The organism is Corynebacterium sp. MSK218, assembly GCF_030232655.1.
GTDB lineage: Bacteria > Actinomycetota > Actinomycetes > Mycobacteriales > Mycobacteriaceae > Corynebacterium.
On record NZ_JASPGN010000001.1, the window covers coordinates 281,181 to 332,131 of the forward strand.

General features: G+C 60.3%; 46 protein-coding genes and 1 pseudogene (1 of these 47 only partly in view). 19 read left to right on the plus strand and 28 right to left on the minus strand.

What is annotated here, in order from left to right:
- Positions 1 to 387 carry the final stretch of an amidohydrolase family protein gene (locus QP922_RS01405; protein WP_284807464.1) on the plus strand. Its footprint begins 474 nt before the window's first position, so only the last 387 of its 861 coding nucleotides appear in the window; the start codon falls outside the window, past its left edge; its stop codon occupies positions 385 to 387.
- A 22-nt stretch (positions 388 to 409) separates the two neighbouring features.
- Here the strand turns inward: QP922_RS01405 and QP922_RS01410 are convergent, their stop codons facing one another.
- Genes QP922_RS01410 through QP922_RS01420 form a run of 3 tightly spaced genes read right to left on the minus strand, consistent with a single transcriptional unit; the run spans position 410 to position 2,813 of the window.
- Positions 410 to 1,648, minus strand: coding sequence for a SatS C-terminal domain-containing protein (locus tag QP922_RS01410; protein WP_284807465.1), 1,239 nt, complete (start codon positions 1,646 to 1,648; stop codon positions 410 to 412).
- An 11-nt stretch (positions 1,649 to 1,659) separates the two neighbouring features.
- A complete protein-coding gene (locus QP922_RS01415) occupies positions 1,660 to 2,529 on the minus strand; it encodes a C40 family peptidase (RefSeq protein ID WP_284807467.1) in 870 nt (289 codons plus the stop codon).
- Positions 2,529 to 2,813 (minus strand): hypothetical protein, encoded by a 285-nt coding sequence (locus QP922_RS01420; protein WP_284807468.1) that lies wholly within the window; start codon positions 2,811 to 2,813, stop codon positions 2,529 to 2,531. The genes QP922_RS01415 and QP922_RS01420 overlap by 1 nt, the downstream gene beginning before the upstream one ends.
- Before the next feature lie 61 nt (positions 2,814 to 2,874).
- On the opposite strand from QP922_RS01420, the gene upp reads away from it, so the two are divergent.
- From upp to QP922_RS01435, 3 genes are all read left to right on the plus strand, one after another.
- Entirely contained in the window at positions 2,875 to 3,510 is a 636-nt protein-coding gene (upp, locus tag QP922_RS01425) for a uracil phosphoribosyltransferase (protein WP_039673948.1), read from the plus strand.
- 104 nt (positions 3,511 to 3,614) lie between these two features.
- Positions 3,615 to 4,811 carry a M20 family metallopeptidase gene (locus tag QP922_RS01430; RefSeq protein WP_502869578.1) on the plus strand — a complete coding sequence of 399 codons (1,197 nt, stop codon included), beginning with the start codon at positions 3,615 to 3,617 and terminating at the stop codon, positions 4,809 to 4,811.
- Between the two features lie 57 nt (positions 4,812 to 4,868).
- On the plus strand, positions 4,869 to 6,293 hold the full coding sequence (locus tag QP922_RS01435; protein ID WP_070673627.1) for an NAD(P)H-quinone dehydrogenase: 1,425 nt from the start codon (positions 4,869 to 4,871) through the stop codon (positions 6,291 to 6,293).
- Positions 6,294 to 6,405: 112 nt separating this feature from the next.
- Here the strand turns inward: QP922_RS01435 and QP922_RS01440 are convergent, their stop codons facing one another.
- Both QP922_RS01440 and QP922_RS01445 read right to left on the minus strand, forming a co-directional pair.
- Positions 6,406 to 6,639: a hypothetical protein gene (locus tag QP922_RS01440; RefSeq protein ID WP_284807472.1), complete on the minus strand. Its 234-nt coding sequence runs from the start codon at positions 6,637 to 6,639 to the stop codon at positions 6,406 to 6,408.
- 247 nt (positions 6,640 to 6,886) lie between these two features.
- Positions 6,887 to 8,203 (minus strand): short-chain fatty acyl-CoA regulator family protein, encoded by a 1,317-nt coding sequence (locus QP922_RS01445; protein ID WP_284807473.1) that lies wholly within the window; start codon positions 8,201 to 8,203, stop codon positions 6,887 to 6,889.
- A 169-nt stretch (positions 8,204 to 8,372) separates the two neighbouring features.
- Between QP922_RS01445 and prpD the strand changes: the two genes are divergently transcribed.
- The 3 genes from prpD to QP922_RS01460 are packed head-to-tail and all read left to right on the plus strand — an operon-like array spanning position 8,373 to position 11,994.
- A complete protein-coding gene (gene prpD / locus QP922_RS01450; protein ID WP_284807474.1) occupies positions 8,373 to 9,884 on the plus strand; it encodes a 2-methylcitrate dehydratase PrpD in 1,512 nt (503 codons plus the stop codon).
- Complete coding sequence (gene prpB, locus QP922_RS01455) at positions 9,885 to 10,817, plus strand: methylisocitrate lyase (RefSeq protein ID WP_284807476.1); 933 nt, start codon at positions 9,885 to 9,887, stop codon at positions 10,815 to 10,817. It abuts the gene before it with no gap.
- A gap of 28 nt (positions 10,818 to 10,845) precedes the next feature.
- On the plus strand, positions 10,846 to 11,994 hold the full coding sequence (locus tag QP922_RS01460) for a bifunctional 2-methylcitrate synthase/citrate synthase (protein WP_284807477.1): 1,149 nt from the start codon (positions 10,846 to 10,848) through the stop codon (positions 11,992 to 11,994).
- Here QP922_RS01460 and QP922_RS01465 read toward each other — a convergent pair.
- Positions 11,991 to 14,426, minus strand: coding sequence for a BatD family protein (locus QP922_RS01465; protein ID WP_284807479.1), 2,436 nt, complete (start codon positions 14,424 to 14,426; stop codon positions 11,991 to 11,993). The two genes, QP922_RS01460 and QP922_RS01465, sit on opposite strands and share 4 nt — an antisense overlap.
- Positions 14,416 to 15,102, minus strand: a complete 687-nt coding sequence (locus tag QP922_RS01470) for an ABC transporter ATP-binding protein (RefSeq protein ID WP_284807480.1) — start codon at positions 15,100 to 15,102, stop codon at positions 14,416 to 14,418. The genes QP922_RS01465 and QP922_RS01470 overlap by 11 nt, the downstream gene beginning before the upstream one ends.
- A 395-nt stretch (positions 15,103 to 15,497) precedes the next feature.
- On the opposite strand from QP922_RS01470, the gene QP922_RS01475 reads away from it, so the two are divergent.
- On the plus strand, positions 15,498 to 18,929 hold the full coding sequence (locus QP922_RS01475) for a pyruvate carboxylase (protein WP_284807481.1): 3,432 nt from the start codon (positions 15,498 to 15,500) through the stop codon (positions 18,927 to 18,929).
- Between the two features lie 62 nt (positions 18,930 to 18,991).
- Here QP922_RS01475 and QP922_RS01480 read toward each other — a convergent pair whose 3' ends face one another.
- The 4 genes from QP922_RS01480 to QP922_RS01495 all read right to left on the minus strand — a co-directional run bounded on the left by QP922_RS01480 (position 18,992) and on the right by QP922_RS01495 (position 23,638).
- Positions 18,992 to 20,215 (minus strand): ATP-binding protein, encoded by a 1,224-nt coding sequence (locus QP922_RS01480; RefSeq protein ID WP_284807482.1) that lies wholly within the window; start codon positions 20,213 to 20,215, stop codon positions 18,992 to 18,994.
- A gap of 79 nt (positions 20,216 to 20,294) precedes the next feature.
- Complete coding sequence (locus QP922_RS01485) at positions 20,295 to 20,852, minus strand: GNAT family N-acetyltransferase (RefSeq protein WP_284807484.1); 558 nt, start codon at positions 20,850 to 20,852, stop codon at positions 20,295 to 20,297.
- Between the two features lie 11 nt (positions 20,853 to 20,863).
- Positions 20,864 to 22,636 (minus strand): ATP-binding protein, encoded by a 1,773-nt coding sequence (locus tag QP922_RS01490; protein ID WP_284807486.1) that lies wholly within the window; start codon positions 22,634 to 22,636, stop codon positions 20,864 to 20,866.
- A gap of 141 nt (positions 22,637 to 22,777) precedes the next feature.
- Positions 22,778 to 23,638: a sulfurtransferase gene (locus QP922_RS01495; RefSeq protein WP_284807488.1), complete on the minus strand. Its 861-nt coding sequence runs from the start codon at positions 23,636 to 23,638 to the stop codon at positions 22,778 to 22,780.
- A 281-nt stretch (positions 23,639 to 23,919) separates the two neighbouring features.
- Between QP922_RS01495 and QP922_RS01500 the strand changes: the two genes are divergently transcribed.
- Positions 23,920 to 24,978 (plus strand): Cj0069 family protein, encoded by a 1,059-nt coding sequence (locus QP922_RS01500; RefSeq protein ID WP_284807489.1) that lies wholly within the window; start codon positions 23,920 to 23,922, stop codon positions 24,976 to 24,978.
- A 193-nt stretch (positions 24,979 to 25,171) separates the two neighbouring features.
- The gene (locus tag QP922_RS01505) at positions 25,172 to 26,581 is read left to right on the plus strand and encodes a DUF4282 domain-containing protein (RefSeq protein ID WP_284807491.1); all 1,410 of its coding nucleotides are present in this window, start codon (positions 25,172 to 25,174) and stop codon (positions 26,579 to 26,581) included.
- Positions 26,582 to 26,885: 304 nt separating this feature from the next.
- Here QP922_RS01505 and QP922_RS01510 read toward each other — a convergent pair whose 3' ends face one another.
- The 11 genes from QP922_RS01510 to QP922_RS01565 form a co-directional block, all read right to left on the minus strand.
- Positions 26,886 to 27,302, minus strand: coding sequence for a DUF3151 domain-containing protein (locus tag QP922_RS01510; protein ID WP_204098888.1), 417 nt, complete (start codon positions 27,300 to 27,302; stop codon positions 26,886 to 26,888).
- Between the two features lie 75 nt (positions 27,303 to 27,377).
- Complete coding sequence (locus QP922_RS01515) at positions 27,378 to 27,968, minus strand: Maf family protein (protein ID WP_284807493.1); 591 nt, start codon at positions 27,966 to 27,968, stop codon at positions 27,378 to 27,380.
- 4 nt (positions 27,969 to 27,972) lie between these two features.
- Positions 27,973 to 28,167, minus strand: a complete 195-nt coding sequence (locus QP922_RS01520; protein WP_039673984.1) for an acyl-CoA carboxylase subunit epsilon — start codon at positions 28,165 to 28,167, stop codon at positions 27,973 to 27,975.
- A gap of 8 nt (positions 28,168 to 28,175) precedes the next feature.
- Complete coding sequence (locus tag QP922_RS01525; protein ID WP_284807494.1) at positions 28,176 to 29,507, minus strand: carboxyl transferase domain-containing protein; 1,332 nt, start codon at positions 29,505 to 29,507, stop codon at positions 28,176 to 28,178.
- A gap of 48 nt (positions 29,508 to 29,555) precedes the next feature.
- A complete protein-coding gene (locus QP922_RS01530) occupies positions 29,556 to 31,169 on the minus strand; it encodes an acyl-CoA carboxylase subunit beta (RefSeq protein WP_284807495.1) in 1,614 nt (537 codons plus the stop codon).
- A 229-nt stretch (positions 31,170 to 31,398) separates the two neighbouring features.
- On the minus strand, positions 31,399 to 31,650 hold the full coding sequence (locus tag QP922_RS01535; protein ID WP_284807496.1) for a hypothetical protein: 252 nt from the start codon (positions 31,648 to 31,650) through the stop codon (positions 31,399 to 31,401).
- Between the two features lie 161 nt (positions 31,651 to 31,811).
- Positions 31,812 to 33,314, minus strand: coding sequence for a maltose alpha-D-glucosyltransferase (treS, locus tag QP922_RS01540; RefSeq protein WP_284807497.1), 1,503 nt, complete (start codon positions 33,312 to 33,314; stop codon positions 31,812 to 31,814).
- 181 nt (positions 33,315 to 33,495) lie between these two features.
- On the minus strand, positions 33,496 to 34,317 hold the full coding sequence (locus QP922_RS01550) for a carbohydrate ABC transporter permease (RefSeq protein ID WP_115021259.1): 822 nt from the start codon (positions 34,315 to 34,317) through the stop codon (positions 33,496 to 33,498).
- The gene (locus tag QP922_RS01555) at positions 34,314 to 35,306 is read right to left on the minus strand and encodes a carbohydrate ABC transporter permease (protein ID WP_284807499.1); all 993 of its coding nucleotides are present in this window, start codon (positions 35,304 to 35,306) and stop codon (positions 34,314 to 34,316) included. Before QP922_RS01555 ends, QP922_RS01550 begins: the two co-directional genes overlap by 4 nt.
- Before the next feature lie 211 nt (positions 35,307 to 35,517).
- Positions 35,518 to 36,804, minus strand: coding sequence for an ABC transporter substrate-binding protein (locus tag QP922_RS01560; RefSeq protein WP_284807500.1), 1,287 nt, complete (start codon positions 36,802 to 36,804; stop codon positions 35,518 to 35,520).
- A 113-nt stretch (positions 36,805 to 36,917) separates the two neighbouring features.
- Positions 36,918 to 37,907, minus strand: coding sequence for an ABC transporter ATP-binding protein (locus tag QP922_RS01565; protein ID WP_284807501.1), 990 nt, complete (start codon positions 37,905 to 37,907; stop codon positions 36,918 to 36,920).
- 75 nt (positions 37,908 to 37,982) lie between these two features.
- On the opposite strand from QP922_RS01565, the gene QP922_RS01570 reads away from it, so the two are divergent.
- Both QP922_RS01570 and QP922_RS01575 read left to right on the plus strand, forming a co-directional pair.
- Entirely contained in the window at positions 37,983 to 38,828 is an 846-nt protein-coding gene (locus QP922_RS01570) for a biotin--[acetyl-CoA-carboxylase] ligase (RefSeq protein WP_284807502.1), read from the plus strand.
- A 92-nt stretch (positions 38,829 to 38,920) separates the two neighbouring features.
- Positions 38,921 to 39,364 carry a hypothetical protein gene (locus QP922_RS01575; protein ID WP_284807503.1) on the plus strand — a complete coding sequence of 148 codons (444 nt, stop codon included), beginning with the start codon at positions 38,921 to 38,923 and terminating at the stop codon, positions 39,362 to 39,364.
- On the opposite strand, the gene budA is transcribed toward QP922_RS01575, so the two are convergent.
- Positions 39,361 to 40,080, minus strand: coding sequence for an acetolactate decarboxylase (gene budA, locus QP922_RS01580; RefSeq protein ID WP_284807504.1), 720 nt, complete (start codon positions 40,078 to 40,080; stop codon positions 39,361 to 39,363). The genes QP922_RS01575 and budA overlap by 4 nt on opposite strands.
- Between budA and QP922_RS01585 the strand changes: the two genes are divergently transcribed.
- Both QP922_RS01585 and purE read left to right on the plus strand, forming a co-directional pair.
- Positions 40,066 to 41,328, plus strand: a complete 1,263-nt coding sequence (locus tag QP922_RS01585; protein WP_284807505.1) for a 5-(carboxyamino)imidazole ribonucleotide synthase — start codon at positions 40,066 to 40,068, stop codon at positions 41,326 to 41,328. The genes budA and QP922_RS01585 overlap by 15 nt on opposite strands.
- A gap of 41 nt (positions 41,329 to 41,369) precedes the next feature.
- Complete coding sequence (gene purE, locus QP922_RS01590) at positions 41,370 to 41,870, plus strand: 5-(carboxyamino)imidazole ribonucleotide mutase (RefSeq protein WP_284807528.1); 501 nt, start codon at positions 41,370 to 41,372, stop codon at positions 41,868 to 41,870.
- On the opposite strand, the gene QP922_RS01595 is transcribed toward purE, so the two are convergent.
- On the minus strand, positions 41,871 to 42,764 hold the full coding sequence (locus QP922_RS01595) for a ribokinase (RefSeq protein WP_284807506.1): 894 nt from the start codon (positions 42,762 to 42,764) through the stop codon (positions 41,871 to 41,873).
- A 31-nt stretch (positions 42,765 to 42,795) separates the two neighbouring features.
- On the opposite strand from QP922_RS01595, the gene QP922_RS01600 reads away from it, so the two are divergent.
- Positions 42,796 to 43,278 carry a YdcF family protein gene (locus QP922_RS01600; RefSeq protein WP_284807507.1) on the plus strand — a complete coding sequence of 161 codons (483 nt, stop codon included), beginning with the start codon at positions 42,796 to 42,798 and terminating at the stop codon, positions 43,276 to 43,278.
- A gap of 225 nt (positions 43,279 to 43,503) precedes the next feature.
- On the opposite strand, the gene QP922_RS01605 is transcribed toward QP922_RS01600, so the two are convergent.
- Positions 43,504 to 43,959, minus strand: coding sequence for a hypothetical protein (locus QP922_RS01605; protein WP_284807508.1), 456 nt, complete (start codon positions 43,957 to 43,959; stop codon positions 43,504 to 43,506).
- 38 nt (positions 43,960 to 43,997) lie between these two features.
- The gene (locus QP922_RS01610) at positions 43,998 to 45,038 is read right to left on the minus strand and encodes a ribonuclease HI (protein WP_284807510.1); all 1,041 of its coding nucleotides are present in this window, start codon (positions 45,036 to 45,038) and stop codon (positions 43,998 to 44,000) included.
- Positions 45,039 to 45,134: 96 nt separating this feature from the next.
- On the opposite strand from QP922_RS01610, the gene QP922_RS01615 reads away from it, so the two are divergent.
- Both QP922_RS01615 and QP922_RS01620 read left to right on the plus strand, forming a co-directional pair.
- Positions 45,135 to 45,629 (plus strand): RNA polymerase sigma factor, encoded by a 495-nt coding sequence (locus QP922_RS01615; protein WP_115021271.1) that lies wholly within the window; start codon positions 45,135 to 45,137, stop codon positions 45,627 to 45,629.
- Positions 45,622 to 46,671: a hypothetical protein gene (locus tag QP922_RS01620; protein WP_284807511.1), complete on the plus strand. Its 1,050-nt coding sequence runs from the start codon at positions 45,622 to 45,624 to the stop codon at positions 46,669 to 46,671. The genes QP922_RS01615 and QP922_RS01620 overlap by 8 nt, the downstream gene beginning before the upstream one ends.
- Here QP922_RS01620 and QP922_RS01625 read toward each other — a convergent pair.
- Positions 46,668 to 47,225: a TetR/AcrR family transcriptional regulator gene (locus QP922_RS01625; RefSeq protein WP_284807512.1), complete on the minus strand. Its 558-nt coding sequence runs from the start codon at positions 47,223 to 47,225 to the stop codon at positions 46,668 to 46,670. The genes QP922_RS01620 and QP922_RS01625 overlap by 4 nt on opposite strands.
- A gap of 121 nt (positions 47,226 to 47,346) precedes the next feature.
- Here QP922_RS01625 and QP922_RS01630 point away from each other — a divergent pair, with 121 nt between their 5' ends.
- Both QP922_RS01630 and QP922_RS01635 read left to right on the plus strand, forming a co-directional pair.
- Positions 47,347 to 48,522, plus strand: a complete 1,176-nt coding sequence (locus QP922_RS01630) for an acyl-CoA dehydrogenase family protein (RefSeq protein WP_284807513.1) — start codon at positions 47,347 to 47,349, stop codon at positions 48,520 to 48,522.
- A 283-nt stretch (positions 48,523 to 48,805) separates the two neighbouring features.
- Positions 48,806 to 49,720, plus strand: a complete 915-nt coding sequence (locus QP922_RS01635; RefSeq protein ID WP_284807514.1) for a type IV toxin-antitoxin system AbiEi family antitoxin — start codon at positions 48,806 to 48,808, stop codon at positions 49,718 to 49,720.
- A 143-nt stretch (positions 49,721 to 49,863) separates the two neighbouring features.
- On the opposite strand, the pseudogene QP922_RS12980 reads toward QP922_RS01635, so the two are convergent.
- Positions 49,864 to 50,951: pseudogene (locus QP922_RS12980) on the minus strand (IS1634 family transposase); the annotation flags it as partial.

The window sequence follows — 50,951 nt, forward strand, 5'->3', positions numbered from 1 at the left end:
CTTGATGGTGTTCGCCCGGGTAAGGCGTCGGCATGGGTACGTGATCGCCGCATTGCTCTGACTTTCGCGCCCCTTGAGGAGCTTCCGGCCGAGGAGCTCGCCGACCACCCCCTGCCGCTTTTGCAGCAGCTCGGCTTCACCTGCACCGTGGCGGGCGACAAGCTCAGCGATGTCTTCGTGGCACTCAGTGAGGCCTTTGGTTACGGCCTGGAGGAGTTCTTCGACCTGACCATCAAGGCTATCGAGAACTCCTTCGCCAGCGAGGAGGACCGTCAGCGCCTCATCGAAGAGGAAATCCTGCCCGCATATGAAGACCTCGCGGACCCGGAGTTTGCTGAAGACGCTGACGTTGCAGACGACGAAGAAGACCTCTCCGCCACTGACTAGGCGCTGATTAACTAGGCGCTCATTAGAAGCGCGAGAAGCGCTTGGTCAGCATCTCTTCCAAGCCCTTCCAGGACTCCGCATGCTCGGTGTAGGGCTTGGACGGCACATAGCCCGCATGCTCGGTGGAACCCAGCATGTAGCCCAGGTAGTCCTGGAAGCGCGGGTTCTGCAGCATGTAGGAGTTGATGGAATCATCGCCAGCCCAGTCGGCGGCATCGGCGCAGATTTCATAGCAGCGGCCCATCTGGTCGCTATCAACAGACTCGGGACCCTTCTCAATGTCACGGACAATACCGTTGAAGGTGTACTGGTTATCCGGGTGAACGGTGACCTCGAGCTCGCCCGCATTGGCTGCAGCAACTACTTCTTCCCAGGTGGAGACCTTCGCTAGGTCGTGGTCATCGTTTTCCATGATCCAGCGGGTGAGCACCTTGGAGGTAGGGAAGGTGAAGATTTCGCCCCACTTACCCAAGAAGACCGGCTTGCCATCCAAGTAGGTGCGCAGGGTATAGACCGACTTCTGGTTAGCGGTGATCTTGACCGGGTCAATACCGGCAGCAGCCCACGGGGAGCTGTCATACGGGTCAGCTGCCTCAGCGGCGGCCTTGCGCTCTTCTTCGGCCTTCTTGCGGGCCTCGGCAGCAGCTTCCGTGGCCGCGGAGATGCGGGTAGCAGCGTCTGCCGTGGCATCGTCAGCAAAGTCAGCGGAGGGCACGATCTTGACTACCTTGTCGAGGTCCTCAATAACCTCGCGCCAATTCGCGAGAACGACGCTGCCCACGCCAGACCACTCGTTCATACCTGCATCGCCGGCGTAATGATCCGCTCCGCGCGCAGGGTTGCGCAGGATAGAGTGCGAGGCAAAGAAAATAACCGTGTGCTCTGCGGCGGAGACCTCAGCGAGAGCATGCGCAATCTCCAAACAGCGAGCAACCGAGGATACGTTCTCGTGGCTGGGGCGGCCAGCCAGGTACTTCGGCATTCCGATGAGATCATAGACGTGCTTCTTGTCCGGCACGACTCGGTCCGCAGCCTGGGAGTTAAAGACTTCCCACTTGGGGTGGTCAAGCAGGTCATGCTTCTTGTCTGATTCGAGGAAGCACAGCATGTCGGCTTCGGTGTGGAACAACAAGACAGACTCATCATCACCAAGGAAGGCCTGCCATTCGGAACCATTCTGACGCCACTTCGGCGCCCACAGGGTATAGAAATCGCCCTCAGACAAAGAGAGCTGGACGGGGACAATCGCGCGTGTGTTCATGGGGAAACAGTCTACCCTGTGGGCCTCCAGAAGCCTTTGAAAGCCATCCCCATGTTGTTGGTGCGCAATGGCCCAGTCTGTACCGGGCTTCCCGCTTCAACGATTTGTCCGTCGCCGGAGTACATGGCGACGTGCCCGTCCCACACCACGAGGTCACCCGGCTGTAGCTCTTCGGCGCTGACTTGCCGGCCCACTGTCTGACTTTCCGCGGTTCGGGGCAGCTCCACTCCGGCTTGCCGCCATGCCCACTGTGTCAGCCCGGAACAATCGAAGCTTCCGTTGCCCGTTCCTCCCCATCCGTAGGGTGTTCCCACCTGCGATAGGGCTGCCTGTGCTGCGGCCTGTCCCTGCTCGGAACCGCCTTCGACTGCAGGTTCCCTAAGCGCATGGCGCGCCACGGTGACATCAGTGCTGTCCTGGCGGCCGCGGACTGCGGGCCGTACGGCACGCTGGCCGATCGGCACTAGGGGAGCGGCTGCCTGGAGTAGTTCCCCAGCAAGGCGTTTGATGCGCATCATGGCTTTGCCTATGTACTCCATGGCCAGAGCTTGCAGTGCGGAACGTGCAGCGGCCTGCGCTGCTGGGTTCGGGATAAGTAATCCAAGGGTGAGCGGAAGGCCGCGCTGTAACAGCTCGAATCCAAGCCCCACGAGATCCCGAATTGTTGCCGAAATCAAACTCCGCGCAGAGCCCAGTGCCGAATGCACGGTGGAGATGTCCTCGGCGGCCTGGCGGGAGACGTCGAAAAGCGCCTGCGGGTCTCCATGCGCAATCTCTGCCAAGGGGCCCGCAGCAGTGAGATCCGGAACGGTGGGCAATCCCACATTAGGCAGCTGTGCTGGCTGCATGCGAGCGATCTGGGCAATAGCTGATTCCAACATCACAGGCTCCCACACGTGCTGGCGAGCGCATGATCGGCGTCCTCAGCCTCACGCGCCATGAGGAAACTTGACTCCGCCACCGCAGCGGCATCAGCTCTGACCTGGGTAAGCCGAGCAGACAGGTTCTCTAAGGCTGCATCGAGTGCACTCGTAAAACCCTGTAGGACGGGGTCATTCGGCAACACAGGAGGGGGAGTAGGGGAGCCTTGAGAGGCCTCAACAAGCTCGTGCGCCAAGCGACGCGTGTATTCGGTATCAATGGCAAAGGTATCGAAGTCAGTCATGTCCTATTAGACTGCCCAACCTGCCAATCGGTTCCCGCCCAACTCTTATAGAGTGGTGGTCATGGATATCCACGTTGTAGACCACCCCCTCGCCACATCCCGCCTCACGCTTATGCGCGATGCCCGCAGCGACAACGCCGCTTTTCGCGCTGCCCTGCGTGACCTCGGCGCCATGCTTGTCTACGAGGCAGCCCGCGACCTCCCCGTTGAGCATTTCGACTGCACGACTCCCGTTGCTACTGCAGACGGCACGCGCCTGCAGGACCCGCCGATTGTCGTGCCCATCATTCGTGCTGGCCTGGGCATGGTCGACCCGGCTCTGTCGATGATTCCTGATGCCCAGGTGGGATTCATTGGCATGGCGCGTGATGAGACGACGCACCAGCCGGTCCCGTACCTTGAAGCCTTGCCGGAGGATCTCAGCGGTCGCAGTGTTTTCGTTGTCGACCCTATGCTCGCCACGGGTGGCTCCCTTCTGCATTCCCTCAAGCTGTTGGCAGATCGAGGTGCCACGGATATCACCGCCATTTGTATGGTCTCCGCGCAGCCGGGCGTTGATGCCCTCGCCAACTCTGGCCTGCCGGTTCGCCTCGTGACTGCGGCTATCGACCCCGAGCTCAACGACGATGCCTACATCGTTCCTGGCTTGGGTGATGCTGGCGACCGCCTGTACGGTCCGCGCAATATCGATCTTTAAAAGTCACCCTGAGAAACCGCAGACCACTCAGTATATCTACTGTTTGACCTGCCCGACTAACTGAACCGCATGGTCTAGTTGTAGACTCTTCCCCAAAGAAAACCATGGAGGAGGAAGCAGTGATCTCAGATTATGTGAGTGAGTGGTTCACCAACCACCGCGCAGAGGTCATCGCGTGGCGCCGTCATATTCACCGCCACCCGGAAACCTCCAATAATGAGGTGGAAACCACTCGCTTCCTTGCCCGCACCCTGCGTGAGTATGGCCTGAAGCCGCAGCTCTTTCCTGAGACAGGACTCATGGTGGACATCGGTCCTGACACGGAACTTGGCCGTTTGGCATTCCGTGCGGACATCGATGCTCTTCCGGTTACTGAGGTCACCGGGCTCGAGTACACCTCTGAAGTGCCCGGTGTCATGCATGCGTGTGGCCATGACATTCACACCACCATTGCGCTAGCCACTGCCTGTGCACTGGCCGATTTCCATCGCGAGCACCCCCTTGACTTTGGCATCCGCGTGATTTTCCAGCCCGCCGAGGAAGTGTGGGTCGGCGGTGCCACTGATGTCATTGAATGGGGCGCGCTCGAAGGTGTGAATTCGATTTTCGCCGTCCATGTTGAGCCTAAGCTTCGCGTCGGACGCATTGGCGTTCGGGCGGGCGCTATCACCTCGGCTACCGATGTGGTTGAAATCAACGTGACCGGTCCTGGTGGCCACACCTCGCGCCCACATTTGTCGGCGGACGTCGTCTATGCGTTGGGCAAACTCCTGACTGATTTGCCGGGACTGTTGTCGCGCCGCGTTGACCCCCGTACCGGTACGGTCCTGGTCTTTGGCCAGGTCAATTCAGGATATGCGCCGAATGCCATTCCGGAGACCGGCACTGTGTCTGGCACGATGCGCACAGCGGACATTGGCATCTGGCGTGAGATGCAGACTCTGTTCTCTGAGCTCGTGGAGCAGGTTCTGGCGCCGTTGGGCGTTGAGCACGAGTTGGTCTACCACCGAGGGGTTCCGCCGGTGCTGAACGACGACGTCTCAACCGCCCTCCTCGCCAGTGCCGCCCAAGCCATCGACCCACAAGCCGTGGTCCAAGCGCCGCAGTCCTCAGGCGGTGAGGATTTCTCCTGGTACCTCGAAAAGGTTCCCGGCTCCATGGCCCGTCTGGGCTGCTGGTCTGGCGAAGGTGAGCAGCACGATCTCCACATGGGCGATTTGGCTCCAGATGAGCGGGCAATCGGCGTGGGTGTCAAGCTCTTTGGGTCGGTGGCGGAACAGTTCGCCAACGTGGAGGATTAGGGCTTTAAGCATTACACTGTGACACGGATTTCCCAGAATTTAATTTAAGGAGCGACATTGTCACAGGAAGCCCCCCGCATCGTAATCATTGGTGGAGGCCCCGCTGGCTACGAGGCCGCGACTGCCGGCGCCAAGTACGGCGCACATATTACGTTGGTTGAGGAACAGGGCCCTGGTGGCTCCTCCGTTCTTTTGGACTGCGTTCCCTCAAAGTCCTTTATTGCTGGCGCCAACATCCGCACCGACTTCCGCCGCGCTGATGACATGGGCCTTGACAACCAGCTCAGCTCCCTGAAACTGAACCTGCAGGCGCTCAACGGCCGTGTGCAGGCGCTGGCGGCTAATCAGTCCCGCGACGTGCGCGCGGGCTTGGAAAAGATTGGTGTCACGGTTATCGATGGCCGTGCGGCCTTCTCCGAGGACCAGCACGGAGTGAAGGGTGCCGCCCACAAGGTCGATGTCACCCATAAGGATGGCACCACCGAAACCCTTGAGGCGGACCTTGTCCTCGTTGCCACCGGTGCCACCCCACGCATTCTGCCGGGCGCGCAGCCGGATGGCGAGCGCATCCTGACCTGGCAGCAGGTCTACGACCTCAAGGAGGAACCGGAGCACCTCATCGTGGTCGGTTCTGGTGTGACCGGTGCGGAGTTCGTCTCTGCCTTCGCCGAGATGGGCGTGCGCGTGACCATGGTGGCGTCCCGCGATCGCATTCTGCCGCACGATGACGCCGATGCTGCCGACGTCCTCGAGACCGTGCTGGCCGAGCGTGGCGTGGAACTTGAGAAGAACTGCCGCGTGGAGACCGTCTCCCGTACTGAAGACGGCAACGTTGTGGTCAAGACCCAGGACGGCCGCGAGATCCACGGCTCCCACGTCATCATGTCCATCGGTTCCATCCCGAATACCAAGGACCTAGGCCTTGAGCACGTCGGCGTGGCCACCACGAAGTCCGGCCACATTGAGGTGGACCGCGTCTCCCGCACCAACGTTGCAGGCATTTACGCCGCTGGTGACTGCTCCGACCTCTTCCCGCTGGCTTCCGTTGCTGCAATGCAGGGCCGTATCGCGATGTACCACTCCCTGGGTGAGGGCGTGTCCCCGCTGCGTCTGAAGACCGTCGCCACCGCCGTGTTTACCCGCCCGGAGATTGCCGCTGTGGGCTTTACCCAGGCTGAGATTGAGGCCGGCGAGGTGGCTGCCCGCACCGTCATGATGCCGCTGAACACCAACCCGCGCGCCAAGATGCGTTCTCTGCAGCACGGCTTTGTCAAGCTCTTCTGCCGTGCAACCTCCGGCCGCGTCATCGGCGGCGTGATTGTTGCTCCGACTGCCTCCGAGCTCATCCTGCCCGTCGCGGTCGCCGTGACCAACCAGCTCACCGTGAACCAGCTGGCGGATTCCTTCGCGGTTTATCCGTCCCTGTCCGGCACTATCACTGAGGCAGCTCGCCGCCTCGTTGCCCACGACGACCTAGAGTAGGCACTGCTCAAACGCCCCCGAGGGCGGCCCCGACGGCACAAATAAAAGGCAGCTGGTCAGACCAGCTGCCTTTTTTGCTGCGCTTTCTCCGTGCTTTTGCCGCCCCCGCAGCCTAGGCCCGGGGCAGGAAGAGGTAGGCCAGTAGCGCGAAAAAGCCTACGGCCAGGGCCGCCAGGCCCGTCAGGTTGATGGATGCGGTGCCCGTCAGCGCGATGAAGGACCCCACTCCCGCGATGATGAGCGCGGCGCCGAGGCCACCCACAATTTTCGGCATCCGCGGCGCCTGCGGGCGGGCCAGGATGGCTACGAGTGCTGCCACCGTGACTACCAACGCTACCCATTCCATTACTCGAAAAGCTGTACCAAACTCCATGGACATGCAAGCGATCGCGACAACAATCGATACGAGCGAGAGAAAGCATAAAACTCTTGTATTTGTCACCTAAATCATCTTCAATCCGGTGCTCAAGGGGCTAGTCGAAATAAGAAGCGGCAGTGACCGCACCATAATAAACATCGTTTAGTACGGTACCGGTGCGGCCGTTACTCATCAACTCAAAATAGTGTTTTCTTCGATACAAATGTCTTTTTGCCTATATGTGCAGGCCGCTGGGGCTGGCGTTGAGATCGTGGTGCGCCTCGACGCCGGACTGCGGGAAAGCACGCTGGGGGCAGGCGCTGCGCGGGCAGGTGGTGCACCCGGGCCCGATGGGGGTGGCGGCGGCCGGGTTGAGGTTGAGGGCGTCGGAGTAGATGAGCCGGTGGGCCTGGGAGATGTCGCAACCCAGGCCGACGGAGAACTCCTTGCGCGGGGTGCCAAAGGGCTGGACCTGGCCCTGGATGTGGCGGGCGATCCACAGGTAGCTGTGCCCGTCGGGCATGGTGGCGACCTGGCGGGTGATGCGGTTGGGGGTCTCGAAGGCCCGGTGGACCACCCACAGCGGGCAGGAGCCGCCGGAGCGGGAGAAGTGGAAGCTGGTGGCGGACTGGCGCTTGGAGATATTGCCCGCGCGGTCGGTGCGGATGAAAAAGAACGGCACGCCCTGGGCGCCGGGGCGCTGGAGGGTAGCTAGCCGCTGGGCGGTGGCTTCGAAGCTGGTGCCGAAGGCGGCGCCGAGGCGCTCGACATCGTAGCGGAAGTCCTCGGTCTGCTCGAGGAAGGCGGTGTACGGCATGGTCACGGCGGCGGCGAAGTACTGGGCCAGGCCATAGGTGGCCAGGTCGCGAGAGTCGGCATCGGCCAGCTCGGAGACCAGGTTGTCCATGACGTCGCGGTAGGCCAGCAGGCAGTACTGGAGGGCCATCTGGAAGCACAGCTGGGCATCGGTCAGCCCGTCCTGCAGGTCCAGCTGCCGGGTCTCAGGGTCGTAGTGGCGGCGCAGGTGGGGGCCGGCCGCGCGGAAGCGGACCTGCACGCCGAGCTCGCGGTCGAGCAGCGTAGACAGCTGGGTCAGGCGGAACAGGCTGTCGCCCAGCCGGCCGGAGAGCTCCTCGGCCAGGACGTCGAGCTCGTGGATGTAGTTGTTGGCGTCGTAGAAGAAATCGCGCACGACCTCGTAGGAGCCGGCGGGGCGGGAGTCCGGCACGCGCCGGGCGATGTCGACGAGCTCCGGCATGAGCTCGGGGTAGCGGGCGGCGATTTCGGAGAGCGTGGACTCGGGCGCCTGGGGGAAGATGGCGCGCAGATCGGAGATGGTGCGCACGTCTTTGACCGGCGAGAAGTAGGTCGGGTCCACGTCGAAGCGCTGGGTCAGCTGCATCAATACCGTCACGGTCAGCGGACGCTGATCGTTTTCCAGTTGATTGAGATAGCTCGTGGACAGGCCAAGTTGCTTGGCCATGGCCGCTTGAGTGAGCCCGCGTTCCTTGCGTAGCGCGTGGATTCTCGCCCCCGCGTAGTGCTTCGTCATCTCTCGAATCCTCCAAAAATGCTACGTGAACTGGGGTGTCCACAATGTTCGCTAATAACGCAAAGACTTGCAACAGATTTCCACAGTTTACACATGTGGCGGGCCGCACGTTCGGATAATTAGTGTGATGGCTATCGCAGTCGCAGTTATTGCCTAGGAGGAGAACACGTTGATTAACCACGAAGTACGGACCCACAAGTCCGCGGAGGATTTCCCCATCGAGGAGCACCTCGCACACAAGATTGCCAAGGTCGCCACTGATCCGGTCGAGGTCCCGGCTGAGACCACCGAGATGATCATCAACCGCATCATCGACAACGCCTCTGTTGCTGTGGCCTCTGCTACGCGCCGTCCTGTGACCTCGGCGCGAGTGATTGCGCAGGCCCATGAGACGTCGGAAAGCGGCGCCACCATCTTCGGCGTTGACGGTACCTACTCCGCCGAGTGGGCAGCGCTGGCCAACGGCACTGCCGTGCGCGAGCTGGACTACCACGACACCTTCCTTGCTGCGGATTACTCCCACCCGGGCGATAACATCCCGCCGATTCTCGCCGTGGCTCAGCACAAGGGCCTGACCGGCAAGGACCTCATCCGCGGCTTGGCCACCGGCTACGAAATCCAGGTCAACCTGGTCAAGGGTATCTGCCTGCATGAGTGGAAGATTGACCACGTGGCACACCTTGGCCCGTCCGTCGCCGCGGGTATCGGCACCATGCTGAACCTCGACGTGGACACCATCTACCAGGCCATCGGCCAGGCACTGCACACCACCACCACCACCCGCCAGTCCCGTAAAGGCCTGATTTCCTCCTGGAAGGCCTACGCCCCAGCCTTCGCGGGCAAGATGGCCATCGAGGCAGTGGACCGCTCCATGCGCGGCGAAGGTGCTCCCGCCCCGATTTGGGAAGGCGAAGACGGCTTCATCGCCTGGATGCTCCACTCCCCGGAGCGCACCTACACCGTCCCACTGCCGGCTGAAGGTGAAGAAAAGCGCGCCATCCTGGACACCTACACCAAGGAGCACTCCGCGGAGTACCAGGCACAGGCGCCTATCGACATGGCCTTTGCCCTCAAGAAGACCCTGGCGGAGAAGGGCCTGAAGACCGAGGACATCGAGTCCATCGTCCTCCACACTTCGCACCACACGCACTACGTCATCGGCACCGGCGCCAATGACCCGCAGAAGATGGATCCGAACGCCTCCCGCGAGACCCTGGACCACTCCATCATGTACATCTTCGCCGTGGCCCTGCAGGACGGCGAGTGGGATTATGAGACCTCCTACTCGGATGAGCGCAAGCACCGCCAGGACACCATCGACTTGTGGCACAAGATTTCCACCGTCGAGGACCCGGAGTGGACCCGCCGCTACCACTCCAACGACTTGGAGGAGAAGGCATTCGGCGGCAAGGCTGTCATCACCTTCAAGGACGGCACCGTGATTGAGGATGAGCGTGCAGTGGCCGACGCCCACCCGCTCGGCGCCCGCCCCTTCGGCCGCGAGGAGTACATCAACAAGTTCAAGAAGCTCGCCGCCGGCAAAGTCTCGGAAGAAGAGCAGGAGCGCTTCCTTGCCGCGGTACAGGACCTGGAGAATCTCACCGACCTCAACGAGCTCAACGTTCGCCTCACCGACGAAGCACTCGCTACCGCACCAGAAACCCCGAAGGGACTGTTCTAAATGGCTGGTCTGTTTGGCTCCACCATCAGCAACGCAGAAAAGCGCAAGAATTTCCGCGAGGCGCTGAACGCGCCGGGAATCACCACCCTGCCGGGAGCGTTTAACCCGCTCACCGCGCGCCTTATCCAGGACCTTGGTGGTTTCGGCGGCGTGTACGTCTCCGGCGCGGTGTTGGCCAATGACTTGGGCCTGCCGGACATCGGCCTGACCACTCTCACCGAGGTAGCGCAGCGCGCCGGGCACATCGCTCGTGCCACGGACTTGCCGGTGCTTGTCGACGCCGACACTGGCTTCGGCGAACCCATGTCCGCCGCCCGCACGGTTGCCGCGCTGGAGGACGCTGGCCTGGCCGGCTGCCACCTAGAAGACCAGGTCAACCCGAAGCGCTGCGGCCACCTCGATGGCAAGGAAGTAGTGCCGACGGATCTCATGGTTCGCCGCATCACCGCCGCCGTCAACGAGCGCCGCGATGAGAACTTCATCGTCTGTGCCCGCACCGATGCCGCCGGCATCCACGGCATCGATGAGGCCATCGAGCGCGCCAAGGCCTACGCCGACGCCGGCGCGGACCTCATCTTTACCGAGGCCCTGTACTCGCCGGAGGACTTTGAGAAGTTCCGCGCCGCCGTGGATACCCCGCTGCTGGCCAACATGACAGAGTTTGGCAAGACCGAGCTGCTGTCGGCTAAGCGCATCGAAGACTTGGGCTACAACGCCGTCATCTGGCCGGTGTCCACCCTGCGCGTGGCCATGGGCGCTACCGAAGAATTCCTGCGCGACATGCAGGAAACCGGACTGCAATCCGAGGAGTGGCTCGAGCGCATGCAGCACCGCTCCCGCCTTTATGAGCTGGTGCGCTACGACGAGTACAACGCCTTTGACCAGAGCGTGTTCACGTACTCGAAGGACACCTACAAGCCCACTTTTGATTAATACCCCATAACTGCAAAGGAGAAATACCATGTCTGAGACCCCAGAGATCCGCAAGGGCCTGTACGGCGTTGTCGTTGATGAGACCGCCATTTCCAAGGTCGTCCCGGAGACCAACTCCCTGACCTACCGCGGCTACCCGGTCCAGGAGCTCGCCCGCTACTGCTCGTTCGAGGAAGTGGCGTACCTGCTGTGGAACGGCGAGCTGCCGAACCAAGGTGAGCTCGTGCGCTTCTCCGCTCGTGAGAAGGCACTGCGCCACCTGGACCGCCACCTCATCGACCTCATCACCTCCATGCCGAAGTCCTGCCACCCGATGGACGTTCTGCGCACCGCAGTCTCCTTCATTGGTTCCCAGGACCCGGAGGAGTACACCAAGGACTCCGAGCACATCCGCCGCACCGCGCTGGAGCTCATGGCGAAGCTGCCGACCATCGTTGCGCTCGATATCCGCCGCCGTCGCGGTGAGAGCTACATCGAGCCTTCCCGCAAGAAGGGCTTTGCGGAAAACTTCCTGTGGATGGTCTTCGGTGAGGAGGAAGGTTCCCCGGCACTGTCGCGCTCCGATATTGAGGCCTTCGATAAGTCCCTCATCCTCTACGCCGAGCACTCCTTCAACGCCTCCACCTTCGCCGGCCGCGTGGTGACCTCGACGATGTCGGACACCTACTCCGCCGTCACCGCTGCTATCGGCGCACTGAAGGGTCCGCTGCATGGTGGTGCCAACGAGGCTGTGATGAAGAACTTCCTCGAGATTGGTGACCCCGCCAAGGCAGAGGAGTGGACCCTGAACAAGCTCAAGAACAAGGAGCTCGTCATGGGCTTCGGTCACCGCGTGTACAAGAACGGTGACTCCCGTGTTCCGACCATGGAGGCTGCTTTCCGCGAGCTGGCCAAGGATCACGGTCAGGAGCAGTGGGTAGAGATGTACGAGAAGATGGCGAAGACCATGTACGAGAACACCTCCATCAAAATCCAGCCGAACCTGGACTTCCCGGCTGGCCCCGCGTACCACATCCTGGGCTTCGATATTGAGTTCTTCACCCCTATCTTCGTGATGGCCCGCATCACCGGCTGGACCGCACACATCGTGGAGCAGAACGAGAACAACTCCCTCATCCGCCCGCTGTCTGCCTACAACGGCAAGGAGCAGCGCTCCGTTCCGCCGAAGGAAATTTAGTTAGCAGTTGCGCTTGACGACGGGCGCTGTGAGTAGCGAAGGCATGTCATACCAACGCCACTTGCAGCGCCTAGTGCTATTGCGCCTGCAGCTACAAAAAGTGCCTTCCAATCGATAGCAAAGGTGAGACCGTCTCCCATTGCGAGGGCTATGCCAGCAAGGGGGAGGATTCCAGCTATACAGCCAGTAACGATTGCAGCACATGCCAGTGTGGCCGTCGTGAGTACAACGATTCTTAGGTGCCAGGAAGAATCGAGGCCAAGTACTTTGAAGGTGGTCTCGATTGCTTCGGTAGCGCGAGCAAGTTGCCGCGAGAAAACAAAGGTTACGGCTAACGCGCTGAGCAGCGCGGCTGCCAAACTGATGTAGAACGCCCGCGGTGTCGAAGAGGTTTGAACCAGCGGCAGTAGCACGAGCTCGTGGGGGATACGGGCTTGCGCAGCGCTATCAAGAAAGCGCTTTTCTGCTTCTTCGTTGAGTTCCGAAAAGACCCACTGTGTCCCACGTGCCGGTGCGTTGAGTTTCTGCGCCGTGGATTCGAGGATAAACCCTCCAGCTAGTTTCTCCCAGTGAGGTCCGAAATCCGTGCTCAGCGCTGGAAGTGATGTGAGACCTGAGCGTTTGTCCGTGGTGATTGAAGCGTGGTCTTGATTGATGAATCGGTTATCGCGGACCAAAGCTCCGGTCTTAAGAACATCTTTTTCACGGTCCGTGAGCTCTCGGCCTAAGAGCTGCTCTACGTCATGAACGGATTCGACGGTCAGTACACCAAAGGTTCCCGACATCTCCGTGGGCATGTCTAGCGTGGCCTGGACATAAGAAACTCGAACTGGGGCGGGAACACCCAACGCGTGGGCTACGTGCTGAACGGAATCAGCGTCTGTGGCTAGGCCGTCATCGGTTTTCTCTAAAACGTGTGCCTGGTTTGGGGCGATTGTTGACGTCAAGCTGTCGTTTTCACTGGCTGTAAAACTGGCCGACATTGAACTACTGAACACTGCGGTTCCCATGCACAGGACCAACAACGCCAGACCCGTACCAATGAGTTGACGGTGTTTCTCGGCAAATCTAAGAGCCACGCCTGCTGGAGTGTAGGGCCGACTGGTTCGCGGACATTGTGCGAGAAGAAGGGAAAAGACGATGCACAATGCCACGGTTGGCAATGGCACCCAGGTTTCGAACACGTCTGGTCCCAGCAGTGCTGAAGCGACCGTGAAGAGTGTGGCCACAAGGACAATAGCAATCGCACTCCAACGCAAGAATGATGCCGAAGGGGCCGGCAGCGGGATGTCTTTCCAGAACGGATGCGGCTGGGTCGATGGCGCGGTGGCAACACCGCCAATCAGGAGTGCTGCTAGCGAGCTAGCGAGAAGAAGTACTAACCATTTCCACGGAATGAGGACTCCAGGATCAGGCAACCCTGCAAGTCCCGAAATGAAAGGGCGCACGCATTGCGCCAGGCCTGCACCTACAACGAGGCCAAAGACGGAGTACATCAAGGCTGAACGAAATAAGGCGAAAGCACTGGATTTCCACAACAGGAAGGGGGAGATTCCTAACTCGAAGAACCGCCGATTCAATGGGTTAAGCACGTGGTAGGTAACCCGCCACAAGAAGAAGATCAAAGCGCATGGGATGACAACGGCGAACAGGCCGAAGAAAAAGGAATAGCTATCGGCGAACCCTGAAGGTGGTTTTGCGAGGAGGCTTTCGCGGGTGAGGAGCGATGCCGAGAAGGCGTCGTTAAGCGCTGCACGATCAACGAGGTTTGTAGTTTCGAGCTGACTGCTAATGAAGTCGGTGAGCTCGGCAGGAGTCGTTCCTTCGGAACCGAACACAATCGGCCGGACCGAAGCGGAGGTCATGGAATAAGCGTCGGCGTCGATGGTGTTCCATGTTCCCGATGCGCCGTACACCGCTTTCTCCTGGCTGTGGAAGGAATTCGATACAACGCCAACGATGCGGAGCGGTAGCGTGCCGTTGAATGCTGTTGTGTTTTCTCCGAGGCTAAGGTTAACGTCCTCAGTGACGATTACTTCCCCGGGGGCGCTTGGCCAATGGCCCTGAACCAATGCCAACCCAAAATCGGGAGCTTGCTCTTCCCAGTGGGACTCCTCGTAGACAAGGGAAGCTGAAGGATTGCTATCGATATAGAGATCGTAAGTCTCGAGTTGGGTAGTAAAGCCCCTCTCTGGGGAATCAAGTTGCGGCAGCGTCTGTTCAACCACGCCCGCCCGCGTGTACACAGGCACGTCCACCCGCACGGCGTTGTTTCCCAATTCTGACTGCGCCTTCTGCTGTGGGGACAATGTCATGAAGAGATCGGCCGAGACAGCAAATGCGAATAATCCTAAGCACACTGCGATTGCCGCTGCGCCGAAACGATACCGTTTCGAAGAATGCACGACCTTCGTGATCAGTTCATTGAGCATGCGGGGCTGCTTTCCCAAGCTGACCATCGATCAGCGTGTAGGCGGTGCTGCAGTAGTCCAGCATGATGGGATCGTGGCTGGTCGCTATCACGGTTGTGCCAGTTGATGCGAGCTTTTTGAATAGTCGAAAAATGCCATGGGAGTTCTCGGAATCGAGCGCAGCAGACGGCTCATCAGCCAAGAGAATTCGCCGGTTCCCAGATAGTGCTCGGGCGATTCCTACTCTTTGGCACTGGCCGCGCGACATCTCTGCGGGAAATCGTTGAGCGAGTTCTGCAAGTCCTACCTGGGCTAATGCCTCGGAAGCCTTGTCGTGCGCCGTCGTCTCATCGACACCCGCCGCGGAAAGCACAAGCATGACATTTTCGAGCGCGGTGAGTTCATTCATCAACAGGTCGTCTTGATGGACGAAGCCGATTGTGTTGCGGCGCAAGGCAAGTAGTTCCTTGGGAGCAGCGGTGGATACACAGGTATCGAAGACCGAGATTGAGCCTTCATCAATGGGTAGAAGACCTGCAACCGCGCGCAGGAGAGTGGTTTTGCCGGAGCCGCTCTTTCCTGAAATACCGAGAAACTCGCCTTCATCAACCTCGAGGCTTGTGCCTTTGAGAACATGCGTGCGCTGGGCACCTTCGCCCAAATACTTGTGGACGCTAGAAATAGTGACTGAATTCATGAGCTCTTTACAGTAGGGAAGCCTGCGCCATGCTCGTTGGCCGAGGCTCGGGTGGGAACAGGAATGGCTGGTGGCGAGAACGCAACCTACAGTTGGTATCCATCACCACTGCGGGTCCTTCGGAAATGGAGGATGAGGTTGGTTTATGTACTTTATCGAAATATTGCAACCCTAAAGAAGGCATGTCAAGAGGTTTATATCTTTTTGAAAGGGAAGTAATTTCCGCTCGCTTCGGTTCTGAAGTGATGTGGGTTGGGGTGTCAATGGCGTGCAAAGCGAGTCTAGGAAGAAACTAAACAATTTCTGTTGACCTATATGTCGAATTCCGCCTCACGTGAGTACGAAGGGCACTACTCTGAGATCTGTATCGTGCTTATCTGAAAGGATTACTCCCAGTGTCTGATACCGCCCACAAATCCTTCTCCAAGGTCTTGGTGGCAAACCGCGGCGAAATTGCCGTGCGTGCTTTCCGTGCGGCCTTCGAGGTTGGTGCCAAGACGGTCGCCATTTACCCCAAGGAAGACCGCAACTCCTTCCACCGCGCGTTCGCTAACGAGGCAGTGCGCATTGGTACCGAAGGCCAGCCGGTCAAGGCTTACCTGGACATCAATGAGGTGATTCGCGCCGCCAAGAAGTCCGGTGCGGATGCCATTTACCCAGGCTATGGCTTCCTCTCTGAGCGTGCGGATCTGGCCCGCGCATGCCGCGACAACGGCATTAAGTTCATCGGCCCCACCGCTGAGACCCTAGACTTGACCGGCGACAAGGCTGCCGCTGTGGCTGCGGCCGAGGAGGCGGGGCTGCCGACTCTGAAGGACTCGAAGCCCTCGACGGACGTCGACAAGCTGGCGGAATACTCCAAGGACTTTGAGTTCCCCGTCTTCGTAAAGGCAGTTGCCGGCGGTGGCGGCCGCGGTATGCGCTTCATTGAGAACGAGGCGGAGCTGAAGACCAAGTGTGCGGAGGCTTCCCGCGAGGCGGAGGCCGCTTTCGGTGATGGCAACGTCTACCTTGAGACCGCGGTGATTCGCCCGCAGCACATTGAGGTGCAGATTCTGGCTGACTCCCAGGGCAACGTCATGCACCTGTATGAGCGTGACTGCTCCGTGCAGCGTCGCCACCAGAAGGTCGTGGAGATTGCCCCGGCCCCGACGCTGGACCCGGAGCTGCGTGACCGCATCTGTGCGGACGCCGTGAAGTTCTGTGAGCACATCAACTACGAAGGCGCCGGTACCGTTGAGTTCCTCGTCGATGAAAAGGGCAATCACGTCTTCATCGAGATGAACCCGCGCGTGCAGGTGGAGCACACCGTAACTGAAGAGGTCACGGGCGTGGACATCGTGAAGTCCCAGATGCAGATTGCCGCGGGCTTTTCCCTAGACGAGCTGGGTCTCAAGCAGGAAGACATCCACATCAACGGCGCGGCCCTGCAGTGCCGTATCACTACTGAGGATCCTTCCAACGGTTTCCGTCCGGATACCGGTACGCTGACCCAGTACCGTTCGCCGGGTGGTGCGGGCGTGCGTCTCGACGGTGCAACGGCCGTCGGCGCGGAGATTTCCCCGAACTTCGACTCCCTGCTGGTGAAGATGACCTGCCGTGGTGCCACCTTCGAGCAGGCGGTATCCCGCGCCCAGCGTGCGCTCAACGAGTTCACCGTGGCCGGCGTGGCCACCAACATCGGCTTCCTGCGCGCACTGCTGCGCGAGCCGGACTTCGTCAACACCCGCGTGGACACCAGCTTCATTCCGGAGCACCCAGACCTGCTCAAGGCCCCGCCGGCCGTGGACGAGTCTGGTCGCATCATCGACTACATCGCGGACGTGACCGTTAACAAGCCGAACGGCGAGCGCCCGACCATCCTGCGTCCCTTCGATAAGCTGCCGGATCTGGACTTTAACTCTGAGCTGCCGCGCGGTTCCCGCGATGATCTGCTGGAGCTAGGCCCAAAGAAGTGGGCAGAAAAGATCCGCAAGCAGGACGCCTTGGCCGTCACCGATACCACCTTCCGTGACGCCCACCAGTCCCTGCTGGCCACCCGCGTGCGCGGTACCGCGCTGGTCACGGCTGCAGAAGCCGTCGCCCGCATGACCCCGGAACTGTACTCCGTGGAGGCATGGGGCGGTGCCACCTACGACGTTGCCATGCGCTTCCTCAAGGAGGACCCGTGGGTCCGCTTGGACCTGCTGCGTGAGGCTATGCCGAACCAGAACATCCAGATGCTGCTGCGCGGCCGTAACACCGTGGGCTACTCGCCGTACTCCAACGATGTGTGCAACGGCTTCGTGCAGGAGGCCGCCAAGTCCGGCGTGGATGTCTTCCGTATCTTTGACGCACTGAACGACGTCACCCAGATGCGCCCGGCTATCGACGCCGTCCTGGAAACCAACACCACCGTGGCCGAGGTCGCTATGGCTTACTCCGGCGACATGTGCTCCCCGGATGAGAAGCTCTACACGCTGGATTACTACCTCAAGCTGGCCGAGGAGATCGTCAACACCGGCGCTCACGTCCTGGCTATTAAGGACATGGCGGGTCTGCTGCGTCCGGAGTCCGCATCCAAGCTGGTCATGGCTCTGCGCAAGGAATTCGACCTGCCGGTTCACGTGCACACGCACGACACCGCAGGCGGCCAGCTGGCCACCTACTACGCGGCAGCGCTTTCCGGCGCGGACATCGTGGATGGTGCCTCCGCACCGCTGGCGGGTACCACCTCCCAGCCTTCGCTGTCCGCCATCATCGCGGCGTTCTCCAACTCCTCGCGCGATACTGGTATCTCCCTCAAGGCAGTCTCCGACCTAGAGCCGTACTGGGAGGCAGTGCGCCAGCTCTACCACCCGTTCGAGAAGGGTATTCCGGGACCGACCGGTCGCGTCTACCGCCACGAGATTCCGGGCGGCCAGCTGTCCAACCTGCGTGCGCAGGCTACCGCGCTGGGCTTGGAGGACCGCTTCGAGATCATCGAGGACACCTACGCAGCGGTGAACGAGATGCTCGGCCGCCCGACCAAGGTGACCCCGTCTTCCAAAGTGGTCGGTGACCTCGCCCTGCACCTCGTGGGCGCTGGCGTGGACCCGGCTGACTTTGAGGCTAATCCCACCAAGTACGACATTCCGGATTCCGTCATCGCCTTCCTCCGCGGTGAGCTCGGTACGCCTCCGGGTGGCTGGCCGCCGCTGCGCGACAAGGTCCTCGAGGGCCGCGCGCCTGGCGACGTCACCGTGAAGCCGGTTCCGGAAGAAGAGAAGGCACATCTCGCCTCGGATGATTCCACCGAGCGCCGCGCTTCCCTTAACCGCCTTCTTTTCCCGAAGCAGTTCGAGGAGTTCAACGAGTTCCGCCGCACCTTTGGCAATACCGAGGCGCTGACGGATACTGTCTTCTTCTACGGTCTGGAAGAAGGAAAAGACTACATCGTTCACTACTTCCCGGAGGGCTCCACCGACCGCGCGGATCTTAAGCCCATCACCTTGCGTCTTGACGCGATGGGCGAGCCAGACGAGAAGGGCATCCGCAACGTGGTGCTCAACGTCAACGGCCAGATCCGCCCGCTCAAGGTACGCGACAACAACGTCGAGTCCACCGTTGCCACCGTGGAGAAGGCTGACCCGTCCAACGATGGCCACGTGGCCGCACCGTTCGCTGGCGTGGTCAACCCGACCGCCAAGCCTGGCGACGAGGTCAAGGCCGGCGACCAAATCGCCGTCATCGAGGCCATGAAGATGGAAGCCTCCATCTCCGCCACCAAGGATGGCACCATCGAGCGCGTCGCCATTGGCGCCGCCACCAAGGTTGAGGGCGGCGACCTCATCGCCGTTATCAGCTAGAACAGCCGCCAAACCCTCCTGCTTAGATGTTTTATCTAAGCAGGAGGGTTTACTTTCTGTATTTAAGGGGCTAGGTCTTGTCCGGCTAGGAACGCAAGGCCATCGACCCACTGGACGTGGCCTGTCGGCGGTGGAAATCGGTCTAGTGTGATGAGTATGCAGCGTGAGCCAGCAGGAGTATGCGCGAAAGGGGCTAATTCGCGTTCCAGAGTAGATGGTTCTGAGGTGGCGTAAGCCACCTGCACGTAAAAGGTGTCATCCCCACGAGTTGCGATGAAATCTATTTCCCCGTCTGGGACTGAGCCAGTGGACACCTCATAGTCTCTGCGAAGAAGCTCGAGAAACACCATATTCTCAAGGTCGTGGCCCAGGTTGAAATCACGGGAACCAAGTACGGCATTACGTAATCCTGGATCCACGAAGTAGTACTTACCGTTGCTTCGCAGCCATTGTTTTCCCTTCGTATCACGGCTACGACAGCGGTATAGCAGGTGGGCGTCCTCCATCAACTCGAGGTAGCGGTCGATGGTTTCAGAGGAGCTAGCGTATCCATCTGCTTTAAGGACTCCCCGGATTCGGCGGGTGGATAGTTCTGAACCAGAATTATCGAAGATGAACTGAGCAAGCCGTAGGAACGTTGATGTATCACGGATTTGGCCACGAAGAGCGATGTCTCGGGTAAAAATTGAATCGAAAAGTGCCCGATTGAAATCTGAGGCAACTCCGACATCGTTTGCCAACACACTTGCAGGGAACCCGCCGATTCGCATCCACGCCGAAAAGTCTTCGGCAGCCGGTATCGTTGGCGGTGACTTTTCACGATGGGCGAAGGCAGTGAACTCGCTCAATGACAAGGGGAGCATTCGAAGCTCTATGTAGCGGCCGGCAAGATATGTAAGGGATTCGCCAGCAAACATAGAGGCATTCGAACCAGTGAGAGTGATTTCGAGCTCATCATTGAGTCTTAGCGAGTTGATGATTCTTGCCCAGTCTTCGAGTTCCTGCACTTCGTCGACATGGAGATAGCGAAGCCCTTTGTCTAGGGCTTCTTCGACGAAAGTGTGAAAGGCATGCGGCTCACGGAGCCGATTATTACGCGCGTCCTCAAAATTGATGACGAGAATGTCCTCAGCAGGCACTCCCGAGTTGAGGAGATCCTGTCGATATAAGGAAAGCAGTGCGGACTTTCCGCAGCGACGTACGCCCGTGACTATACGGACAAGGTCGCGATCCTCGATCGCGTGCAATTTTGCAAGATAGTTTGGGCGAGGAATGAGGTCAGCCATGGTGTCGAGTATAGTCGACACTTTTGGAAGAAACCGAGGAAGTGTCGAGTATAGTCGACACCTTTTGTCGGCTTGCGTACTAGAAGCGCTTGAGCATCACGTGGGCATCCGGGCGGCCGGGGACATCGATGTCGACGAAACCTTCGGATTCATACAGCTTGCGAGCGCTGGTGTTCTCCGGCTCAATCCATAGCGATACGGCGGGCGCCTCCTGTGCCTCGGCGAGGTCGCAGGTGTTGCGCAGGAGGCGTCGCCCAGCGCCTAGGCCCCTGTAACGGGACTCCACGGCAAGAAAGAGCTCGGGGATTTCCTCCGGATCTAGCTCGGTGGCCCACTGGGATTCATCAAAGGGATCCGCTTCCGGATTGCCGGTGTAGGCAGCACCCTTAGCCTTGGTGGTGTAATAGCGCAGCCACGCACCACCGACGGGGACACGGTGACTGGAAACGGCGATGACGCCGCCGTCGACATGGGGAGACCATTCATCGACGTACATCCCCACGTCAGGCGTGTGGAAATCCCCGATATGGGCGTCCTCGTCACCAAGCACATCGGCGAGGAAAAGGAGGCGGGAGAGGTAGGTACGGTCGTGCTCCTTGGCCAACCGTACGCCGAACTCGGAATCGTTAACGCTCATGCCTTCCGAGGCTACTTGATCTCCAGAATCGGCTCGCCTTTGTTGATCTGCGTGCCGGTGGACACCTTGAGGTCAGTCACGGTGCCGGACTTGTGGGCCTTGACGGGGTTTTCCATCTTCATGGCCTCGAGGACGACGACGACCTCACCCTCCTCGACTTCCTGGCCCTCTTCGACGGCGACCTTGATGACGCTGCCCTGCATCGGCGCGGTCACGGCGTCGCCGGACACGTTTGCCGCCGCGCCCTTCCCGCGACGCTTCTTCGACTTCTTGCGCTTGTTGCCCCCACCCAAGAGCAGGTTACCCGGCAGGGCCACCTCGATGCGGCGGCCTCCGACCTCGACGACGAACTTCTGGGAGGCATCCTGTTCCTCGTCTTCGGGAACGTCGGCGGTGTCGGTGTACTCGGGCAGCTCGTTGACCCACTCTTCCTCGATCCACTTGGTGTAGACCGTGAAGTTGCCGTCCTCGGCGGTGAAGGCAGGATCGGTAAGGATTGCCTGGTGGAAGGGGATAACCGTGGGCAGGCCCTCGATGCGGTACTCGGCTAGGGCGCGGCGAGCACGCTCAATGGCGGTGGCGCGGTCCGGGCCCCAAACGATGAGCTTGGCCAGCATGGAATCGAATTGGCCGCCAATGACGGAGCCTTCACGCACGCCGGAATCCATACGCACGCCCGGGCCAGAAGGCTCGGAGTAGGAGACGATGGTTCCGGGGGCCGGCATGAAGCCCGCAGCGGCGTCTTCGCCGTTAATGCGGAATTCGATGGCGTGGCCGTGCGGAGTTGGGTCCTCGGAGACGGAAAGCTCACGGCCTTCGGCGATGCGGAACTGCTCGCGAACCAGATCGTAGCCGGTGGTTTCCTCGGTAACGGGATGTTCCACCTGAAGGCGCGTATTGACCTCGAGGAAGGAGATAAGTCCATCAGAACCGACGAGGTACTCTACGGTGCCCGCGCCGTAGTAGCCGGCCTCGCTACAGATGCGCTTGGCTGATTCGTGGATGGAGGCGCGTTGCTCATCGGTGAGGAATGGGGCAGGGGCTTCTTCGACGAGCTTTTGGAAGCGGCGCTGTAGGGAGCAGTCGCGGGTTCCCATAACGACGACGTTGCCGTGCTGGTCAGCCAAGACCTGGGCCTCGACGTGGCGGGCCTTATCCAGGTAGCGCTCCACAAAGCACTCGCCGCGGCCGAAAGCGGTGATGGCTTCACGCGTGGCGGACTCGTAGAGGTCCTTGATCTCCTCGCGGGTGTGGGCCACCTTCATACCACGGCCACCGCCGCCGAAGGCGGCCTTGATGGCAACGGGGAGGCCGTGCTCATCAGCGAAGGCCTCGACCTCCTCCGCGCTGGCAACGGGATCCTTGGTGCCCGGGGCCATAGGGGCATCGGCACGCTCAGCAATGTGGCGGGCAGTGACCTTGTCACCCAACTCCGAAATGGACTTCGGCGACGGACCAATCCAGATCAGGCCGGCATCGATGACCGCTTGGGCAAAGTCGGCGTTCTCAGAGAGGAAGCCATAGCCGGGGTGGATGGCGTCGGCGCCGGACTTGGAGGCGGCGTCGAGAAGCTTGGTGAAGTCGAGGTACGACTCTGCGGAGTTCTGGCCGCCAAGGGCAAAGGCTTCGTCGGCAAGCGTGACGAATGGGGCATCGGCGTCAGGCTCTGCGTAGACGGCTACGGATGCAATGCCCGCGTCGCGGGCCGCACGGATAATGCGGACCGCAATCTCACCGCGGTTGGCCACGAGGACCTTGGTGATGTTCTTGGTTTCAACTGCCACGGCAGGAACCCTCCTCCATGATTTCTGATAGGACTGCGTACTATTCTTGCACACCAAAACATGAGGATACCGTCACATCTTGGTTTCGTGTCAAAAAATAAACCCGCACCGGTAAAGATGCGGGTTCATTTCGGCGTGTTGTTAGCGCTCAACCGGCATACGCACCATGTTGCCCCATTCGGCCCAGGAACCGTCGTAGACGCGCGGGTTATCGAAGCCAAGCAGGTATTTAAGGACAAACCACGTGTGGGCTGCCTGGGCGCCAACGTGGGAGTAGAGGATGGTCTCGGTCGCTGGCTCGAGCTCGCCGTAGTTGACCTTGAGCTCGCTGAGCGCGCGGAAGCAACCGTTGGGGTAGACCGCACGGTCCCATTCGAGGTTTGCCGCACCAGGGATGTGGCCGTAGGTCATCGTGGTGCCGTAGGGTGATGCGCCATTGCCGGATTCGCGGGTGGCCTCGCCGCAGAATTCCTCCGGGCTGCGGGTATCGACCAATGTGGCTTCTGAGGAGCGCAGTTCGTCAACGAAGACGCGTGCGGAATCGTCGCGGGTGACCTCGGGGTAGGAGGAGGTGGTGGGCTCGGGCACCATGAAAGAGGTATCGCGTTCTTCAGACATCCAAGCGTCACGTCCGCCGTCGAGCAGCCGGACATCTGGGTGGCCGTAGAGTTCGAAGACCCACAGGGCGAAGGCGGCCCACCAGTTGGACTTATCGCCGTAAAGGATGACGGTGTCGTCGCGCTCAATGCCCTTGGAGCGAAGAAGCTCGGCGAAAGCCTCCTCATCGATAATGTCTCGTGTGGTGCTATCAAGCAGTTCCGTCTGGAAATTAATACGGATGGCGGTTGGGATGTGGCCAATGTCGTAGAGGAGGGAATCCTCATCGACTTCGACGACGCGTAGGCCATTGACGCCCAGACGCGCGGATAGCCACGGGGCGGAAACGAGACGCTCGGGGTGCGCGTACTCCTGGAAAGGGGGATTCGGGTCGAACTCGGCCACGGTCCACCTACCTTTCTCGTTGCGAGGGGGACGGTCGTCTCAACCTTAGCGTGCTTCGCGCATAAGTGGTCACTCAAGAGAAACTTTTGTGGTGTTGGATACATTTAGCTAGTGACATTTTCCACGGCACAGGCACTGGTTATAACAAGAGTACTGGTCAGGGACTTTGCGGGGCGGATGAGCACGCCTTTTAGTGAAAAATGCTTGTTCAGCGCGCGACGCAAACCTGGGTTATTTTAAGAGGTGACCCCCACATAAGTACCCAACGAAAGGGAATCGCTGTGCATAAGGCAATCGTCGTCTTCGAGGTTGAGGGCGGATCCGACAAGCAGATCAACGGCCACCGCAAGGACACCATGCCCATCGTCGACAGCATCAAGGATGCTGGCTGGCACGCAGAGGTAGTTTTCTACCGCCCCGAGTGGTCTGAACAGCTCTTCGAGTACGTCTCTGAGAACTTCGATGCCTACATTTCCCGCGTCAACCCGGGCAACATTCCGGGCGGCGAGAAGGGCTACTTCGACCTGCTCACCAAGCTGTCTGAGGCCGGCCTGGTTGGCATGTCCACGCCGTACGAGATGATGGCCTACGGCGCTAAGGACGCCTTGGTCAAGCTCAACGACACCGACCTTGTGCCGTCCGACACCGCTGCCTACTACGACGTCGAGTCCTTCCACAACACGTTCCCGACCTCCCTGTCCTACGGCGAGCGCGTGCTCAAGCAGAACCGTGGTTCCACTGGCTCCGGCATCTGGCGTGTGCGCCTAGCTGACGAAAAGCTAGCCGAGTCCGTCGAGCCGGGCACCGCACTGCCGCTCGACACCAAGATCAAGTGCACCGAGGCTGTGGACAACCACACCGAGGATCGCGAACTCGGCGAATTCATGGACTTCTGCGACCAGTACATCATCGGCGACAACGGCATGCTTGTGGATATGCGCTTCATGCCACGCATCGTTGAAGGCGAGATCCGCATCCTCCTCGTCGGCCCAGACCCAGTCTTCGTGGTGCACAAGAAGCCGGCTGAGGGCGGCGACGCCTTCTCCGCCACCCTGTTCTCTGGTGCTAAGTACACCTACCAGAAGCCGGAGGAGTGGCAGGAGCTCGTCGACATGTTCGCTGAGGTCCGCCCGGTCATCGCTGAGAAGCTCGGTGGCGACAACATCCCGCTGATTTGGACCGCAGACTTCATGCTGGCTGACAGCGAGAACGGCGAGGACACCTACGTTCTTGGTGAAATCAACTGCTCCTGCGTGGGCTTTACCTCGGAGCTCGACATGGGCATCCAGGAGAAGGTGGCCGCTGAAGCCATCAAGCGCGTTGAGGCCAAGCACGCCTAAGCGTTCATCCGTGAATCCCTCGCCTTCGGCGGGGGATTTTCCTGTTTTAGGACTAAGGGTGGTTTTCAGCGTTATGGGGCGCGTTCCCCAATGAGCGCTGCCAGTGAGCCGGATCTCAGGTACCTTCGGAGAGGTAAAAATTACACCTTTGTGTACTGCTCTGCGATTTTCTCTGTGAAAGGACAACCGAGCGATGACTAACCCCAACCAGTTCGGCGAGAACGGCGACAACAACGATCCTTCCAACCAGGGTTTTGGCGGCGGCTTTGGCAGCGGCTTTGGCTCTGATTTCAACCCGAACAATCCGGCGCCGGACCATTCCGCTGAGGGCTCCGCCGCAGCAGAGAACGGTTTCGCCGCTGACAATTCCCAGCAAGGTTTCGGTGAAGGCTTTGGCAGCGGCTACGGCAATGACAATGCTGCTGCTGGTTGGGGCAACCCGGGTGCTCAGTCCAACTCCAACTCGGGCTTCGGTTGGGGCGGCCAGGCGGGCTATGGCGATTACTCCCAGAATCCGTCTGAGCCTGCACAGTCCAATGAGCCGGCCGATTCGGCCGCATCGGCGGATTCTGTCTCCTCGTACTCTGCGTCTTCCTCCTCTTCGGCGTCCGCTTCGTCTGATTCTGCATTCGCCTCAGAGACTGCAGCACGTGACTCGGCTTCTTCCGACGCAGGAGCGTCTTTTGGTGATTCCGGTTCCGCTGTACCGGCTTCCGAGTCCTATGGTTCGGCTCAGGGCGCTTCCTACGGCTCTTCCCAGGGCTTCGGTGCGGAGTCTTCCTCCAGCAATGCCGACGGTGCCGCCAACTCCTCGAACGCTGACTACTCTGCACGTTCCGCTGAATATGGCTCGTCCAACCAGGGCTTTGGCGCTCAGAACGCAAGTTTCGGTAGCTCTTCGGCCTCCGGTCAGAACTATGGCTTCGGCGGCCAGCAGCAGACGGAGGGCTTCGGCGCTCACGCCTCTCAGGATTCCCAGGCAGCCCAGTCGTTTGAGTCCGCACAGGGCGAGCAAGCCAACCAGAACGCAGGTTTCGGCGGATTCCCCCAGCAGCAGGGCTTTGCCGCGCAGAACAACGGATTCGGTGAGCAGCCACAGAACCAGGGCTTTGCCGTACAGAACAATGGATTCGGTGAGCAGCCGCAGACCCAGGGCTTCGGCGACCAGAACAATGGATTCGGTGAGCAGTCACAGAACCAGGGCTTCGGCGACCAGAACTCGCCGTTTGCCGCCCCGGCACCGCAGCAGAACAATCAGTCCGCTGGTTCCTCTAGCAAGGGCTCTGGCTTCTTCAGCGCGCTGTTTGATTTCTCCTTCAAGGACTTCATTACCCTGAAGTTCGCGTCCGTTATTTACATTCTCGCCGTGGCTTTCGGTGCCTTCCTATGGGCAATCGCTCTAATCGGCGCTCTCGTTTCATTCTCTAACGGCTTTGTAAGCGGTTTCGCTGCGCTGTTGGGAGCCATCATCGTTGGCGGTATCTCCTTCCTCCTCTACATTATCCAAATCCGCCTCGTGCTGGAGTTCTTTGCGGCCAACATCCGTACCGCCCAGAACACCAGTGAGCTTGTAGCGAAGGCAGAAGGCGATGACAAGGAGTAAATCCTTAGCACGGTAGTCACTCCGATAACAGCAATCCCCGCGGACCCCATTGTGTGAGGGCCGCGGGGATTTTGTCTGCTAACAGCGCGCGTGGCGAGGGTGAACCGCAGTCGCCGTAAAAGGTTTCAGTCAGAAGGTTTAGGTGAGATGGTTTGCTTGGGGGCAAACAAACCATCTGCGGTGCTCTAGAAGGTTCACTTGCCCCCAGGGAAACCTTCTGGGTCGAGCCGTTTGAGTAGAACCATGTGTAGGGCGGGGGGAAACGGTGCTGAGGGAGTGAAAGCACCGCTGGGTGGGAAAGTAATTAGTCCAGCAAGGTTGCGACGCACTCGGGGTCGGCATCGGAGAGCATCTGGCGGATGCGGTCGTACTCTGCATCTTCGCCGATAGCCTTCGCGGCGTGGCCAAGAGCAGCGATGGCACGCAGCACGCCTTGGTTGGGCTCGTGGGAGAAGGGGACTGGGCCCCAGCCCTTCCAACCATTGCCGCGCAGGCGGTCGAGGCTGCGGTGGTAGCCGGTGCGCGCGTAGGCGTAGGCGGTGATGAAGTCAGTGGGCTCAGCGCCCTTGTGCTTATCCAATTCCTGCTCCGCCAGCAGTGCCCACAGCAGCGGCGAATCCGGGTGGGCGACAATTCCCGCGGTGAGATCGGAAGTGCTGTCAGCACCCGGATCGGCAGGCAGCTTGATGGGTTTTGGAGCGAGCATGTCTTTCATTTCCATGCCGCCCCACTCTAGCCATGTGGCAGCGAGGTCACCACAGGGGGCGAAACTAGAAGGATTCGACTGAAACCGGGGCTAAGCCCAGAAGTCAGAAACGTTAAGCCCGAAGGAATACAACGCACGGCGCAGCACTGGCAGCGAAAGCCCGATGACGGAGGAGGGATCGCCCTCAATGCGGTCGATGAACCAGCCGCCAAGGGCCTCCAAAGTAAAAGCGCCGGCGCATTCGAGTGGCTCGCCAGTGCGGGCATAGGCCTCAATATCTGCGGAGCTGGCTTCGGCAAAGTGGACCGTCGTGCGCGAGGCCTCGACGAAGCGCTTTTCGCCGTGGAGCACGCAATGCCCGGTGATGAGTTCCGCGGTACGCCCGGCCTGCGCGTGCCAGCGCTCCACGGTGGCCTCGGGGGTGTGGGGTTTGCCTTGGAGGGAGCCGTCGAGAAGCAGCATGGAATCCCCGCCCACCACGACGTCCTCGGGATAGTTGGGGGAGATGGCCTCTGCCTTGGCCGTGGCGAGGGCGCAGACGATCTCGGCGGGCTCAGCACCCGCAAGCCGTTCTTCGATGGCCCGCTCGTCCACGTCGGCCGGGGCGATGACGGGCTCTACGCCCGCGCCCCGCAGGATGGACAGGCGGGACGGCGACTGGGAGGCGAGGACGAGGCGCATACGCTTAGTAGTAGCGGACGTTGCGGAAGGCCGACGGGTTGAACACATCGCCCGGCTGGCCCCACAGGTTGCGCTCGGAGCGGGTATCGGCGGCCTTGGCGCGCGCCTCAGAATCGAGCTGGGTGAGCACCGTGGACAGTGCCGCGACCTCGGCGTCAGTAGGGTTGCCGCGCAGGACGGTAAACAGGGAATCAGACATGGATACCTCTACAAAACGATATTGCCGTGCTTCTTCGGCAGAGTCGGGACAATCTTGCGGTCCAGCAGGCGCAGGCCCTCAATGAGGGAACCGCGGGTGGCTGCTGGGGTAATAACAGAATCGACGAGGCCGCGCTCAGCTGCCTGGTAGGGAGTCAGGTAATCGGCGGCGTCGTCTTCACTCAGCTCCAGCTCAGCGGCCAGCGCGGGGCCGTCGGCTACGGAAATCTCTGCTGTTGGCCACGCATAGGACAGGTCGGCGCCAAGGTCCTTGGAACCGAAGGCGATGTAGCCGGTGCCGTGGGCGCGGCGCACGATGACGCTAATTTTGCCCACGCTGGCGGCGGAGTAGGCATGCACGAGCTTGGCCAGGGCGGCCTTCTCCACCTCGAGGGCGGGGGAGTCCACGAACTCGATGATGGGGGTGTTGAAGGCATCGCACAGGCGGATAAATCGTGCTGCCTTGGCGGCGGCCGCGGCATCGAAGGTGTCGCGGTTGGCGATGATGCCCACCGTGCGGCCCTCAATGCGGCCGAAACCGGTGAAGACGCCGCTCACCTGAGAGGTGAGTTCGAAGACATCCTCGCAGGTCGCGGTGACAACATCGGCAAGGTCCACGGTGCCATCATCGGCCACGAGGCTATCGAGCTCGCGGTCAGCATCGCTGATGTTGGCCTCGACCGAACCAGAGACGATGGTGGCCTCGGCGCGGGGAGCAGCAGCACGGTTATTGGAGGGCAGGTAGGAGAGCACGCGCTTGGCGACGTCCACCTCATGCTCGCCCTCTGCCTGCAGATCACCGTCGGGAGCAATGACGACATCGGAAAGAGCAGCGATAAGCGAGGCATCCTTCGAGTCCGCGTAGACCGCGGTGACCTGCGGGATGAGGCCCGAAGCGGTGGTGGCGCGGGCGAGGATGCGCGCCTGCATGGCGGAAGAAATAATGCCCTCCTGGGCACGCGGCTTATCACCGGCGACCAGTGCGACGATCGGCACGCCGGTCTTAATGGCCAGATCGTAGAGTTTGGTGACCTTTTCGCCGTAAACCTCGCCCATGGTGCCGTCGAAAAGCGAGGCGTCCTGAGCGTAAGCGCAGACCTTGCGCCCATCGACGGTGCCGAAACCAGTGATGACGCCGTCGGTGTAGGGGCGGTTGTGCTCGCGGCCGAAGTCGGTGGAGCGGTGGCGTGCCAGCGCGTCAGTCTCCACGAAGGAGCCGGCATCAAAGAGCGCTTCGATGGCGCTGCGGGCAGCGGGAACCTCTCCCTGCGGCGCGCGGGACTCGGTAAGCTTGGCGCCCAGGTCCTCGATCTTGCCAGCGGTCGTCTTCAAGTCAGTCATGAAACACTAGTGTAATACAGCGCAGCCGTGCGCTTTAAGGCGTGCTGTTTATAGCGGAATGTTGCCATGCTTGCGGGATGGGCGCGGGACATTCTTATCGGCGAAGAAGCGCAGATTCTTGGCGATGGTACTGCGGGTTTCGGAGGGGAGAATGACGGCGTCGATAAGCCCACGCTCCGCTGCCTTATACGGATTGAGCATGTGGTCTTCGTATTCGCGCTCGAAAGACTTGGTGAGCTCAGCTACGTCGAGGCCCTTCTCGTGGGCGGCCTTGATCTCCTTGCGGTAAATGAAGCCGACGGCGCCGGCGGCACCCATGACCGCAATCTGGGCGGTGGGCCAAGCCAAGTTCACGTCAGCGCCAAGGCCCTTGGAACCCATCACGCAGTAGGCGCCGCCGTAGGCCTTGCGCAGGGTGACGGTGATTTTGGGAACGGTGGCTTCGGCATAGGCGTAGAGCAGCTTGGCGCCGCGGCGCAGGATGCCATCGTGTTCTTGGTCGGCGCCGGGGAGGAAACCGGGGACGTCGACGAGCATGATGATGGGGATGTTGAAGGCATCGCAGGTACGCACGAAGCGCGCGGCCTTTTCAGAAGAATCGATGTCGAGGCAGCCGGCAAAGACCTGGGGCTGGTTGGCAACGAAACCAACAGTGCGGCCCTCGATGCGGCCGAAGGCGGTGACCACGTTATCGGCGCGATCGGCCTGGATCTCCAGGAAATCGCCGTCATCGGTGAGAGCCTCGATGACCTCCTTGACGTCGTAAGGCTGGTTGGGGGAATCCGGGATGATGCTATCCAGCACGAGGTCATCGACGGTTTCTTCGCCGAGCTCTTCGAAGGGCTCTGCCGGTGTCAGCTGCCGGTTATTGGAAGGCAGGTAGGTCAGCAGATCATGGACCCAGTCCAAGGCTTCTTCATCGCTGGCCGCGGTGTAGTGCGAGGTGCCGGACTTGTGCATGTGGACGCCCGCGCCGCCGAGTTCTTCCTGGCTGACTTCCTCGCCAGTGACGGTCTTGATGACATCGGGGCCGGTGACGAACATCTTGGACTTCTTGTCCACCATGACCACGAAGTCCGTGAGGGCAGGGGAATAGGCGTTGCCGCCGGCGCAAGCACCCATGATGACGGAGATCTGCGGGACGACGCCGGAGGCCATGACGTTCTGGTAGAAGGTCTTTGCAATCCAGTCCAGAGAGACAGCACCGTCTTGGATGCGGGCGCCGGCGCCCTCGTACAGGCCGATGAGGGGGCGGCCGGTGGTGATGGACAGCTCCATGATCTTGATCATCTTCTCGCCATAGACCTCGCCGAGCGCGCCGCCGAAGACGGTTCCGTCTTGGGAGAAGATGCAGACCTCGCGGCCGTCGATGGTGCCCCAGCCGGTAACAATGCCATCGGTAAGCGGGCGCTTCTTGCCCATGCCGAAGTCCGTAGTGCGGTGCACAGCGAGCATGTCGGTCTCCACGAAGGAGCCTTCATCGAGGAGGTAGTCCAAGCGTTCGCGGGCGGTGAGGCGGCCTTGTGCGTGCACCTTTTCATGGGCTTTCTCGCCCATGGGTTGGGCCGCTGCTTCACGACGCCTCTTCAATTCAGCGATCTTGCCTGCGGTGGTGTCGGCGCTGAGGGAGTCCAGCTCTGACAAATGTGAGGAAATAGTCATGTTTGGCAGTGTAGAGAGGTTTTGGATAGGAATGTATAGCCGTGCGCGGGTGATTTCCCTCACATTTCACGTTTCTGCAGGTAAACCAGGGTGAAAAACATGAGGAAATCCTCGCGATTGGCGCGTTGGGAGCATGTCTTCACAGTCTAGTGGGCGCGAAATGCGCGCTGCGTAGGGTGGTCGCATAAGAAAATCCCGCCCAGGGTTGGGCGGGGTTGGGTGTAGGGGTTTAGGCAAGCCAGCCGAAGCTGTGGAGGAAGAGTTCTACCTCGGCAAGGTCGCCTTCCGAGGGGAAGTCGCCCGTGAGGACGGCATAAGACTCTTCGATGTCGGTGCGGGTGACTGGGATGAGGTCGTGCTTGAGCAGGTCCTCGGCGATGTGTGTCACCAGGGGCGCTGGCTGCACGGGGTCAAGGTTGATTCCGGTGGCGCTTTTGACTGTATTGGTAATGGCGGAAAGGAATCCGTTCAGGGTATTCATTTTCCCACCTCTCTATTCTCTTGTAGTGATGATGCGACCGTGCGCATCATTGGGTGGAACCAACTATATAGCTATAGAGGGGAAAAGTCCGCATTTTGTTCTCCCTGAGTTAACTTTTGGGTAACCTGACGTGCGGGGTGAGGTAGGGCACAGTTCTCGTTTTAGACCTCGACCGGAAGCCAGGCATAGCCAAAGGGGCCCAGCTCTACGGGGCCCAGGTCCACTGCTTCGTCGGTGAAGTTATGCAGGCAGAGCAATCCCCCGCGTTGGAACCCCAGCACGCCCTTGTGACCAGTCTCCACGGCCTCGAAAGGTGCGGTGCCCAACTCTGGGTGCGCCTTGCGCTGCTGGATGAGTCTGCGCAGGCGGTGGAGAAGTGAGCCCTCATCCTCAAGCTGTTCCGCCACGGAGACGCCCACTCCCCCCACAATCGGACGGCGCGGATGGGAGGAGGACGTAAAACCAGCGCCGTCGCCAGGCTCCCACTGCATTGGAGTACGCACGGCGTCACGGTCCGGAAGCTCCGGGGCATCATTCATGCCAATCTCATCGCCGTAATACAGGAAAGGCGCACCCGGCAGCGTCATGAGCAAGGAGTAGAAGAGCTCAATCTTGCGGTAATCATTGCCCAACAGGGGCGCCAAGCGTCGCGCGATGCCCACGTGGGCACGCATTTGATCATCGGGCAGGTAGTGCTCGTACATGATGGCGCGCTGGTCCTCATCGACCATCTCCAAGGTCAGCTCATCATGGTTGCGCAGGAAGGTTCCCCACTGACAGCCCTGGGGAAGCTCCGGTAGCTCCGCCATGATGTCATAGACCGGCGTGGCGTCGCCCAGCGCAAGCGCTTGATACAACCGCGGCATGACCGGGAAGTTGAACACCATGTGGAAACGGTTGCCCGTGCCATAGAACTCCATCGTCTCCTCTGGGGGCTGATTCGCCTCCGCGAGGATAACGGCGTCTGGGTAGTGCTCTTCCAGGAAAGCACGGATCTTCTCCACGAAGTCCACGGTCTCCGGTAGGGACTCGCCGCCCAGGCCATCGCGTTCATAGAGGTATGCAATCGCATCGAGCCGGAAAGCATCCACACCTTTGTCCAGCCAGAAGGAGAGGACTTTAAAGATTTCTTCGTGGACCTTTGGGTTGTCGTAGTTAAGGTCCGGCTGGTGCGAATAAAAGCGGTGGAAATAATACTGCTTACGCTCCGGATCCCACGCCCAGTTCGAGGTCTCCGTGTCAGTAAAGATGATGCGAATTTCCGGGTAGCGCAGCGGATCATCGCCCCACACGTAATAATCGCCGTAGGGGCCTTCCGGATCGGTACGGGAGGCCTGGAACCACGGGTGGTCGGTAGACGTGTGGTTGAAGGCCAAATCCGTCATGAGGCGCATGCCGCGCGCATGCAGCTCATCCACGAGTTCGTCGAAATCCTCCATCGTGCCGTAATCCGGGTGGATGGCGTAGTAATCGGCGATGTCATAGCCATCATCACGCAGCGGGGAGGCGTAGAAAGGCGAGAGCCAGAGACAATCGACGCCTAGCCATTTGAGGTAATCGAGTTTCTCAATGACGCCCCGCAACGTGCCGACGCCCTCCCCACGAGTGTCTTTAAAGGACCCCACGAGGGCCTGGTAGAAAATAGCGTTATCGTGCCAGCTCATTGAAGATCCTTCCGTTTAGCCCGCCAGAGCAAGTACTCCGCCAGCATGAGTGCGCCGGCAAGGAGCCCTGGCCAGAGTGCGGGGGAGGGTTGAAAAAGGTTAAGAACCGCTTGCAGGAGCGCTAGGGCGGCGAAGAAACCGACGAACCCCAGCGCAGTATCCCACAGCAGTGCGCGCCGCATTAGGCCTTGACACCTCCGGCGGTGAGGCCGGCAACGATGCGGTGCTGGAAAATGAGAACCATGATGATGAGCGGAATCGTCACCAGCGCGCCGGCCGCCATCGTGGCGGCGTAGGGGTACTCGAAGGCCGAGGGGCCAGAGAAGCGCGCGATGGCCACGGTCACCGGCTCGGTAGCGGTGGTGGACAACTGCTTAGCCAACATGAACTCATTCCACGTCGTGATGAACGCGATGATGGCGGTGGTAAACAGTGCCGGTGCGGCCAAGGGGAGGAGCACGAGGCGGAAGGCCTGGCTTCGCGACGCCCCATCGACCCTCGCTGCTTCCTCCAACTCCCACGGCAGTTGGCGGAAGAAACTCAGCAAAGTGTAGACCGTGAGCGGCAGCGCAAAGGAGATGTTCGGAATGATCATCGCGCGGTAGGTGCCAATCCACTCAAGATTGCCAAAAAGCTGGAAAAGCGGGGTAACGAGCGCGATAGCGGGGAACATTGAGGCTGCCAGGATGATACCCGTGACGATACCCTTTCCAGGGAAGTCATAGCGGGCCAGCGCATAAGCGGTAAACACGCCGATGAGTACGGCCACTGCGGTCGTGGCCAAGGAGATGATCAGGGAGTTGCCCAACGCATTGAGGAAGTCGTTGCCCTTATCCGTGGCCAGAGCGTCGCGGAAGTTGTCCAGGGTTACGTGCGTAGGCCACGGGGTGGTGTCAAAGGTATGGGCTTTATCGCGAAGCGCTGTGACAACCATCCAGTAGAAGGGGGCTAGGCCCCAGAACATGATGAAGAGGATGCCAAGGTAGTGGCCGAACTTTTTCATGCTGCAGGCTCCTTGTCCTTCTTAGTGCGTTTGTCACGTGCCACACCGCCGACGTCCGCGCCCAAGAAGCGCACGAGGATGAAGGCCACGGTGAAGATGAGCAGGAAGATCAGCGTGGACAATGCGGAGGCGGAGTTGAAGTTTCCTTGGCGCATATCTTCCACCACCAGCTGGGAAATCGTGGCGGTGGGCGAGTTGGAGGACGCCGAGATCATGATGACCGGCAGGTCGTACATACGCAGTGCATCGAGCGTGCGGAAGAGAATAGCCACCATGAGCGCAGGCTTCACAAGTGGCAGGGTGATGGTGAAGAAAGTTTGGATACGGGAGGCACCGTCGACGCGCGCGGCGTCGTACACATCACGCGGAATCATCTGCAGGCCGGCCAAGATAAGCAGGGCCATAAAAGGTGCGGTCTTCCACACGTCTGCGATGATGACCGCAAGGCGCGCATAAAACGGGTCCGTGGTCCACGCGATGCGCTCACCGATGAGCGAGTTGATGATGCCATCCGGAGCAAACATGAACTGCCACAGCTTTGCCGTTACCGCCGTCGGAATAGCCCACGGAATGAGCACCGCAGCACGAACGAGGCCACGGCCGCGATATTCGCCGTTCATGACCAGCGCCATGACCATGCCGAGGATGGTTTCCAGAGCCACGGTCACGACAGTGAAGAAGAGCGTAATCTTCACCGCTGGCCAGAAGTCCGTCGCAATAACGCCATCGGGACAGGCGGTGGCCTGACCCGTGGCGGACATGCACCTGTTGGTAATCCAGTAGAGGTAGTTCTCTAGGCCCGCAAACGAGCCTTCCTCGAATACGCCCGTGGTGGGGTTGAGCCGCTTATTGCCCTGGAAGGACAACATGACAGCTCGCACGATGGGATAGCCAATCACCACGGCCAGCGCAATGAGCGCGGGCGCGATGAGGCCGGCTGCCTGCAGATACTGCTTGCGCGAATCCGCAGTACGCGTTCTACCAGCCATGCGGTGCCTGCCTTTCTACAGTGTGAAAGTTGTAGGGGGTGAAAGTTGTCAGGATATTAGGGGACAGTTGTGAAAATCATAGCGGGTGCTCCGGACATCGGTGTTATGCGCGCAGTACCCGCTAGTTTGTAGCTCGGGTTGGCCAAGATCAACGAAGGGGGCGCGGGCAAGTCTCAGTGGACTTACTCGCGCCCCATACTCGCGGGGAGGATTAACCCTGCGATGCTGCCTCGATGGCTGCCTTCATGTCCTTCGTAGCGTCATCGACGGATTTGCCGGCGGTCAGCGCTGCGTAGGCGTTGTCCTGCACGGCCTTGGAGATGGCGGTGTAGAACGGGGAGACCGGACGCGGTGCGGCGTTCTCCAGGGACTCCTTCAGAGCCGGGAGGTACGGGAACTCCTCAACCAGGGATTCATCATCGTAGATGGAAGCCAAGACCGGCGGGAAGGATGCCTCAGCGAAGGACTTCTGGTTCTCTTCGTTGATGATGAACTTGATGAAGTCCAAGGCAGTGGCCTTGTTTTCCGAGTTGATGTTGATGCCGTTGTTGTAGCCACCCAAGGTGGACACACCAACGCCGTCCTTGCCCACCAGCGGCTGAACCTCGAACTTGATGCCCTTGTCCTCAGCGTTGGTGTACATGTACGGCCAGTTGATAGCGAAGGCGGTCTTGCCCTCGGTGAAGGCGAGGTTGGTCTCCTCCTCCGTTGCGGCGGTGGAGTCCTTGGAGATGGTGCCGTCCTCGTAGGCGTCGACAAGCGCCTGCAGGCCCTCCTTGGCCTCGTCCGAATCGACGGTGACATTGCCCTGGTCATCCAAGACGGATCCGCCCCAGCCCTCAATGAAGCCCGCGGTGTTCACAGTCAGGCCCTCGTACTGCTTGAGCTGCGTGGTCAGGCAGGAGGTGTCCTTCTCGAGGGCCTCGCATGCGGAAGCGATGTCTTCGAACTTCTCCGGAGCCTTATCGACGAGGTCGGTGTTGCGGAAGAGTAGCTGGCCGTTGGTGTTCTGCGGCAGCGCGTAGAGGGTGTCATTGTAGGTTGCGGACTCTACGGTGGGCTCCAGCAGCCCGGAGGTGTCCACCTCGAGGTCACCGGTCAGTGGTGCCAGCCACTGGTTGGCGGCGAAGTCAGCGGTCCACACCACGTCGAGCGCCATGACATCGTAGTCAGAGTTGCCTGCCTGCAGGGACTGCACGAGGGTCTCGCGCTGAGCGTCGGCCTCGCCGGCGAGCTCCTTGAGCTCTACCTTCTCATCCGGGTGCTCGGCGTTCCACGCTTCGATGATGGGGGTGATCTTGTCGGTATCGTTCTTACCCATGGCAAAGGTGATGGGTCCGCGACCGTCAGTGTCCTTGGTGGCGGCGTCCGAGCCAGCGTCGGAGGAGGAATCATCGCTGGACGAGCAGCCGGCCAAGGTCAGCGCGAGTGCAGCTGTGGTGACGACGACACCGCGGCGGACTGTGCGCAGGGAGCTGGGAAGAAACGGCTTCTTCATGGAATATTCACCTTTCGGAAAACTTCTGGTGACTTCAAAATAGGGGATCAGGTCCTCGGTGCATGTGGTTTTGACATTAATTTCACTAGAAACGGGGGTGAAACTACCCCCTATTAGTCATTAATGCGCTCACCGGTCTCCGGATCGAAGCGGTGTGCCTCACGGGGATTGAAGGTGAGCACGACGTCTTCGCCGCGCTGGGGCGCATCTCCCTGTGCGCGGGCGACAAAGCGCTGTTCGCCCACGGTGACATAAACGAAGGACTCGGCGCCGAGCTCTTCGACGAAGTCCACGACGCCCTGGAAACCCAGCGGGCCCTTGTTGATGAACATCTTTTCCGGGCGCACGCCGATGCGGCCTCCGTTGTAATCGAAGATATTCATCGCCGGGGAACCGATGAAACCTGCAACGAATTCGTTCGCCGGTGCGTCATACAGCTCGCGCGGCGGGGCGACCTGCTGGAGCACGCCATCCTTGAGCACAGCAACGCGATCACCCATGGTCATGGCCTCCACCTGGTCATGAGTGACGTAGACGGTGGTGGTGCCCAGGCGCTGCTGGAGGCTTGCCAGCTCCGCGCGGGTCTGCACGCGCAGCTTGGCGTCGAGGTTGGAGAGCGGCTCATCCATGAGGAAGGCCTTCGGCTCGCGCACGATGGCACGGCCCATGGCCACGCGCTGGCGCTGGCCGCCGGAAAGGTCCTTGGGCTTGCGCTGAAGGTAGTCCGTCAGGCCTAAGGTCTTGGCGGCTTCTTCCACCTTGGCTTTGATTTCTGCCTTCGGCCGCTTGGCCAACTTGAGGGCAAATCCCATGTTTTCTGCCACGGTGAGGTGCGGGTAGAGCGCATAGTTCTGGAAGACCATCGCGATATCACGCTCGCCCGGCTCGAGGCCGGTGACGTCTTTATCGTCGATAAGAATGCGACCACTGGAGACCGGCTCCAATCCGGCAAGTGCGCGTAGGGTGGTGGACTTACCGCAGCCGGAGGGGCCGACGAGGACTAGGAACTCGCCATCCGCAATCTCGAGATTGAGGTCCTTGACCGTGGGGTTCTCGGCACGGGGATAGGTGATGCCGACGTTTTCAAATGTGACCTTTGCCATGCAGTAACCCTAACACTCGACGCCGACACTCAGCTGCGATGAGGTGCTCTACAGCAGCGAGTAGGATCGGCGACCATGACTGCTCTTGATCTGGACCGCATCCGTGAAGCTCTCGCCGATGACTTCGCCGTCATCGAGTACACCGAGTCCACTGGCTCTACCAATACCGACCTTATGCAGGCAGACAAGGTCGCCGGCGATACTGTGCTGCTCACCAACGAGCAGAGTGCTGGCAAGGGCCGTTTGGGCCGCCACTGGGTAAGCCCGGCCGGCTCGCAGCTCATTTTCTCGGTGCTTCTCCTCCCAGACTCGCTGGACCATTTGGGTACTCTGCCGCTGGCTGCCGGTCTAGCAGTTACCGACTCGGTCGACGGTGCGGTGCTCAAGTGGCCCAATGACGTCCACATCGATGGCAAGAAGCTGTGTGGCATCCTTGCGGAAGCCGGCCCGGTGGGTGAGGCCTTCAAGTCTGCACCGAAGACGGAAGTTTCGAAGGCTGAGATTAACAAGGCAGAGGTATCTAAGGCCGAGGTCGCGCCCAAGACCCAGGCCGCGAACCCGCCTTCGGCGCGCGTCGTCGTGGGCATGGGCATCAACGTCACCCTGACTCGCGAAGAGCTGCCCATTGAGGCCGCGACCTCTTTGGCGCTTGAGGGTCGAGATACTGACCGCACCGAACTCGCCATCACCGTGCTGAAGAACCTGCGCCACCGCATCACCCAATGGGAGCAGCAGGACCCACAGCTCATGGCGGACTACCGCAAGGTCTGCTCCTCCATCGGTCAGGAAGTCCGCCTCGAAGCCCCGACGGGCGATGTGACCGGCACTGTTGAAGGCGTGGCCGATGATGGCCGCATCAACGTCGGCGGTGAATACTACTCGGCCGGCGACGTCATCCACCTGCGCCCCGCAGCGCAGTAGGCACTGGTTGGGCAAAGGGACGTCGTCAAGCAGGTGCTCCCCACGGCGTGGGCCCGCGTAGCAGGCAAACACACATGAGTATCATGAGCCCCATGAATCTCATGCAGATGGGCCGCGGTGAAGTAGTCCGCGCGGATATGACAGCACCGTTTCGCACGCTGCTCTTCCCATTTCTTGAGCTCATCGTGGTCACCGGCGTGTGCTGGATTGCCATTGGCTGGTGTGACTACAACGCTATTGACCTCGCGATTCGCAACGGGCTCGTGGCCGTGTGGGCGCTGCTGGCGGTGTGGCGCTTCGTCTTGCCTCTGGTCAAAGCACGTCGCAAGCGCTTCATCGTGACCAACCTGCGCGTTATCGCCCGCGATGGCAAGCGCGTTGACTCGATTCCGCTCACCGACATTCGCGGGGCCCGCCGACGCCGCGGCGGCATTTCACTCGCGCTGCACGGCTATGAGCGCCCGATGTACTTTCCAGCCATCCCCAAAGCCAAGCGCGTTGAGGATATCCTCAACGAACAACCGGTCTGGGGCTAGTTCTTAATCTCAGTCGTGTGCAGCTGCGAATCGAGGTCTTCCGGCGCCAAGTTAGCTGAGCGGAACTCGTGGGTCAGCGGCAGGCGCAGCTCCAAATCGGTTCCCGGGCACAGCTCAATCGTGGCCTCATCCACGGTGTAGTCCAGCACATGGCCGCCGGACGTGCGTTCGGCATCAATGAAGTGAACGTGGCAGCCCGGCACCGAAATGCCCTTCTCAAACACCGGGGTGCGGAAGCCGCCGATGATGCCGTCGACGTCGCTAAAGCGCAGCTCCTTATCGCCGCCGACTGCCTGAGCCATGGGCGGATAAGGCTTGGATTGTTTGACCACCGTGCGGGTGACAACGTTGCTGAATCGCCCAGAAATACGCACCGCGTACATGTAGTTGGCTGAGGGCTCCAGCTCATCAATAAAGGAGGACAGTTCCTCGCGCTTGAGGCCCTTGGGTGCGGCCACCTTAATACGGGGGACGAAATTCGTCGCGACGGCAAAGGGAGTACCTTGGTCGAGTTCGGCGACGGCTGCCGTGCCATCGCCGCGCAGCTGATAGCAGACACCGTCGAGGATAATCATCTCCCCATCCAGCGCATCGAAGGTACCGATGCCGAAATTGCCCTTTCCCAAAAGCTCGCCGATGGTCATCTCGCCGTCGTAGATGCCGTCCAACAGGGCAGTCATAAGCGAGTTCTGGAAGATGGTATGCCGGACAATCATGGCCCCAAGGCTAGTATTGAAGGAGTGAGTGAACAACACAAACCTACCGTTACTGTTTTCGGAGATGGCCAGCTTGCGCGCATGATGCAGCCGGCCGCGGCTGAGCTCGACATCCACCTGCGCCTCTTGGCGTCCGAGCCGGGCAAGTCCGCCGCGGAGGTCATTCCAGACGTCGTCCTTGGTGACTACCACGACTACGAGGTACTGACCCAGGCCGCAGAAGGCGCAGACGCGGTGACCTTCGAACACGAGCACGTGCCGACGGAACATGTGCGCGCGCTTATCGACGCCTCCTACAACGTCCAGCCCCAGCCTTCCGCACTCCTCTACGCGCAGGACAAGCTGCTTATGCGTCAAAAACTTTCCGAGTTGGGAGCCCCGGTGCCGCGCTTTGCCGCCATCGAGTCTGTAGAGGATGCACGAGAGTTCGCCGCGCTTGTGGCCGGTCACGTGTGCCTCAAAGCCCGCCGCGGCGGTTATGACGGCCACGGCGTATGGTTCCCCTCTGTGGAGGAACTAGAACCACTGGTAGAGGAGCTTCTGGCCGCTGGCACGCCACTGATGGCGGAAGAAAAGGTGGCTCTGACCCGCGAGCTGTCCGTGCTCGTTGCTCGCCGTCCCTCCGGTGAGGTTAAGGCATGGCCGGTAACCGAGTCTGTACAACGCGATGGCATCTGCGCTGAGGCTTTCGCGCCTGCCCCGAACCTGTCGCCGGAGCTGGCGGAACATGCCATGCAGGTCGGCATTCAGGTCGCCACTGAACTTGGTGTCACCGGAGTCTTGGCGGTGGAGCTTTTTGCTTTCGCCGCTGAGCAGGATGCGGGTGCCATCATTGCCTCGGCCTCCGGCGCGCCGGGGGCTAACATCCACGAGGACATTGCCGTCAATGAGTTGGCCATGCGCCCGCACAACACCGGACACTGGACACAGGACGGGTGCGTGACCTCCCAGTTCGAGCAGCACCTGCGGGCCGTGCTGGACCTGCCGTTGGGCTCCACTAAGCCGCTGGCCCCGATTACGGTCATGGCCAACGTCCTTGGTGCGGATCAGGATCCAGCCATGCCGATGCCAGATCGCGTTCGCAAAGTCATGGAGCGCTACCCAGAGGCCAAGATCCACCTCTACGGCAAGGATCACCAGGCTGGACGCAAGATCGGACACGTTAACGTCGTCGGCGACGACGTTGATGAGACTCGCCGCATTGCCCACGATGCTGCCCACTTCCTCGTCCACGCGCAGTGGGCCTAAGCTCGCGGCGGGCTTAAGTCTTATTGAGAAGGAGATTGATGATGAAACCACTCGTTGGTCTGATTATGGGCTCTGATTCCGATTGGCCCACTGTGAAACCTGCTGCTGAGGTGCTCGCCGAGTTCGGTGTGCCCTTCGAGGTAGGCGTGGTGAGTGCTCACCGCACCCCGGAAAAGATGCTGGCCTACGCCAAGTCCGCGCATGAGCGCGGACTTAAAGCCATCATCGCGTGTGCCGGCGGCGCGGCACACCTGCCAGGCATGGTCGCTGCCGCCACCCCGTTGCCGGTCATCGGCATTCCGCGCGCGCTCAAGGACCTCGATGGCCTTGACTCCCTGCTGTCCATCGTGCAGATGCCGGGTGGTGTGCCGGTGGCCACGGTGTCCATCGGTGGCGCGAAAAACGCCGGCCTGCTTGCCGTGCGTATCCTTTCCACCGGTGATCCCGCGTTGGTGGAGAAAATGGCCGCTTACCAGGAGAACATGGCCGCCGAGGTGGAGAAGAAGGACGAGAACCTGCGCTCCCAGCTTCTCGGTGAGTAACTAGCTGGGAAGCTCGCTTGTGAGATCGGGGTAGGATGCCTGCGCGCCTTCTCCAGTAACGGCGAAGGCCCCGACCCGCGCGGCATAGGTGGCGGCTTTCACGAGGTCGTCACCGCGGAGTAGCCGCGCGCACAGCGCGCCCGCGAAGGCATCGCCCGCGCCCGTGGTGTCCACCGCAGTGACCTGCGGAGAGGGGACTGTCACGAGGGAAGTCCCCTCGGCGACGAGCGCCCCCTTCGCGCCGAGCGTGAGAACCACCGAGGCAAAGCCAACCTCCCTTAAACGCCGCGCCAACTCCGCTGGCGTGCCTTCACCGCTCAACCCCAGCTGTTCCAAGATGAGACCGGCCTCGTGTTCATTGGCCAGCAGCGGATTGGCGCGCAGGAGCGCGTCCTTGTTCACCTCGATGACCGGCGCGAGGTTGACCACGACCCGCCCCTTCGCCAGCTCGATGGCCTTGGCAAAGCCATCAGCGGGAATTTCTCCCTGGAGGAGGATCAGTTCCGATTCGGTGATGGGGGAGGAGTGGGAGGTGACAAAGGGGGCGTCGACAAGCGCATTGGCTCCCGGAACCACGATGATGGTGTTCTCGCCCTGCTCGTCCACGGTGATGACCGCCAGGCCGGTGACCTCTTCGCTGGCTTCGACGTGCGTGAGGTCCACGCCGCTGGCCTGCAAGTAATGCATCGCGGGCGCGGCGTAAGCATCGCTGCCCACCGCGCCGACGAAGCTTACCTGCGCGCCGAGCCGCGCGGCCGCGACCGCTTGGTTCGCGCCTTTGCCGCCGGCGCTGATGGTGCCACCGCGGCCCATAAGCGTTTCGCCCGGGTGGGGATGCCGCGCGGTGTGGACCACGAGGTCAGCGTTGATGGACCCGACTACGCACATGCTCATGCCGACCAGTATGCACGCTAAGCTAACGAACATGCAGTATCCGGTTTTGGTGTTAGGCGCGCGTGTGGTGGCCGGTGAGCCCGGCTCGCTGCTACGCAGTCGCCTTGACCGCGCGGTGGTGGCTGCCCGCGTGATGCCGGAGGAACTGGTCATCGTCTCCGGCTTCGGGGAAGCGGACGCCATGGCGCGCTACCTCATTGAGCGGGGAGTGAGCGCGGGGCGCATCGTCGTTGAGCCGGCAGCGACCAGCACTAACGAAAACCTTGAGCGTGCCCATGCGCTGTGTCCTGACTACTCCTATTTTCGCGTCGTGACGAATGATTTTCACGTTCTACGCACACGGTTGTGGGCGTGGCATTTGGGGATTCGGGTTCGCGTGCATGGCGTTCGTACCCCGGCAAAGGATCGCACCTGGAATTATCTTCGCGAGGTCGTGGCCACACCCCATTCGCTGCTGCGCATTGTGTGGCGGCGGGTGGTTGCTTGGAAGCCGGCTTCGGCTCTGCGCAGCTAGCAGCTCTGCGCAACTAGCCGCTTTGCGCAGCTAGTCGCTCCGTGTAGCTAGCCGCTCCGTGTAGATGGTCCCTCAACTTTGGTTTCTTTACCCTGCAAAGGGACCATGTGTGGCCTTTAAACTGACCTCAGGTGGTCCCTTTGCAGGGTAAAGGGACCGGACTACAAGGACCATCTGTGCAGAAGCTCAAAAGCTGAGGTACAGACAGAGCTGGGCGGCGAAAGGCTAGGTGCCGATGATTACCAACAGAATCGCAATGAACCAGATGACAAACCAGTGGCGCTTCTGCGGGGTGGTTGGGTTGGTTTTCTGTTCCAGCGCCTTGATGAAGTACCACGCTCCGGGCAGACCGAAGCCGACGCCGAAGAGCACGTCACCGCTGGTCAGGGCGGTAAAGCCTATCAAGAACGAGAACAGACTCAGCACGCCCTTGAAGATGGAGAAACGGTGAATCCTGCCGCCCGCTGACTGCTGTTCGTGCTCGGGAGAATGAACCGGGGCATAGTCTGGCAGTGGGGCCGGGGCATTGGCGGGCTGGGGCTCGGCAAAAGACTCAGCAAAAGGGTCGGCAGCAGGATCTACGGAAGGGATTGTAGAAGGCTCCGCGAAAGGATTAGCCCCGCGGCCACGGAAAGGTTCGGCCGACTCCTCGAAGGGGTTTGAGTCAAAGGGATTGGTCATATGAATAACCCTAGGCCACAGGTGGTCGCAGCCCCGAATCAGAGCTTGGACAGTGCCTTGCTAATTCCTTCCATGAGCGTGGGCTGCGATTGCTTTCGCGGATGCGCAATCGCGCGCAGGCCCATGTATGCAATCTGGTCGGCAGCCCGGTTGAGCGGGTCACCTGCATGTCCCATGACGCGGCGAATCGTCACATCGCAGATGCCGTCAATGTCGTTCCAGGCCTGCTGGAAGCGCGAACGCGAGCCCGACGACAGCCCGCGCCATACACCCCGCGAGCGCACGGCCTTCGATCCTTTCGTCCGAATCTGCTGCACCGCGTCCAATGCGGCGACGGAATCGGACTCAATGATCGCCTTCGTGGCGCCAACCTTGAGCAGGTATTTCAGCGCCAAGGTAAGGGATTCGAGCTCCAACTCGTCGGTGCTCGCGGAGGTCTCGCGGGTGCGCAGGCGGTAGTCGCCATTGCCCGCCACGAAACACATCGAGCCTTTGAAGACGGTATCCGAGGAAGCATCGGTCGCGATGCGCACCGTGGTGCCCTTCGGCCAGGATGAGGCCGTGGAGAAATTCGGCCACCAGTGCGCTTTGGGGGTTTCTACCTTCACCACCTGTTTCTTGCGAGGAGCCTCGCCTTCCTTTTTGGCGCGGCGCGCGGTAATGCCGGCCTCTTTGCGCCGCACGGAGCTCGCGCTTCGTGACGCCCTATTCTCCTCCGCAAAGCTTCCCGTCACCGTATAGCCGCGCTCCTCGAGCGCGGCGCGCAACGCAGTTTGCCGGCGTCCCGTGACAATCCACTTCCGTCCTCGAATGTTCTTCGTGGCTTTCTCTAGCTCGCGGACAGCGACCTCTACGATGTCGCCGGTGCGGATCTGGCCCTTGCGCACGAAGCGGGTCTTTTTCGTGTTGACGGCGATGACCCAGCCGTCGATAGTCCCGTCCTCTGCTGAATCCCAGCGCTCGTCCCACAGCGCGATCGCCACGTGCACCGGCGCCGAGACCATGTCCGCGGTGATCTTGCGGGTGCCGTACGTCCGCGACTGATTGCCCGTGAGGGCAGAGAGCTCGAGTGGTTCCATAGCCCTTCTAGTAAACCATTAGAGAAGTTCTGTGTAACGCTGGGCTATCAGTTGCCACATACCTAGTGAGCCCATCAGTAATCTGGAGATTTTTTAGTGTCTGTTCTAACTTTGCCTGGTTCGCGGAAGCGGGAGTTTTCCCGTCTCTTTCGCGAGCATTACCCGGCGGTGTTGGCCTATCTGCGCCGCCGTGTCCCACCAAGCCATGCCGAAGAGCTGGCTGCTGACGTCTTCGAGCGTGCCTGGGCCGGCTTCGACTCGATGCGTGGCACGCCACTGCCCTGGCTGTATGGCATCGCCCGCAATGTCATGCGCGAGTTCTACCGCACCCGCAGGGAAACGGAGAACCTCGACGATCATGAGCTGGAATCCTATGCCGGCTATGACGCCGTCGACTTAAGCCTCGATATCAGCGAAGCTTTCCTGCGCCTTCCCTATGCCGACCAGGAAATACTGACCCTCCATGCCTGGGAGGGGCTCGACCACCCGGAGATCGCTGAGGTCCTGGGCATTTCCCGCAACAACGTCCGCGTGCGCCTGCACCGCGCTCGTACTCATCTATCTGAACTCACAGGAGAAACCGATGCCTAACTCTCTCGACCAGCTACGTCAGGCGAACCCCGTTCCCGACGCCACGCTTTCCGACGATTCCCTCAAGCACTCCGAAGCCACCCTCGCCCGCATTACCAAGGGGCGCCCGACGTGGACCTACGCTGCGGCCGGTGTGGCGGTCCTTGCGTTGGTCGGCGGTGCGTTCCCACTGCTGAATAACTCGGAGCCGGTGGCCTCGGCTTCGGAGATTTTGACCCAGGCCGGCGAGGCCGCCGGTGCGCAGCCGGATGCCGTAGATAAAGGTGTTACGGCCAAGGAGTACATGAAGCGCGTCGATACCCTCGGCGATGCCTCCGCGATTACCGAATATGCGGTGGATGCGGGTGGAGCCGTGGAGGTCTCCTCGCAGGGAGAGGTCCCAGGCTTTGACCCGCAGCCTTCGGTGAATCCAGAGGACCTCGTCATCGCGACTGACCGTGCGCAGCTGGAAAAGCTTGCGGATACCTTCCCCAACCGTGCCCTAGGTGCTCTGGAATTGCTGCTGCAGCCGGGACTGAGCAGCGAGCAGCAAAAGATCACCTACGACATTCTGGCGGATACTGACGGCAACGATGTGGGCAGCGTCGAAGGCGAAGGCGACGACGAACTCGTCACCGTGATTCGCGATTCCGACCAGGTCTCCTTCTCCGTCCTCCCCGCCAGCGGCCAGCTGGTGCGCGTGGTAGGTCTGGTAGGCCCAGACGTGGAAACCACCGTGGATGCCACAGCCATTCTTGACTGCGTCTCCGTCACAGGCTTGGAGGGCCCGGACCGCATTTCGCTGGCGTGCGCTGACAATAATTACCTGGTCAACCAGCTGGAATGGAAGAACTGGGGAGCCGATTCCGCGGAGGCGGAAGGCGTGGCCATCGAGAATGACTGTGACCCCAACTGTGCGGAGGGCACATTTAATGAGGAGAAGGTTAAGGTGGTCGTCGATAAGCGCGAGGCGTGTGGCTACCACGCTGAGGTGTACTCCCGCGTCCGCGTGCAGTACCCCGATGGCCGTGAGGAGGAACAGCCGATTGGCTGCGCTCCCTAAGTAAGTTGGCGCAAGGCGAACTGGCCGTACATATCCCCTAAAGCCTCGGCGGTGTATTCACCGTCGGGGCTAAACCATTGGGCCACACCGATTCCCATGTCGATGAGTGACCAGCAAGCGATTTTCAAGTTCTCGGCGCGGAAATCGCCGGAGTTGACGATGGCCATCCAGCGCGCGACATAATCGCGGCGCAGTTGGAGCACGACTGACTTGTGGGGTTCTTCGAGGTTGGTGAGCTCGTTATTGACCACGCGGACGCGCCGGGCGTGGGTGGCGTGGAAGATGACGTGGGCTTTCATGGTGGCGACGAGCTTGTCGCGCGGTTCTGTCAGGCCCGCGAGTCCGGCGGCGTTGGCGCGGAGGAGGTCCTCCATGGCGGTGATGGTGACTTCGGCGAGGAGTTCTTGCTTGGAGGAGAAGTGGTTGTAGAGGCTGGAGGCGCGCATGCCGACGGCCTTGGCGATGTCCTCCATGCCCGTGGCGTGGTAGCCGCGCTGGTCGAAGAGGTCGAGCGCGGCGGCGGCGATTTGGTCGCGACGTTTTTGGTTGGCCACGGTGGGGCGTCCTCCTGTTCTAGCTAATGGTGGTTAGTGTACAGGGCAACTGCTTGACAGGTGTCGAGATTCACGTCACAATTGTGGCTAATCGTCATTCGTATTACCTGGAGAAGCAACCATGTCCCACAATCTCTTTGAGCGCACCACTGACTTCCTCAGCGTCTTCGACGACCTCTCTGAGGCCGATGCTGCTGGCTGGAAACGTGCCGCTCAGTTCCGCGAGTACTCCGACCCGGTGATTAACCAGCACTGGCAGGCTTCTGAGTATCCGCTGGACCTGGTGGAGCGTTTGGGTTCCTTGGATGTGATGACGGACGGGCTGGCCGTGGAAGGTCACGAGCAGATGTCCACGCTTGGTGCTGGTTTGGCGCTCATGGAAATCACGCGTGCGGATGCCTCGATGGGCACCGTTATTGCGGTCCAGGCGGGGTTGGCCATGCGTTCTATTGCCATGTTGGGCTCGGCGGAACAGAAGGCTTCGTACTTGCCGCAGATGGCTAACTGCTCGCTGCTCGGCGCATTCGGCCTTACCGAGCCCGCGCATGGATCGGACTCCATCGCTTTGGAAACTACCGCGGTCCGCGATGGTGACGAGTGGGTCCTCAACGGCGAGAAGAAGTGGATTGGCAATGGTGCCTCCGGCGGCATCACCATCATCTACGCCCGTATGGAAGACGGTAACGTTAGCGGCTTCATCGTTCCGCAGGAAACCCCCGGCTACTCCGCCACCGTGATTGAGGGCAAGCTTTCTCTGCGTGCGATTCACCAGGCGCACATCACGTTGACCGATTGCCGCATTCCTGCCGCCAACCAGCTTCCGGGCTGCCGCAGCTTCAAGGACGTTTCCCGCGTGCTCACTGCGACGCGCATTGGCGTGTCCTGGATGGCACTCGGTTCGGCGGTGGCCTGCTACGAGATTGCTCGTTCTTATGTCCTGGAGCGCGTCCAATTTGGTCGCGAGCTGGCCAAGGCGCAGATTATTCAGCAGCGCTTGGCTAACATGGTCTTGGACCTCAGTCAGATGATGCTGACGTGCCGTGAAGTCTCTCAGCGAGAAGCCGCGGGCACTTTGGCCCCAGAGCAGGCTTCGGCGGCAAAGCTTCACAACACACGTGCGGCTCGCCGTATCGCCGCCGATGCCCGCGACATGCTCGGCGGAGTCGGCATCCTGCTGGAAAACGACATCGCGCGCCACTTCGCCGACATCGAGGCCATGCACACCTACGAGGGCACCGATACCGTGCAATCCCTCATCATGGGCAAGAAGATTACGGGCTTCTCGGCCTACAAGTAACCTGCCAGCCGGGGATGTGGGGAGGCTCGCTTGATGGTCCCTTTAGTTTGGTCCTCTTACTTTAGTCCCTTTGCTTGGTAAAGGGACCATTTGGCTGAGCATTTATGGTCGTAGATGGTCCCTTTTCAAGGTTAAGGGACCAGACTAAAGAGACCATAGCTAAGGGGCCTTACAGGCTGCGGAGTCTTGCAGCGAACCATATTGTTGATGCTTTCAACAAGTTATCCACAGGTTTAGGAGAGATGCCTAGCTCTATGGCTATAGGTTGTCTACTAAATGAGGTATGACAGATTTAGATCAACTCATTTATCTTCGAACTCTTCCCCAACATGATCCGACGTGGCAGAAGCTTTCCAACGGTGATCTCCTGCGCGTTACTACATGGTTTGCCTACCCTGCCGAGCGCTACAAACAACTGCCGTCCTTCCGGAAGAAGATTGTCGACATTGTTGCGATGGCGCGAGGAACATCAAAGGCAGTGGTGGCCGGAAAATCAGCAGGAAGGTTGCTCGGGCTGTGGGTATTGCCACCTAGGAACGAATCCATCACCTTGGTTAGAGCATCAAAATCCTTGCCCACGAAAGCGGCCCAAGACCCGCGAGTCCGATACAGAAAAATGTGGCTTCCAGCTGAGCATATCGTGGAAGCCAATGGTGTTAGGACCACGAGTGTTGCGCGCACGTGTGTTGACATCGCACGGCTACTTTCCTTGGAGGAAGGAATCATGGCGATGGATTCCGCACTGGTGCAGAAACTCGTTTCACTCGATGAAATCAAAGCAATGGTGCAGCAACTAAGCCGCTCAAAAGGAATAGCACGTGCGCGGATAGCGCTTCAGCATGCGTCAGCATTGGCGGAGGCGGCATATGAGTCGTATGCTCGCGGAATTCTAATTGCTGAAGGAGTGGGAAGACGGATAGTTGCCCAGTACTCTTTTGCAAACGGGTATCGGGTAGACCTCTGTATTGATGACGCCGTCATCATTGAGATCGACGGAAATGTGAAATATGACGGAACGACCTATGGCAAACCGGTCGACGAGGTCATCCGAGCAGAGCGGCAGCGAGAAAAGCAGATTCAGAATCTAGGCTTTGTTGTCTTGCGATATTCTCCGACGGAATTGCTTCATGAAAGGCAACGAATGGTCAGTGAGGTGCGGGAAGCACTCAAAGCAGTGAGTTCGCGCCGTAGCGCTTAGATGGCGAGGGGTGCAAGGCTCCGTTGGTGTTGAACCTAGATGGTCCTCTTGCTTTGGTCCCTTAACTCTGAAAAGGGACCATCTGGGCAGCGAAGGTACAGCGAAAATGGTCCCTTTGCTCCGGTAACCTGACTTGGCTCAAATTAGTGCCGAAGGGTTGGGGCGGTGATGGTGTTGACGAGGGTTTGGATTTCCGGGGGTAGTGGTACTGCGGCGTGGATGGTTTCGCCACCAATGTTGAGTTCAAAGCTGCGGTATTTCTTGAGCGTTCTCACGAGGCGTTTGATGGATTGACCACTGCGGGTCTCCATCAGGTGGGCCACGGCTAGTGCTGCCATCACAATATTGAGATGTGCTGTGATCGAGTCTTGTTTCCTGGCGTAGATTGGGCGTGCTTTCAGGTCTGATTTCGACATCCGAAACGACTTTTCAATGTTGAATAGCCTGCGGTAATGCCCGATAACCTCTTGGGCGGCAAGAGCGGTCAGGTCGGTTTCATAGCCTTTGATCCCGGCTAGGGCTCGGTGTTTGGCAGCAAGAGCATAGTTGACCTTCTTGTTCGGGGCGGAAAGATCGATATAGCGGTTACGCTTGATTGCGATATCGCCGTCAACAGCGCGTTTGGCTTTTGCGACTTGCTCTTTGATTCCGCGCAGGCTGCGCCTAGCCCGGTCGTGAGAGTACTGGAAGTGGGTCACCGAATTCGGGGTTGTGTGTTTGCGCCCATCGCTTGCCGAGGCTTGTGTCCAGATCTGGCCGTGGGTGTAGTCTTCACCGGGGTTTTCCCGCCGCCAGGTTTCGATCACCTCAGGCACGGTGGGGGTTTCACCGACAAAATGTAGTGCAGACCTGCGTCAATGAGTGCTTGTTTGTTCGCCGCAGAGAACATCCCCGCATCGGCGACGACGGTGACTTCGTCGAGTTGGTAGGCATCTTGGAACCGTGTGATCATCGGCAGCATCGTGTGGGTTTCTGCCGAGTTGCCAGCAAACGCGCCCACATGCAGTGGAAACCCGGTGGCATCAGTAAGCAGCCCGACAAGGATTTGCGGCTCTACACGGCGCTCTTTGGAAAACCCGGGTTTGCGAAGCTCATCAGGAGTATCGGTTTCAAAGTACAAGGTGGTCACGTCGTACAAGATAAAAGTACCTGGCCCGATACCTGCATGATGCGCCAGCACTTGGGTTAATCCTTCGCCGAAGGCATCTGTAGCAAAGCCAGGTAGTCGGCG

Excerpts from the sequence above, each read along its gene's own strand:
- QP922_RS01410 (WP_284807465.1), bottom strand. The coding sequence starts at position 1,648 with ATGAACACACGCGCGATTGTCCCCGTCCAGCTCTCTTTGTCTGAGGGC.
- QP922_RS01415 (WP_284807467.1), bottom strand. The coding sequence starts at position 2,529 with ATGTTGGAATCAGCTATTGCCCAGATCGCTCGCATGCAGCCAGCACAG.
- QP922_RS01420 (WP_284807468.1), bottom strand. The coding sequence starts at position 2,813 with ATGACTGACTTCGATACCTTTGCCATTGATACCGAATACACGCGTCGC.
- upp (WP_039673948.1), top strand. The coding sequence starts at position 2,875 with ATGGATATCCACGTTGTAGACCACCCCCTCGCCACATCCCGCCTCACG.
- QP922_RS01430 (WP_502869578.1), top strand. The coding sequence starts at position 3,615 with ATGGAGGAGGAAGCAGTGATCTCAGATTATGTGAGTGAGTGGTTCACC.
- QP922_RS01440 (WP_284807472.1), bottom strand. The coding sequence starts at position 6,639 with ATGGAATGGGTAGCGTTGGTAGTCACGGTGGCAGCACTCGTAGCCATC.
- QP922_RS01445 (WP_284807473.1), bottom strand. The coding sequence starts at position 8,203 with ATGACGAAGCACTACGCGGGGGCGAGAATCCACGCGCTACGCAAGGAA.
- prpB (WP_284807476.1), top strand. The coding sequence starts at position 9,885 with ATGGCTGGTCTGTTTGGCTCCACCATCAGCAACGCAGAAAAGCGCAAG.
- QP922_RS01460 (WP_284807477.1), top strand. The coding sequence starts at position 10,846 with ATGTCTGAGACCCCAGAGATCCGCAAGGGCCTGTACGGCGTTGTCGTT.
- QP922_RS01465 (WP_284807479.1), bottom strand. The coding sequence starts at position 14,426 with ATGCTCAATGAACTGATCACGAAGGTCGTGCATTCTTCGAAACGGTAT.
- QP922_RS01470 (WP_284807480.1), bottom strand. The coding sequence starts at position 15,102 with ATGAATTCAGTCACTATTTCTAGCGTCCACAAGTATTTGGGCGAAGGT.
- QP922_RS01480 (WP_284807482.1), bottom strand. The coding sequence starts at position 20,215 with ATGGCTGACCTCATTCCTCGCCCAAACTATCTTGCAAAATTGCACGCG.
- QP922_RS01485 (WP_284807484.1), bottom strand. The coding sequence starts at position 20,852 with ATGAGCGTTAACGATTCCGAGTTCGGCGTACGGTTGGCCAAGGAGCAC.
- QP922_RS01505 (WP_284807491.1), top strand. The coding sequence starts at position 25,172 with ATGACTAACCCCAACCAGTTCGGCGAGAACGGCGACAACAACGATCCT.
- QP922_RS01510 (WP_204098888.1), bottom strand. The coding sequence starts at position 27,302 with ATGGAAATGAAAGACATGCTCGCTCCAAAACCCATCAAGCTGCCTGCC.
- QP922_RS01515 (WP_284807493.1), bottom strand. The coding sequence starts at position 27,968 with ATGCGCCTCGTCCTCGCCTCCCAGTCGCCGTCCCGCCTGTCCATCCTG.
- QP922_RS01520 (WP_039673984.1), bottom strand. The coding sequence starts at position 28,167 with ATGTCTGATTCCCTGTTTACCGTCCTGCGCGGCAACCCTACTGACGCC.
- QP922_RS01525 (WP_284807494.1), bottom strand. The coding sequence starts at position 29,507 with ATGACTGACTTGAAGACGACCGCTGGCAAGATCGAGGACCTGGGCGCC.
- QP922_RS01530 (WP_284807495.1), bottom strand. The coding sequence starts at position 31,169 with ATGACTATTTCCTCACATTTGTCAGAGCTGGACTCCCTCAGCGCCGAC.
- QP922_RS01535 (WP_284807496.1), bottom strand. The coding sequence starts at position 31,650 with ATGAATACCCTGAACGGATTCCTTTCCGCCATTACCAATACAGTCAAA.
- treS (WP_284807497.1), bottom strand. The coding sequence starts at position 33,314 with ATGAGCTGGCACGATAACGCTATTTTCTACCAGGCCCTCGTGGGGTCC.
- QP922_RS01550 (WP_115021259.1), bottom strand. The coding sequence starts at position 34,317 with ATGAAAAAGTTCGGCCACTACCTTGGCATCCTCTTCATCATGTTCTGG.
- QP922_RS01555 (WP_284807499.1), bottom strand. The coding sequence starts at position 35,306 with ATGGCTGGTAGAACGCGTACTGCGGATTCGCGCAAGCAGTATCTGCAG.
- QP922_RS01560 (WP_284807500.1), bottom strand. The coding sequence starts at position 36,804 with ATGAAGAAGCCGTTTCTTCCCAGCTCCCTGCGCACAGTCCGCCGCGGT.
- QP922_RS01565 (WP_284807501.1), bottom strand. The coding sequence starts at position 37,907 with ATGGCAAAGGTCACATTTGAAAACGTCGGCATCACCTATCCCCGTGCC.
- QP922_RS01570 (WP_284807502.1), top strand. The coding sequence starts at position 37,983 with ATGACTGCTCTTGATCTGGACCGCATCCGTGAAGCTCTCGCCGATGAC.
- QP922_RS01575 (WP_284807503.1), top strand. The coding sequence starts at position 38,921 with ATGAATCTCATGCAGATGGGCCGCGGTGAAGTAGTCCGCGCGGATATG.
- QP922_RS01585 (WP_284807505.1), top strand. The coding sequence starts at position 40,066 with ATGCCGGACAATCATGGCCCCAAGGCTAGTATTGAAGGAGTGAGTGAA.
- budA (WP_284807504.1), bottom strand. The coding sequence starts at position 40,080 with ATGATTGTCCGGCATACCATCTTCCAGAACTCGCTTATGACTGCCCTG.
- purE (WP_284807528.1), top strand. The coding sequence starts at position 41,370 with ATGAAACCACTCGTTGGTCTGATTATGGGCTCTGATTCCGATTGGCCC.
- QP922_RS01595 (WP_284807506.1), bottom strand. The coding sequence starts at position 42,764 with ATGAGCATGTGCGTAGTCGGGTCCATCAACGCTGACCTCGTGGTCCAC.
- QP922_RS01600 (WP_284807507.1), top strand. The coding sequence starts at position 42,796 with ATGCAGTATCCGGTTTTGGTGTTAGGCGCGCGTGTGGTGGCCGGTGAG.
- QP922_RS01605 (WP_284807508.1), bottom strand. The coding sequence starts at position 43,959 with ATGACCAATCCCTTTGACTCAAACCCCTTCGAGGAGTCGGCCGAACCT.
- QP922_RS01610 (WP_284807510.1), bottom strand. The coding sequence starts at position 45,038 with ATGGAACCACTCGAGCTCTCTGCCCTCACGGGCAATCAGTCGCGGACG.
- QP922_RS01620 (WP_284807511.1), top strand. The coding sequence starts at position 45,622 with ATGCCTAACTCTCTCGACCAGCTACGTCAGGCGAACCCCGTTCCCGAC.
- QP922_RS01630 (WP_284807513.1), top strand. The coding sequence starts at position 47,347 with ATGTCCCACAATCTCTTTGAGCGCACCACTGACTTCCTCAGCGTCTTC.
- QP922_RS01635 (WP_284807514.1), top strand. The coding sequence starts at position 48,806 with ATGACAGATTTAGATCAACTCATTTATCTTCGAACTCTTCCCCAACAT.